Origin of the sequence: Bacillus sp. 7_6_55CFAA_CT2 (assembly GCF_000238655.1) — a bacterium.
Classification (GTDB): Bacteria; Bacillota; Bacilli; order Bacillales; family Bacillaceae_G; genus Bacillus_A; species Bacillus_A cereus.
Genome location: NZ_JH414708.1, coordinates 417,402 through 475,072 on the forward strand (window position 1 = coordinate 417,402; position 57,671 = coordinate 475,072).

Consider the following 57,671-nt stretch of genomic DNA (forward strand, 5'->3'; position numbering starts at 1 on the left):
TTTTTCTTATTTATTTTTAGCTAAAATTTCTTTTGCGATTTCATCAATTAGCATATCTTTTCCGATTGGATTGAATGCTTTCGTATTGAAGACTTCATTTGATACTTCATATACGTGATTGTTCTTAACTGCTTTATTGTCTTTCCAAACAGCACTGTTTTTGTAGTCTTCGTAAACTTTATCAGCTTCGCCGCCGAAGTTTACAATAAACATTTGATCAGGCTGGAATGCAACAAGACCTTCTAGCGATACTTGCGCCATCGTTTGTTTTAAATCTGTGCCTTTTGTTGCTGGAAGTTTTAAGTCATTAAAGATGATGTCACCGTATCCGAAGCTACCGTATACACGGAAGTTTTGTGGTGTAACTGCAACGAACATAAAGTTCTCATCTTTTGTTTTCTCTTTAATTTTTTTAGATAAAGAGTCTGCTTTCTTATCGTAGTCTGCAATCCATTTGTCTGCTTTCTTCTCTTCGTCAAATAGCTTACCTACTTCTTTAAACTTACCACGCCAGTCTTCTAAGTTTGTTTCTAGAACAACTGTAGGTGCAACCTTTTCTAGTTGATCATAAATTTTTAATTGACGGTTGTTTAAAATAATTAAGTCTGGTTTTAAAGCAGTAACAGCTTCTAAATCAACTTTAGGTGCCCAGTACCAACCTACTGCTTTTACTCCATCTAACTTGTCTGTTAAGTGATTTTGGATTTTATCTTTATATGTATTTGCTGTACCAACAGGTTTATGTCCAAGAAGTAATAGTTCTTCTGTTGATCCAGATAAGTCAACAATTCTCTTTGGATTTACTGGAATTGTAGCTTCACCTTTAGCATGTTTTACAACTTTTGTTTTCGGTTGTTCTTTTGCTTTCGATTCTTCTTTTTGAGAAGAACAGCCAACGATAGAAAGAACAACAAGCATAATAGTAAATAAAATAAATAGCTTACGTTTCATCCTGATGTAACCCCTTTAATTAGTATTGATAATCATTATCGACTTCTGTATATTAAGGTGCTTTAACCTTTCTGTCAATGGAAAATAACAGAAGTTTTAAGTGGAGAACATTTGTTGGGGCAGTCTCGCTTTTCTATCATTAAATATGTTAAAATGGAATACATGATTTAAGAGGGAGAGATCGTATTTTGTTTGAATATGTTACAGGTTACGTGGAGTATGTAGGGCCGGAATATGTCGTAATTGATCATAATGGAATTGGTTATCAAATTTTCACACCAAATCCGTATGTATTTCAAAGAAGTAAGCAAGAAATCCGTGTCTATACATATCATTATGTGAGAGAAGATATTATGGCACTTTACGGTTTTAAAACACGTGAAGAGCGTTTATTATTTACAAAGTTGTTAGGCGTGTCTGGCATTGGGCCAAAAGGCGCTCTTGCAATTTTAGCTTCTGGTCAAACAGGACAGGTCGTTCAAGCGATTGAGCATGAAGATGAGAAGTTTTTAGTGAAATTCCCAGGCGTCGGAAAGAAAACAGCACGCCAAATGATTTTAGATTTAAAAGGAAAACTAGCAGATGTCGTACCAGATGCATTTGTTGATTTATTCTCAGACACAGAACGTTTTGATGAGAATAAAGGTTCATCAGCTGAGCTTGATGAGGCACTGGAAGCTCTGCGCGCACTTGGATACGCAGAACGCGAAGTTTCTCGTGTTGTACCAGAGTTATTAAAAGAAGCATTAACGACGGATCAGTATATTAAAAAGGCACTTAGTCTTTTACTAAATGGTAAGAGGTGAGTATAATGGACGAACGTCTCCTTTCAGGGGAATCTGCATATGAAGATGCGGATTTAGAATATTCATTACGGCCACAGACGCTCCGTCAGTATATTGGCCAAGATAAAGCGAAACATAATTTAGAAGTATTTATTGAAGCGGCGAAAATGCGTGAAGAAACGTTAGATCACGTGCTTTTATATGGACCACCAGGTCTTGGTAAAACGACGCTTGCGAATATTATTGCCAATGAGATGGGCGTTAATGTTAGAACAACTTCAGGTCCCGCAATTGAAAGACCAGGAGATTTAGCTGCTGTATTAACAGCGCTTCAGCCAGGTGATGTATTATTTATTGATGAAATTCATCGTTTGCATAGATCAATTGAAGAAGTATTGTATCCTGCGATGGAAGACTTTTGCCTTGATATTGTAATTGGAAAAGGGCCTTCAGCACGTTCTGTACGCCTAGATTTACCGCCATTTACATTAGTTGGAGCAACAACACGTGCTGGAGCATTATCGGCACCGCTTCGTGACCGCTTCGGTGTACTTTCAAGGTTAGAGTACTACACAGTAGATCAGCTTTCTGCGATTGTTGAACGTACAGCAGAAGTATTTGAAGTTGAAATCGATTCGTTAGCTGCATTAGAAATTGCAAGACGTGCTCGTGGTACACCTCGTATTGCGAATCGTCTTTTAAGACGTGTACGTGATTTCGCACAAGTTCGTGGTAATGGAACGGTTACGATGGAAATTACACAAATGGCATTAGAGCTACTGCAAGTAGATAAATTAGGTCTAGATCATATTGATCATAAATTACTGCTTGGTATTATTGAGAAATTCCGTGGCGGTCCAGTTGGATTAGAAACGGTTTCAGCAACAATTGGAGAAGAATCTCATACGATTGAAGATGTGTATGAGCCGTATTTATTACAAATTGGCTTTTTACAACGAACGCCGAGGGGCCGAATTGTAACGCCGCTTGCGTATGAACATTTCGGAATGGAGATACCAAAAGTATGACGGAGATGCCAAAGCTGCTTATTACAGCCGGGATCTTACTCATCGTTGTTGGATTAGCTTGGAAGTTCATTGGAAGGCTTCCAGGCGATATTTTTGTGAAAAAAGGAAACGTTACCTTTTATTTTCCTATCATTACATGTATTGTGTTAAGTATTGTATTATCTTTTATTATGTATATAATAAATCGATTTAAATAAGAAATAGGTGGATATAGCTATGGATATAAATCTGTTTGATTTTCATTTACCAGAAGAACTTATTGCACAAGTCCCGTTAGAAGAGCGTGAAACATCAAGATTAATGGTGTTAGACCGTGAAACAGGTGATATTGAGCATAAACATTTTACGGATATTCTTTCTTACTTACATGAGGGGGATTGCTTAGTTTTAAATGAAACGAAAGTTATGCCTGCTCGTTTGCACGGTGTGAAAGAAGATACAGGCGCGCACATTGAAGTACTTCTTTTAAAACAAGAAGAAGGTGATAAGTGGGAAACGCTTGTAAAGCCAGCGAAACGTGTAAAAGAAGGAACTGTTATCTCTTTTGGCGAAGGGAAATTAAAAGCAACTTGCACAGGAACTGCAGATCAAGGTGGACGTCAGCTTGAATTTTCATATGACGGCATCTTCTATGAAATTTTAGATGAACTTGGGGAAATGCCACTTCCTCCATATATTAAAGAGACGCTAGAAGATCGCGATCGCTATCAAACAGTATATGCGAAAGAAATCGGTTCAGCAGCAGCGCCGACTGCGGGACTTCACTTTACAGAAGAGTTACTTGAGAAGTTAAAGCAAAAAGGCGTTCAGTTAGCATTCATTACACTTCACGTAGGACTTGGAACATTTAGACCAGTTTCTGCAGACACGATTGAAGAACACCATATGCACGCAGAATATTATCATATGTCTGAAGAGACAGCGGCATTATTAAATCGTGTGAAAGAGAATGGTGGACGTATTATTACTGTAGGTACGACATCAACTCGTACGTTAGAAACAATTGCAACAGATCATGAAGGTAAGCTTTGCGCCGCTTCTGGATGGACAGATATTTTCATGTATCCGGGATATGAATTTAAAGCAATTGATGGTTTAATTACAAACTTCCATTTACCGAAATCAACATTAATTATGCTTGTAAGTGCATTTGCAAATAGAGATAATGTACTTCATGCTTATAATGAAGCAGTAAAAGAAAAATATCGTTTCTTTAGCTTCGGTGATGCAATGTTTGTTGCATCTCACGCTAAAATGAGAAACAAATAAAAGGAGTAAGTTATGACAGCAATTCGTTATGAATTTATTAAGACATGTAAACAAACGGGTGCCCGTTTAGGTCGTGTGCATACGCCGCACGGTTCATTTGATACACCAACATTTATGCCAGTTGGTACACTTGCAACAGTTAAGACAATGTCACCAGAAGAATTAAAAGCAATGGATTCTGGCATTATTTTAAGTAATACGTATCATTTATGGCTACGTCCAGGTCATGAAATTATTCGTGAAGCAGGCGGCTTGCATAAATTTATGAACTGGGATCGTGCAATCTTAACAGACTCTGGTGGTTTCCAAGTATTCAGTTTAAGTGACTTCCGTCGTATTGAAGAGGAAGGCGTTCACTTCCGCAATCACTTAAATGGAGATAAATTATTCTTATCACCAGAAAAAGCGATGGAAATCCAAAATGCATTAGGTTCAGATATTATGATGGCATTTGATGAGTGTCCACCATTCCCAGCTACTTTTGAATATATGAAGAAATCTGTAGAGCGTACGAGCCGCTGGGCAGAACGTTGCTTAAAAGCGCATGAACGTCCGCAAGATCAAGGTTTATTCGGTATTGTACAGGGGGGAGAGTACGAAGAGCTTCGTCGTCAAAGTGCGAAAGATCTTGTTTCAATGGACTTCCCTGGTTACGCTGTAGGTGGTTTATCTGTAGGCGAACCGAAAGATATTATGAACCGTGTACTTGAGTTTACAACACCACTTCTTCCAGATAATAAGCCTCGTTACTTAATGGGTGTAGGTTCTCCTGACTCGTTAATCGATGGCGCAATTCGTGGTATTGATATGTTTGACTGCGTACTTCCAACTCGTATCGCTCGAAATGGTACATGTATGACAAGTGAAGGTCGCCTCGTTGTAAAAAATGCGAAATTCGCAAGAGACTTCGGTCCGCTTGATCCAAACTGTGATTGCTACACATGTAAAAACTACTCTCGTGCGTACATTCGTCACTTAATGAAATGTGATGAAACGTTCGGAATTCGTTTAACGTCTTATCACAACCTTCATTTTCTGTTAAACTTAATGGAGCAGGTGAGACAAGCTATTCGTGAAGACCGTCTTGGCGATTTCCGCGAAGAGTTCTTTGAACAGTATGGCTTTAATAAACCGAATGCTAAAAACTTCTAATACATAATTTAAAAGGAGGAACAAAAGATGAATGCAGGTATGATGAATATCGTTATGATCGTTGCGATGTTTGCGATTTTCTATTTCTTATTAATTCGCCCGCAACAAAAACGTCAAAAAGCAGTTGCTCAAATGCAAAGTGAGTTAGCAAAAGGTGATGCTATCGTAACAATCGGTGGTTTACACGGTACAATCGAATCAGTAGATGAGACGAAAATTGTTATTAAATCTGGTGGTTCACACTTAACGTTCGATCGCAATGCGATTCGTGAAGTTGTGAAAAACTAATTTGGAAGGCCCTGCATGAAATATGCAGGGCCTTTTTTAGTTACTTTGCTTTGACATATTTACACCGAAAATACCACCGAGTGTACTCGCCCCCATTAATGCTAATTGATAAAGTAATTGTGAGTTCGATAAAGTTTGAGAAAAGCCTAAATAGTTAACTAGAAAAACGAGTATAGTGAACGTGAGACCTGTTGTGAGACCTACTAGCCAACCTTTTCCTTGAGCCTTTTTGCCGGCAGTAAATCCAGACATAAGCATAGATAAAAGAGCGAGTATAAAAATAGTAACGGTTAATGTCCCTTCGTTTATATTCGTAAACTTTAATAAAAGAGCCATAATCATACTAGTAATAGATGCGAGAATTAGTAGTGTAACAATACCGAAGCCAATTGCAGTTGATAATTTTTTCGTTCCATCCATTTATGCATTCCCCCTTTTTAATACAAGCATATTTTCCTTTTGTCTAAGTTAGACTAGTTTCTTTTTTATAGGGGAGTCTATACGTAAAAAAGGAGATGTAGAAATGGAATGGATATCAATAATTGGACGGACAATGCTTTTGTATATCATCATCTTAATTATTTTTCGTCTTATGGGTAAACGTGAGATAGGAGAGCTAAGTGTATTAGATTTAGTCGTATTTATTATGCTTGGAGAAATGGCTGTAGTGGCAATTGAAAATACCGATAAATCACTTTGGCATCAATTAGTTCCGATGACTTTTCTTATGTGCATCCAAATTATTTTGTCAGTCATTTCCCTAAAGTATCAACGCTTTCGGCATTTAATAGAAGGTGAGCCGGCTATTCTTGTAAACGCGGGAAAGATTGATGAAAAGAAGATGAGAAAGCAACGTTATAATATAGATGATTTAATGATGCAATTAAGGGAACAAGGAGTTGGAGATATTCGGGATGTAGAATATGCTATTTTGGAACCGTCTGGGAAGTTATCTGTCTTTCAAAAACAAAAAAATAAACAAGATACATTGCAGTTTACGCTTCCTCTTATTATTGATGGAGAAATTCAATCTAGTCATTTACAAATGATTGAACATACAGATGCATGGCTTATTGAGAAATTAAAAAACTTAGGTTATAACGATGTAACACAAATTTTATACTGTAGTTTTCAAAACGGAAAATTTTTTGTTGATTTAAAAGAAAATTAGAGACTTATTCTTTGAAAGAGTAAGAATGATTAGTGTAACTAATAATCAGTGGAGATTACCCCACTGATTAAAGTTTCACCTTATTTCAAAAATGAAAGTTTACGAATGATAGGGAGACGACTTAACTCTTCTTTTCGAATGAGTTTGAAAGTGAAGAGAAGTACGATATAAACAATTGTTGTTAAAGTGATTTCCCATAATGTTTGTATGCCAAGGGCATGAGAGAAAATAATATATTTATGAAGATAAAAACCGAAGGCGCCTGCGATACCGATGGCAAGTCCGCCGAAAATATAGTCTTTTGCGTAAATGGTAAATGTAATCTTTTTTAAAACAGTAGCGTAGTGAAGAAATGTTACTGTTACAATATTTGCTGCAATAGCGAGAGCAACCCCCATCATTTGAAATTCTGGCCTTGATGCTAGTACAAAAATAACGATTAATTTCACGATGGCTCCAATAAATGTATTCATCATTGCAGCTCTTGCTAAGTTTAAAGCTTGCAAAACAGAGGTAAGTGGACTTTGGAAATAATGAAATAAAAAGCAAGGCGCAAGAAGTTGAATGAATGCTGTTGCGCTGTCTGATCCATACATAAGAGTTAAAACAGGAGAAGCGAATACGTATAATATAACGACAGACCATCCGCCGGTAATTAATGAAATTCGAAGTGCTTGTTGTAAACGGTGCTCCACTAATTTATGTTGTCTTTTTGCCATTGCTTCACTAATAGAAGGGACGAGCGCTGTAGAGAGAGCGTATGTAATAAAGGCGGGTAGTGATAGAAGCGGGAATGCATAACCGTTTAATATACCGTATTGCTGGGTTGCAACAGAAGCAGCGACACCAGCGATTGCTAAGCTTTGCATAACGACAATAGGTTCAAAAAAATATGAAACGGAGCCGATTAAACGACTTCCTGTAGTTGGAAGGGCAATATCCATCAGAGAATAAAATGTCCCTTTGCTTTCCTTTACAGTAGTGAAAAATCCAGAGCGTATTGATAAATGTTTTTCTCGCTGAAATAACGTGAGTAAAAATAATAACGATGCAACTTCACCGAGAACAGCTGATAACATAGCGCCGGCTGCAGCGTATTCTATGCCGTAAGGTAAAAATAATTGAATGCATATAGCGATAATGGTAATGCGGACGACTTGTTCTAGAACTTGCGCATAAGCGCTAGGTTTCATGTTTTGTTTCCCTTGAAAATAACCACGCAAAACAGAAGAAACAGCAATAACAGGAACAACGGGCAAAATGGCCATTAATGGATAGTACGTTCTTTCGTCGGTTAATAATGTTTTTGCTAAAATAGGTGTGAGGAACATAATTCCAATTGTTAAAATGATACTAATAACGGATGTAACAGCTAGTGATACGGTTAATATTTTTTTAACTCTTTGTTTATCGTTCACAGCTTCCGCTTCTGCTACAAATTTTGCGATTGCGACAGGAAGACCAATTTGTGTCAATGTAATTGCTAAAATGAATGTAGGAACGGCCATCATATAAAGACCAACGCCTTCTTCTCCCAAAATACGTGCCATTACTATGCGGTTGATAAAGCCGAGTATTTTTGTAATAAAGCCGGCTATCATTAAAATAAATGCGCCTTTTAAAAAGCTTTGTCTCGTCATGTTCTTCTCCTACCTTCTCAAAATCAATGGAATGATTTACAATAATTTATATGCACGTACGAGACAAGAATGACAAGCATTTAAGAGAGTGAAATATGATAGTGCTCTTGAAAGTAGTTATTGCTGTCCATTAGAGCGGGAATAAAAGCGACTTTTCGTGCGAAATAAGAAGGAGATGTTATAGATGTTAGATAGAGAGGCTTTGGTAGAATCATACCGCGGACAGTTACAAGTCGTTTTAGAAAGTAAAGTAGAAGAGTTTCAAATGTTCGGCTACGACAGAGTGACAGATGATGACATTTGGAAGTTTCTTAAAGTGAAAAAGTGGAAGAAGATAGACAGCGATGTTAGATTGTATGAATTAGTTAATGACGTATTAACAGTAAGTGCTAATGAATATATGACATATTTAACTGTTGAAGCATATCAAGCGCCACTTTGGTCATTTGATGAATATGAAAATAAATAACCGACTGCAATTGGTTTGTTCTTCCTTTTGCAGTATAATGATAGGTATTGATAATCAGGAAATAATTATGTCTAAGATCATATATAAAGGAGGTAGTGAAGAGAGAAAAAAATAATGAAAGTGCAGGTATCGTGAAAACGTACCGGCACAGCTAGTGATGAGCTAGCAAAATTATAGAAAGGAAGTCTACTAACTAGACGTATGCACACGTGTAAAAGTGAATCGTAAGAGATTTATTTAAAGTGTTAGTAGCGGAAAGAGGGTACATATGGCAAAGCGTGGTACGAGAATTGCCGCCTTTTTCCTCATCGTTTTATTAATCGGTGGAGTAATTGGTGCGGCAGGAAAAGACATAGCAAAAGGAATTAGTCTAGGACTAGACCTTCGCGGTGGTTTTGAAATTCTGTATGAAGTAAAACCAGCCAAAAAAGGTGACAAAATCGATCGAGACGTACTTGTAAGTACAGTAGGTGCTCTTGAGAATCGTGTCAATGTTCTCGGTGTAAGTGAGCCGAACATTCAAATCGAAGGGCAAGATCGAATTCGTGTACAGCTTGCTGGTGTACAAGATCAGCAAAAAGCACGTGAAATGTTATCAACACAAGCGAAATTAACATTCCGTGATGTAGATGATAATCTTCTTATGGACGGAACGGATTTAAAAGGCGGCGGAGCGAAGCAAACATTTGATGAGCAAGGCCGTGCGAGCGTAGGTCTTACACTAAAGAGCGCTGAAAAATTCCGTGAAGTAACTGAAAAAATTTCAAAAATGCCACCACCAACGAATTTAATGGTAATTTGGCTTGATTTTGAAGAAGGAAAAGATTCGTACAAAGCAGAATCTGCAAAACCGAATCCGAAGTTCTTATCAGCAGCAACAGTAAACCAAGTATTTAACCAAGCTGAAGTATCTATCGTAGGTGGAAACTTCACAGTTGAAAGTGCGAAACAACTTTCATCTTTATTAAATGCAGGTGCACTTCCTGTCGATTTAAAAGAAATGTATTCAACATCTGTTGGAGCGAAATTTGGTCAACAAGCGTTAGAGCAAACGATTTTCGCTAGTGCGATTGGTATCGCTCTTATTTTCTTATTTATGCTTGTATTCTACCGTTTACCAGGACTTGTAGCGGTTATTATGTTAGGTCTATACATTTTCGTTACGTTACTTGTCTTTAACTGGATGCATGCAGTTCTTACGCTGCCGGGTATTGCGGCGCTAGTGCTCGGGGTAGGTATCGCTGTTGATGCGAATATTATTACGTACGAGAGACTGAAAGAAGAGCTGAAAATTGGTAAGTCAATGATGTCAGCATTCCGTGCTGGTAACCATCGTTCATTAGCAACGATTTTAGATGCGAACATTACAACACTTGCAGCAGCTGGTGTGTTATTCGTTTACGGTAATAGTTCCGTAAAAGGGTTCGCAACAAGTTTAATCGTAAGTATTTTAGTCGGTTTCATTACGAACGTATTCGGTACTCGTTTCTTACTAAGTTTACTAGTAAAGAGCCGTTACTTCGATAAAAAACCAGGATACTTTGGTGTGAAGCAAAAGGATATTATTCCATTAACAAAAGGTGTAGTACATCCACCAACGAAATTTGATCGTATTAACTTCGTAAATGTCGGTCATAAATTCCTTATCTTCTCGATTGTAGTTGTAATTGCAGGTGCAATTATCTTGCCAATTTTCAAATTGAATCTTGGTATTGACTTTGCGAGTGGTACACGTATCGACTTGCAATCAAAACAAGCAGTTACTGTGTCTGATGTTCATAAAGATTTTAAAGAGTTGAACATTGATGTGAAGGAAGAAAATATTGTACCGACTGGAGATGACAATAAAGGATTCGCAGTTCGTACATTAGGTGTTCTATCAAAAGATGAAATTGCAAAAACAAAAACATTCTTCCACGATAAATATGGTACAGATCCAAACGTAAGTACAGTTTCACCAACAATCGGGAAAGAAATTGCACGAAATGCATTTATCGCAGTATTAATCGCTTCTGCGGTTATCATTTTATACGTAAGTATTCGATTCCGATTTACGTACGCATTATCTGCAGTACTTGCATTATTACATGACGCATTCGTTATGATTGTTATGTTTAGTATTTTCCAACTAGAGGTAGACTTAACGTTTATCGCTGCAGTACTAACAATCATCGGTTATTCTATTAATGACTCGATTGTTACATTTGATAGAAACCGTGAATTATACAAACAGAAAAAACGAGTGCGCGATATAAAAGATCTAGAAGAAATCGTAAATGCAAGTATTCGCCAAACGCTTGGTCGCTCGATTAACACCGTATTAACAGTGTTATTCCCAGTAATTGCACTGCTTATCTTCGGTAGTGAGTCACTACGTAACTTCTCGTTTGCGTTACTTGTTGGATTAATTGTAGGTACGTACTCTTCTGTTTTCGTTGCCTCTCAAATTTGGTTAATGCTTGAAAACCGTCGTTTGAAAAAGGGAAAAAACAAGAAGAAGGTTGAGAAAGTAGAATCTGAACCGCAAGTATAGAAAAGATGATGTCTCTTTATGAGGCATCTCTTTTTTCGTTTGTGGATACAATAAGATAGCAACTTTTTAACAGAAAGAAGATGGAAGAAAGTGGTGGTGTTATCGCTGTTTTTGTTAAAATAAAAAGATAGGTTAAGAAAAGAAGGGATTTTAATTATGGAAAAAGATGAACGTTTTAAACAGGCCGAGTTTGGTGCTATTGTCGGGATCGTTGGTAATATTATATTAGCGATTGTAAAGGCGGTAATTGGTTATATTGGGAACAGTAAAGCGTTATTAGCGGATGCCGTGCATTCTGCATCAGATGTAATAGGTTCGCTAGCTGTACTTTTTGGACTGCGAGCGGCAAAGCAGCCACCTGATGAGGATCATCCGTATGGTCATGGTAAAGCGGAATCGATTTCAGCGATTATTGTTGCGGTATTATTATTTATTGTGGGACTTGAAATCGCGATTTCGTCTATAAAAGCTTTTTCGCAAGAACTAGAACCGCCGAAAGGAATTACGATATTTGCTGTTGTTCTTTCAATCGTCGTGAAAGAAGGAATGTTTCAATATAAATTCCGATTAGGGAAAAGAGTAAACAGTGATGCAATTATTGCAAATGCATATGAGCACCGTTCGGATGTATTTTCTTCAATTGCAGCTTTAATCGGTATTTGTGCAGCTATAATCGGTGGTAAGTTTGGTATAGACTGGCTCGTATATGCTGATCCGATTGCAGGATTAGTTGTTTCACTTCTTGTTGTAAAAATGGCATGGAGCATTGGAGCGGAAGCAATTCATGCAACGCTTGACCATGTTCTTCATGAGGAGGATGTTATTCCGCTTAGAGAGGCCGTTCTTCAAGTAGATGGTGTGAAAAAAATTGGTTCTTTATATGCACGGGAGCATGGTCATTATGTTATTGTCGATATTAAAGTGTCTGTAGATCCATACATTACCGTAGAAGAAGGACACCGTATTGGAAAACATGTGAAAGAAATACTTATGAAACAAGATAATGTACAAAATGTATTCGTACATATAAATCCGTATTCTCCAAATTAAACATCATTAACATTTTAGTATATAGATATTGCATCGTAGTTTGCATTATATTGTCACCCCTTAATCTGTCTTGTATAATGAACAGGTTAAGGGGTGATTTCGTGTTACAACCGAAGACGCGTTGGAAAGAAAAAGAATATAATGACGAGCGAGTGAGTGAATTAGCAAGTAAATTACAGTTATCGCCACTTGTCGTTTCATTATTCCTCGGTAGAGGACTAGATACAGAAGATAAGATTTTAGATTTTTTAAATACAGAAAATCAAGAATTTCATGATCCATTTTTATTAGAAGGAATGGATAGAACGGTAGAACGTGTAAATAAGGCGATTCAAAATGGAGAGCAAATATTAATATTTGGTGATTACGATGCGGACGGAGTAAGTAGTACGACGGTTTTATATCTTGCTCTTCAAGAATTAGGTGCAGAAGTAGAATTTTACATTCCAAATCGTTTTACAGAAGGGTATGGACCGAACGAAGAAGCATTTCGTTGGGCGCATAGTGCAGGTTTCTCACTGATTATTACTGTCGACACTGGCATCGCAGCAGTACATGAAGCGAATGTAGCGAAAGAGCTTGGAATAGATCTAATTATTACAGATCACCATGAGCCACCGCCAGAATTGCCAGAAGCGCTTGCGATTATACATCCGAAATTAGAAGGTGGCGTATATCCGTTTCACTATTTAGCTGGTGTAGGTGTTGCGTTTAAAGTTGCGCATGCACTATTAGGCCGTGTACCAGAACATTTATTAGAGATTGCAGTAATCGGTACAGTAGCCGATTTAGTATCACTTCATGGTGAAAATAGGTTGCTAGTGAAACGCGGTTTAAAACATATGCGTATGACGAGAAATATTGGTTTGAAGGCATTGTTTAAAGTTGCTAACGTTTCGCAAAGTGAAATTACAGAAGAGAGTATTGGCTTCTCAATTGCCCCTCGTATTAATGCGGTTGGGCGTTTAGAAGATGCTGCGCCGGCTGTACACCTTTTATTATCAGATGATCCAGAGGAAGCGAAAGAGTTGGCCGAAGAAATTGATGAGCTGAACAAACTGCGAAAAGATATTGTAAAGCAAATTACAGAAGAAGCTATCGCTGAAGTTGAAAATAAATTCCCGCCAGAAGAAAATAAAGTATTAGTACTTGCAAAAGAAGGCTGGAACCCAGGGGTAATTGGAATTGTTGCTTCTAAATTAGTTGAACGTTTTTATCGTCCGACGATTGTATTAAGCATCGATCCTATAAAAGAAACAGCAAAAGGCTCAGCACGTAGTATTGCAGGATTTGATTTGTTTGCAAACTTATCAGATTGTAGAGAGTTATTGCCACACTTCGGAGGGCATCCGATGGCAGCGGGAATGACGCTACATATGAATGATGTAGATGAATTACGTCGCCGATTAAATGAACAAGCAGATGCGATTTTAACAGAAGAAGATTTTATTCCAATTACAGCAGTTGATGTTTTTTGCAAAGTAGAGGATGTAACGCTAGCGGCAATTGAAGATATGCAAAAACTAGCCCCGTTTGGTATTGGAAATCCGAAACCACGTATTGCAGTAAAAGATGCAGAGTTAGAAAGCATTCGCGCAATCGGATCAGATGGTTCTCATTTAAAAATGGCTCTTCGTGATGGACAAGCAACACTGGATACAATTGGATTTGGTTTTGGTGCATATGCGAAAGAAATCTCTCCAGTTGCAAAAGTATCTGTAATAGGAGAAGCATCCATCAATGAATGGAATAATTTTAAGAAGCCACAACTAATGGTACAAGATATTGCTGTAGAGGCGTGGCAATTATTTGATTGGCGTAGTATGCGTAATGCAGAAGCAAATTTAGCAGAACTTCCGAAAGAAAAAATAACAATGGTGTATTTTTCTGAAGAGGTATTGAATAAATTTTCTTTAGAGAGCTATAAAGAAAAGCTCATGCATGCTTCCGAAGTAACGCATTTAGATGATCAATATATCGTGTTACTTGATTTACCAAAAGGAACCGATGAATTACGTGAGTTATTTAAGGCAGGATTCCCAGCGCGAATTTATACGCTATTTTATCAAGAGAATAACCACTTATTTAGTACAGTTCCGACGAGAGAACACTTTAAATGGTACTATTCTTTCTTAAGCCAAAAAACACCATTTTCTTTAAGACAATATGGAGAACAACTATGTCGTCATAAAGGTTGGTCAAAAGATACAGTAAATTTTATGACACAGGTGTTTTTTGAGTTAGAATTTGTTACAATAAAAGATGGCGTCATTTTTATGGCAGACAAAAAACAAAAGCGTGATTTAATTGAATCGAACACATATCGTGAGAAAATGAACCACTTACAATTAGAAAAAGAATTGGTTTATAGCACATATCAGCAACTATATACATGGTTTGAAACGATTCGTAATCATAAAGAAGTAGAACAGTTAGGGTAAAGGATTTGTATTTACAAACCTTTTAGATCTGAGGAGGATTCAGAAATATGGATTTCAAGCAACATATCGCAATTGTACCGGATTATCCGAAAGAAGGTATTGTGTTTAAAGACATTACACCTTTAATGAATGACGGTAAAGCATACAAAGCAGCAACAGATGCAATCGTTGAATACGCAAAAGAAAGAGATATCGATGTTGTAGTAGGACCAGAAGCTCGTGGTTTCATTATCGGTTGCCCAGTTTCTTATGCGTTAGAAGTAGGATTTGCGCCAGTTCGTAAATTAGGAAAATTACCACGTGAAGTAATTACAGTTGACTACGGTAAAGAATATGGTAAAGATGTTTTAACAATCCATAAAGATGCAATTAAGCCAGGTCAACGCGTATTAATTACAGATGACCTATTAGCTACAGGTGGAACTATTGAAGCGACAATTAAGCTAGTTGAAGAACTTGGCGGAGTTGTAGCAGGGATTGCATTCTTAGTAGAGCTTACTTACTTAGATGGTCGTAAAATGTTAGATGGTTACGATGTATTAGTATTAGAAAAATACTAATCACTATATAGGTAAAACTACGGTGATAAAAAGTACCCGTGAATCTCTTGGAGAGGAGCGGGTACTTTTGTATAATTGAACAAAAAATCATGGTGAAATGTTAGTAAAATCTTTTCCTTTTCACAATTCACAATCATTGGGTTATAATGATAGAATATAATTTATTCTATTAAATAAAGATAAAGTCAATTTTCAATAAAAGGTGATTCGATGGCAAATGAGCAGGTACTAACAGCTGAACAGGTACTCGAGAAAGCAAGTCAATATTTAGTGGATGAAGATATTGAGCTAGTAGCACGTGCCTATGAATATGCACGCGATGCGCATAGCGAACAATACAGAAAATCGGGTGAACCGTATATTATTCATCCAATTCAAGTTGCAGGTATTTTAGTTGATTTACACATGGATCCAGCTACGGTATCAGCAGGTTTCTTACATGATGTAGTGGAAGATACAGAGATTACGTTAGAAGATATTGAACGGGAATTTAACAAAGAAATTGCTATGCTTGTTGATGGTGTTACGAAGCTTGGGAAGATCAAATATAAATCTCACGAACAACAACAAGCAGAAAACCATCGCAAAATGTTTATTGCAATGGCTCAAGATATTCGAGTTATTTTAATTAAACTAGCTGATCGTCTTCATAACATGCGTACATTGAAACATTTGCCTCAAGAGAAGCAGCGTCGCATAGCGAATGAAACGCTAGAAATCTTTGCACCTTTAGCACATAGACTCGGAATTAGTACTATTAAATGGGAGCTAGAGGATACGTCACTTCGCTATTTAAATCCACAACAATATTATCGTATTGTAAATTTAATGAAGCGTAAACGTGCAGAACGTGAAGAATACTTAGACGAAGTAATGACTGGTATTCGTGAGAAATTAAAAGAAGTTGCAATTCAACCTGAGATCTCTGGAAGACCGAAACATATTTACAGTATTTATCGTAAAATGGCACTGCAAAATAAACAGTTCAATGAAATTTACGATTTATTAGCTGTACGTGTTGTTGTAAATAGTATCAAAGATTGTTATGCAGTGCTTGGAATTATTCATACGTGCTGGAAGCCGATGCCAGGTCGTTTTAAAGATTATATTGCAATGCCAAAAGCAAATCTATATCAATCTCTTCATACGACTGTAATTGGACCGAAAGGTGATCCACTTGAAGTGCAAATTCGTACGAAAGAAATGCACGAAATTGCAGAATTCGGGATCGCGGCACACTGGGCATACAAAGAAGGAAAAACAGCAGAAACAACAGGTACATTAGAGAAGAAACTCACGTGGTTCCGTCAAATATTAGAATGGCAAAATGAAGCTTCTAATGCAGAAGAATTTATGGAGTCATTAAAAATTGATTTATTCTCTGACATGGTATTCGTCTTTACACCGAAAGGCGATGTAATGGAATTACCACTTGGATCGGTTCCAATTGATTTCGCGTATCGTGTCCATTCGGAAATTGGGAATAAAACAATTGGTGCAAAAGTAAACGGGAAAATGGTAACGCTGGATTATAAATTAAAAACCGGTGATATCATTGAAATTTTAACGTCGAAACATTCATATGGCCCAAGTCAAGATTGGGTAAAACTTGCTCAAACATCTCATGCGAAAAATAAAATTCGTCAATTCTTTAAGAAACAACGTAGAGACGAAAATATTGAAAAAGGCCGTGAACTTGTTGAAAAGGAAGTACGTGGTCTAGAGTATGAGATGAAAGAAGTATTAGCGCCTGATAACTTAAAACGCGTCGCTGAGAAATTTAACTTTGCAAATGAAGAAGATATGTTTGCAGCAGTTGGATATAGCGGAATTACAGCTTCGCAAATTGTTACGCGACTAACGGACAAGTTCCGCAAGCAACGCGAAGAAGAAGAAATTGTTGAAGTTAAAGAAGTTCGTAAACCGATGAAAATTCGAAAATGGGATTCTGGTGTAAAGGTAAGCGGTGCTGATAATTTATTAATCCGTTTATCGAAATGCTGTAACCCAGTTCCGGGTGATGATATCGTTGGGTATATTACGAAAGGCCGAGGTGTATCGATTCACCGCCGTGATTGTGTAAATGTTCATACAGAAGAAGCGATAGAACGTTTATTAGAAGTTGAGTGGGAAGGTAGCCCTGAAAAAGAAATAGAGTATAACGTTGATATTGAAATTTCAGGTTACGATCGCCGCGGTTTATTAAATGAAGTACTGCAAGCTGTTACAGAGACGAAAACATACATTTCAGCTGTTTCTGGTAGAAGTGACCGTAATAAGATGGCAACAATTAATATGTCAATCTCGATTCGTAACTTACAACACTTGAAAAAAGTAGTAGAACGCATTAAACGCGTTCCAGAAATTTATGCAGTACGACGCATGATGCATTAATAGGGAGTGTAGAAAGATGAGAGTTGTTTTACAACGATCAAAGAAAGCGTCTGTCACAGTAGACGGTGAGATCGTAGGACAAATTCCGTTCGGTTTAACATTACTAGTTGGCATTACGCACGAAGATACAGAAAAAGATGCAACTTACATTGCGGAAAAAATTGCAAACTTACGTATTTTTGAAGATGAGAGCGGAAAGATGAATCATTCTGTACTTGATGTAGAAGGACAAGTTCTATCTATTTCGCAATTCACATTATACGGAGATTGCCGCAAGGGAAGACGTCCAAACTTTATGGATGCTGCGAAACCTGATTATGCAGAGCGTTTATACGATTTCTTTAATGAAGAAGTTCGTAAACAAGGATTACATGTGGAAACAGGGAAGTTCGGAGCAATGATGGATGTTTCTTTAATCAATGATGGTCCGGTGACCTTAATTGTAGAAAGTAAATAGTGTTGATAAAAAAGAGAGGGTTATATAATCCTCTCTTTTTTATACATTGTTGTATGTTTTGTTCATTTATTTGGAATTAATAGCAGTTTTGGTTATGTATAACTCTTTCATCAATATGGAACAATAAAAAGTAAAACATCCATATTGAATGTGAGGGATATACGTATGCGTATGAATGAAAAAGGGCATTCTGTTACAAATGGTGCAAATCAACTATTTAACGTGAATTTTCATGATTTTATTTCAAAAGAGCAAAACAATACTTCAATGGAGCTTGCTTCCGAGTTTGGGATTTCTCTTCAAGATGTAAAGCGTTTAAAGAAGCAGATTGAACGTTCTTAGAGCACTTGACAATCCTACTTAACAAACGTATAGTAATTTTATATTTACATATGAATATAACCGTTGATAGAGAAGAGTAAATGAGACACACATGGAAAGAGAAGGAATGTCTTAGGCTGAAAACATTTCTACATGATGACTGATTGAATGACACTCTAGAGGTTTCAACTTGAACGGCATATACGCTTAGTAGGGATGAACGCATATTTAAGCGTTATTAAAAAAGTGGAAGCATAAGTGCTTCAATTAGGGTGGCACCACGGGTATAATACTCTCGTCCCTACTGTTCAAACAGTAGAGGCGGGAGTTTTTTTATTTTTATTAAGATTAAAACAATTTGAGGAGGAACTGAATATGTCTATTCAAATCCCACGCGGAACGCAAGATATTCTTCCAGGCACTGTTGAGTTATGGCAGTATATCGAAGGGCAAGCACGCGAAATTTGCCGTCGTTACAATTATAAAGAAATTCGTACACCAATTTTTGAGCACACTGAGCTATTTTTACGCGGTGTTGGTGATACGACAGATATCGTACAAAAAGAAATGTACTCATTCCAAGATCGTGGAGAGCGTAGCTTAACATTACGTCCAGAAGGTACTGCACCTGTTGTACGTTCTTACGTTGAAAATAAAATGTTTGGTGATGCAACACAACCAACGAAATTATACTATATCGGTCAAATGTTCCGTTATGAAAGACCACAAGCAGGTCGCTATCGTCAATTTGTACAATTCGGTATCGAAGCAATCGGCAGTAATGACCCTGCAATTGATGCAGAAGTAATTGCACTTGCTGTTGAATTTTACCGCGGCATGGGCTTAAAAAATATTAAAGTTGTATTAAACAGTTTAGGTGACGCAGCGAGCCGTCAAGCACACCGTGATGCATTAATCGCACACTTTGAGCCACGTATCGGCGAATTCTGTTCTGACTGTCAATCTCGCTTAGAAAAGAATCCACTTCGAATTTTAGACTGTAAGAAGGACCGTAACCATGAATTAATGGGAACAGCACCATCTATTACAGAATACTTAAACGAAGATTCAGCAATATACTACGACAAAGTTCAAGAACTATTAACGATGATGGATGTTCCGTTTGAAAAAGATCCGAACTTAGTGCGTGGTTTAGACTACTACCAACACACTGTTTTTGAAATTATGAGTGAGGCAGAAGGTTTCGGTGCGATCACTACATTAAGCGGTGGTGGCCGTTATAACGGACTTGTACAAGAAATCGGTGGACCAGAAATGCCAGGTATCGGTTTTGCAATGAGTATTGAACGTTTAATTATGGCGCTAAAAGCTGAAAACATTGAATTACCACTTGAACATAGCATTGATTGTTACGTTGTGGCGCTTGGCGAAAAAGCGAAAGACCATGCTGCAAAAGTTGCGTTCGATCTTCGTAAAGCTGGATTGTCAGTTGAAAAAGATTATTTAGATCGCAAAATGAAAGCACAATTTAAATCAGCAGATCGTCTAAAGGCGAAATTTGTAGCTGTATTAGGAGAAGATGAGCTAGATAAAGGCATCATTAACTTAAAAGATATGGCAACAGGTGAACAAGAAGAAGTAGCGTTAGATGTATTTGCTTCATACGTAGCAGAGAAATTAATATAGGGGGAACTTACAGTGGCTGAAAGAACACATGCATGTGGAAAAGTAACAGTAGAAGCTGTTGGACAAACAGTTCAATTAAAAGGTTGGGTACAAAAACGCCGTGACTTAGGTGGATTAATCTTTATCGACTTACGTGACCGTACAGGTATCGTGCAAGTTGTATTTAACCCAGAAACATCAAAAGAAGCGTTAGAAGTAGCAGAAACAATTCGTAGCGAATACGTATTACACGTAGAAGGTACAGTTGTTGAACGTGGTGAAGGCGCAATTAATGACAATATGGCAACTGGTCGTATTGAAGTACAAGCAACAAAAGTAAATGTACTAAATGCAGCGAAAACAACGCCAATCATCATTGCTGATGATACAGATGCATCAGAAGATGTGCGTTTAAAATATCGTTATTTAGACTTACGTCGTCCAGTAATGTTTAACACATTCAAAATGCGTCATGACGTAACGAAAACAATTCGTAACTTCTTAGACACAGAAGAGTTCTTAGAAGTAGAAACACCAATTTTAACGAAAAGCACGCCAGAAGGAGCTCGTGACTATTTAGTGCCAAGTCGTGTGCATGATGGTGAATTCTATGCACTACCGCAGTCACCACAGTTATTTAAACAGCTTCTTATGGTCGGCGGATTTGAGCGTTACTATCAAGTAGCACGTTGTTTCCGTGATGAAGATTTACGTGCGGATCGTCAACCGGAATTCACGCAAATCGATATCGAAGCTTCATTCTTAACACAAGATGAAATTTTAGATATGATGGAGCGTATGATGACGAAAGTTATGAAGGATGCAAAAGGTGTAGAAGTTAGTGCACCATTCCCTCGTATGAAATATGCTGATGCAATGGCTCGCTACGGTTCTGATAAGCCAGATACACGCTTTGAAATGGAACTAACAGACTTATCTGAGTTTGCAGCAGGTTGTGGCTTTAAAGTGTTTACAAGTGCTGTAGAAAGCGGCGGACAAGTAAAAGCAATTAATGCAAAAGGTGCTGCAAGTAAATATTCTCGTAAAGACATCGATGCATTAACTGAATTCGTGAAAGTATACGGTGCAAAAGGTCTAGCTTGGCTTAAAGTTGAAGAAGATGGCTTAAAAGGACCGATTGCGAAATTCTTCAGTGAAGAAGATGCAAATGTGTTAATGAGCACATTAGAGGCTACTGCTGGCGACTTATTACTATTCGTAGCAGATAAGAAGAGCGTTGTTGCAGATAGCTTAGGTGCACTTCGCTTACGTCTAGGTAAAGAGCTTGAGTTAATTGACGAAAGTAAATATAATTTCCTATGGGTAACGGATTGGCCACTTCTTGAGTACGATGAAGATGCAGATCGTTACTTCGCAGCTCACCACCCATTCACAATGCCATTCCGTGAAGACGTTGAGTTACTAGAAACAGCACCAGAAAAAGCACGTGCACAAGCATATGACCTTGTATTAAACGGTTATGAGCTTGGTGGTGGATCACTTCGTATTTACGAGCGTGACGTACAAGAAAAAATGTTCAAAGCACTTGGATTCTCACAAGAAGAAGCGCAAGAGCAATTCGGGTTCTTATTAGAAGCATTCGAATACGGTACACCACCACACGGCGGAATCGCATTAGGTTTAGATCGTCTTGTTATGTTACTTGCAGGCCGTACGAACCTTCGTGATACAATTGCATTCCCAAAAACAGCAAGCGCAAGCTGCTTATTAACAGAAGCTCCAAGCCCAGTTGCAGAAGCACAGCTTGAAGAGTTAAACTTAAAATTAAGCTTAAAAGAAGAGAAGTAAGAATAGGGTCTAGATGGTTATACTATAACCGTCTAGACTTTTTTTGAGAGGTTGTTTAAAAAGTCCGGTTTAGATAACTGTCGCATCTCATCGTTGCTTCGCCAGTCCGGTGCTCGAGTAGTATTTTTCTACACTGCACTCCTCCTGGCTTCAGCGCCTCGATCTGCTCGGTTCTCTGAATCCTCTTTTTTAAACGTGTATTTAGGAAGAAATGAAATTCTGGTCTATGTTTTCATTTTCGAAATATGTATTTTTAGGAATTCTATAACTTTTTCTATACAAATAGTCGGAAAAACGCTAGAATACATGGTAGACCATTTTTGTAATAGGAGTGTAGAGCTGAATGTTACATCAATTTTCACGTAATGAATTAGCCTTCGGTAAAGAAGGACTTGAAATATTAAAAAATAGTACAGTCGGTATTTTAGGAATTGGCGGCGTAGGCTCTTTTGCAGCTGAAGCGTTAGCACGTTCTGGCGTTGGACGTCTTGTATTAGTTGATAAAGACGTTGTAGATATTACAAACGTAAACCGTCAAATTCACGCTTTAGTATCTACTGTAGGACGTTCAAAAGTAGAATTAATGAAAGAGCGTATCGCAGACATTAACCCAGAGTGTGAAGTAATTGGACTTGAAATGTTTTATACAGATGAAACATATGAAGAGTTCTTTAAGCACGGTTTGGATTTCGTAGTGGATGCATCTGATACGATTACGTTCAAAATTCATTTAATTAAACAATGTTTACGTCGTAAAATTAAAATTATCTCCAGTATGGGTGCAGCAAATAAAATGGACCCAACTCGTTTCCGTATTGCGGACATTTCTAAAACACACACAGATCCGATTGCGAAAGTAATTCGTACGAAGCTTCGTAAAGAGGGTATTAAAAAAGGTGTAAAAGTTGTCTTCTCTGACGAAAACCCAATCGTAATTCGTGAAGAAGTACGTAAAGAAATCGTACCAGACGAAAATGCAAAAATTCGTAAAGCGAAATTACCGCCTTCATCAAATGCATTCGTACCATCTGTGGCAGGCTTAATTATGGCAAGTCACGTTGTACGTGAACGTATTAAAAATGTAGAAGTGAAACGTGTAGGGCAAGAATAAAAGAAAAGCATATATCCATTTTGGATATATGCTTTTTTATATGTATTAAAGAAATATGGATATTTGCATTACTACTAGTTCAAATGTAAGTAACGCTAGTAAGTAATGATCATATTTATCTGATGTATAGGCGGACGTCTTTTTTAAACTGTTAATGGTGAAAAGAGCCAAAGTTAGGACGAGAACACCGAGTGTTATTTTGAAGACTATTAAAGAAATAGTAACCAGCTCCCTTTAAAATTATATGTTTATAATAACATTTTAGTAAAAAATATCTAATCCGTTTTAGGAGTTTCCTTGTATGACAAGGAGGAATGTTATTGTCAATCTTTGTCGTTAAATCGATATCCTTTATTAAATCGTTGATATATTGCAAGTTGTGATAGATATATTCGAAAAATCGTTGATATTATTGCAAGTTACGATAGATATATTCGAAAAATCGTTGGTATAATTTCATTTACCGACATGTATATATATGATTTACCGAAAACAAACAGGGATGTCACTCAGTCAAAAAAGTGACATCCCTGTTTTTAATTCTCAGCAGAATAAATAATATCTAAATTCCCGTTTTGATCGGTTTTGAAAATCGGGGCAATTTGCTCTTCTTGCTCTTCGACCGAAACAAGTTTTCGAGCACGATCCATAATTCGAACAAGCATCGCGTAATCTTCTTCGATTGCTTGTTGTTTTTTTGTGAGTACCGCTAATTTCGTTTCAAGTTCATGATTCGTTTTTTGCAGAGAAGTGAGCTGAGCTTGTAATACATCATTTTCAGTTTGCAACTTTGCGAGTGAAGGGTTATTATGCTCCAAGTTTTGCAAAAATGAGATGACATTTTGCATCGTAAGTTCTTGTTTACTTGGCGTAATATCTTCAGAAAACTCAGCATCGATTACGAGTTGTTTCGTTTTCGTGAACTGATTTTTTTCTATTTTAGCTTCGGAGCGCTTTAATTCTTTACGTTGTTTCTTCGCAAGCTGCACAGCATCTTCGTAATTCGGCCTTACTTCAGCATTCCATCTAAAGCCGCAAGCTGCTGAAGTCCGGTTCAACGTATCGCCGACTTCATCAAATGCTTTTATTTGTGTACTTCCGCTGCGAATATGTCGTAAAACAGTTTCTGCTAAAAGGAGATCATCTTCTTTTGTCCATGCATCTTGACGTGTTTTCATAAGCGAAGCCTCCATAATGGTGACGTTTTCGTTTATGTTACCCTTTATTTTTCGTTTTATTCGAAGTTTGTAATCTTTCATAAACAGTAGAAAGGGCTTGCTCAAATTTCCCTGTCGTTTTCGGTTTATAATATTGCTTGTTTTTTATTTTATCAGGTAAGTATTGTTGCCTTACCCAGCCATTTGGATGGTCGTGTGGATATAAATATCCAATGCCTCTTCCAAGTGATTCTGCGCCTTTGTAATGACTATCTTTTAAATGGCTTGGAATGTCACCTGTTTGACCGTTGCGTAAATCGTGTAATGCAGCATCAAGTGCTTTATAAGCTGAATTTGATTTTGGTGATAAGCATAGCTCGATAACGGCATTTGCAAGTGGGATGCGTGCTTCTGGGAATCCAACTCGTTCAGCTGATTCAATTGCAGCTAGTGTACGTGGTCCAGCTTGTGGGCTAGCAAGTCCAATATCTTCATAAGCCATAATAAGAAGGCGTCTGCCAATACTTTGTAAATCACCTGCTTCAATAAGGCGTGCTAAATAATGGAGCGCTGCATTTACATCACTTCCGCGCACTGATTTTTGAAATGCTGATAATACGTCATAATGAGCATCGCCGCCTTTGTCGTGAACGAAGCTCTTCTTTTGTAAGCATTCTTCCGCAATCTCGAGTGTGATTTCAGCCGCTTGATCGTCTGTAGTAAAGCTAGATAATACAGCAAGCTCAAGTGCGTTATAAGCGGAACGCATATCACCACCAGAGGCATTTGCAAAGTGATGTAGTGCTTCATCTGTTACCGTTACAGCATATTCTCCAAGGCCTTTTTCTTTATCTTCTAAAGCTCTTTTCAACCCAATTAAAATATCATCTTCTGTTAGTGCGTGTAATTCGAAAATTTGACACCTGCTTCGAATAGCGGAGTTTATTGCATGGAATGGATTACTTGTCGTTGCACCAATTAAAGTAAGAAGTCCGCTTTCTAAGTGAGGTAATAGAAAGTCTTGCTTTGCTTTATCTAGACGGTGAACTTCATCTAAAATTAAAACGAGGTGTCGATGCATCTTCGCTTCTTGCACGACAACTTCCATATCTTTTTTATTGTGAGTAACAGCGTTCAATAGACGAAACGGGGTACCGGTACTTCCAGCAATTGCACTGGCAATGGATGTTTTTCCTGTACCTGGAGGACCGTATAAAATCATAGATTGAAAATGATTGGCTTGGACCATTCGCCATAAAATCTTTCCTTCACCAACTAAATGTTGTTGCCCAATAATTTCTTGAATATTTGTAGGGCGCATTCGATGTGCGAGTGGTTGTTTCATTTGGACCGTCTCCCTTAATATATAATCTCGTTCTATCGTATCATTTTTTTCTACGAAATTTGAAATAGGATGCTGTTTTATGGGAAAAATGAAGGATAATATTTTCATTTTTCTTTCAATTGTAATAATTTCCGAGTTTTTCAATGTGATTTTATGTTATCATTTTGATACACAAGTTGAAATTTCTTATAATACTATATTATGCTATAATTTCATAGGATTTTAAATTGTGTTCTTTTTATAAATAAGATATAACCAATAGAAGTGAAAATTTGAAAAGAGGTGCAAAATAGATGAAAATTTCAACGAAAGGCCGCTATGGCTTAACAATTATGATTGATCTTGCAAAAAAGTTTGGTGAAGGTCCGATTTCATTAAAATCAATTGCGCAGGCGCATGACTTATCTGAGCATTACTTAGAGCAATTAATTTCACCACTTCGTAACGCTCGTCTTGTAAAGAGTACGCGCGGGGCATATGGCGGATATGTATTATCTGATCAACCGGCTAACATTACAGCTGGGGATGTAATCCGTGTATTAGAGGGACCGATTAGTGTTGTAGAAATGATAGAAGAAGAAGAGCCAGCGCAGCGCCAGTTATGGATGCGTGTTCGTGATGCGGTGCAAGAAGTGTTAGATAGTACAACGTTAGAAGATTTAGTACGTTATGAGGAAGAAAATCACGGGGGCTATATGTTTTACATTTAATTCCTTGTGAAACGATTTGGAAAGAAGGAGATTTAATGGAACGCATTTACTTAGATCATGCTGCGACATCTCCGACTCACCCAGAAGTGGTCGAAAAGATGATTCCATATATGACAGAAATATTCGGGAACCCGTCTAGTATTCACTTTTATGGACGTCAAACTCGTCACACAGTAGATGAGGCGAGAAGAGTGTGTGCACGCAGCATTCATGCGAATCCGAATGAAATTATATTTACGAGCGGTGGTACAGAAGCTGATAATTTAGCGCTTATCGGTGTAGCACGTGCGAACCGTCATAAAGGTAACCACATTATAACGACGCAAATTGAACATCATGCGATTTTGCATACGTGCGAATTGTTAGAGCGTGAAGGGTTTGAAGTGACATATTTACCTGTCGATGAAACAGGGCGCATTCAAGTTTCTGACATACAAAAGGCATTAACAGAAGAGACGATTTTTGTATCTGTTATGTTTGGGAATAATGAAGTAGGGACGATGCAACCGATTGTGGAAATAGGAAAGCTGTTAAAAGAGCATCAAGCGTATTTCCATACAGATGCGGTACAAGCTTACGGTTTAGTAGAAATTAATGTGAAAGAGTTTGGTATTGATTTATTATCAATTTCAGCTCATAAAATTAACGGGCCAAAAGGTGTAGGTTTCTTATACGCTGGTGCAAATGTGAAATTTGAACCGTTATTAATAGGCGGAGAGCAAGAAAGAAAACGCCGTGCTGGTACGGAAAATGTGCCTAGTATTGCGGGGCTTCAGCATGCAATTCTTATAGCTGAAAAAACTCGTGAGCAAAAAAATGCCCAATATGAAGAGTTTAAAGATATAATGGTATCTGTCTTCAAAAATGAAGGCATTACTTTCGAGGTAAACGGAAACTTAGAACATCGCTTACCGCATGTACTTAATGTAAGTTTTACAGGAATGAACATTGAACCTTTCCTTGTGAACTTAGACTTAGCTGGCATTGCAGTATCAAGTGGTTCTGCTTGTACAGCTGGTTCGATTGATCCATCACATGTATTAGTAGCGATGTTTGGAAAAGACTCCGATCAAATACGTTCATCCGTACGCTTTAGTTTTGGACTTGGAAATACGAAAGAGCAAATTGAAAAAGCGGCGTACGAAACAGTGAAAATCGTGAAGCGATTAACACAAAATTAGCATGGGAGGTGACATGATGAACAAACTACCTCACGAAACACGCGTTGTCATCGGAATGTCCGGTGGCGTCGATTCATCTGTAGCAGCACTTTTATTAAAAGAGCAAGGTTATGATGTAATCGGAATTTTTATGAAAAACTGGGATGATACAGATGAGAATGGTGTCTGCACAGCAACAGAAGATTACAATGATGTAATTGAAGTGTGTAACCAAATTGGTATTCCGTATTATGCAGTAAACTTTGAAAAACAATACTGGGATAAAGTATTTACGTACTTCTTAGATGAGTACCGAGCTGGTCGTACACCAAACCCAGATGTAATGTGTAATAAAGAAATTAAATTTAAAGCATTTTTAGAGCATGCAATTGCGCTTGGTGCGGATTATGTGGCAACAGGCCATTATGCACGCGTTGCTTATATGGACGGCGAATATAAAATGCTTCGCGGTGTTGATGACAATAAAGATCAAACATATTTCTTAAATCAATTAAGCCAAGAGCAATTATCAAAAACAATGTTCCCATTAGGTGAATTAAAGAAACCGCAAATTCGTGAAATGGCGAAAGAAGCTGGCTTAGCGACAGCGGCGAAAAAAGATAGTACAGGTATTTGCTTCATTGGTGAGCGTAACTTTAAAGATTTCTTAAGTAACTACTTACCGGCACAACCAGGTGTAATGCAAACATTATCTGGTGAAGTGAAAGGGAAGCATGACGGTTTAATGTATTATACAATTGGACAACGTCATGGCCTTGGAATTGGTGGTAATGGTGATCCATGGTTTGCTGTTGGGAAAAATCTAAAAGAAAACATTTTATATGTTGATCAAGGATTCCATAACGAACTTCTATATGGTGATGAAGTTATTGCTACGAATGTAGGATGGGTAAGTAACAAAGAAAAAGAAACAGAATTTAAGTGCACGGCGAAATTCCGTTATCGTCAAGAAGACAATAAAGTAACGGTTCAAATCGTTGATGAAAATACAGTTCGTATTCTTTGTGATGAGCCAATTCGTGCAATTACACCAGGACAAGCAGTCGTTTTCTATGATGGAGATGAGTGCTTAGGCGGTGCTACAATTGATGAAGTGTACCGTAGTGGTAAGAAATTGGATTATTTAGGATAAATGAGAAGCCTCTGCCGATTAGCGGTTAGAGGTTTCTTTTACATAAAGCGAATTTTCGTTCGCTTGGAAAATACATTCTTTGTTATAATTTGTTGTAGAGGTGAAGGACATGTCAAACAAACTTGAAACAGGTATTCAATATATGCAAGAAGGAAACTGGGAAGAAGCAGCTAAAAATTTTACAGAAGCAATCGAAGAAAATCCGAAAGATGCGCTTGGGTACATTAATTTTGCAAATTTATTAGACGTATTAGGTGATAGCGAGCGAGCGATTTTATTTTATAAACGTGCACTAGAGTTAGATGATAAATCTGCAGCAGCCTATTATGGTTTAGGAAATGTATATTATGGCCAAGAGCAATTTACTGAAGCGAAAGCTGTATTTGAACAAGCAATGCAAGCTGGATTACAATCAGCTGATGTAACATTTATGTTAGGTATCACACATGTACAGCTTGGAAATGATCGTCTTGCACTACCATTCTTACAAAGAGCAACAGAATTAGATGAAAACGATGTAGAAGCTGTATTCCAGTGCGGACTTTGCTTCGCGCGATTAGAACACGTTCAAGAGGCGAAACCTTATTTTGAAAAGGTATTAGAAATGGATGAGGAGCATGCAGATGCGTATTACAATTTAGGTGTTGCGTACGTATTTGAGGAAAATAATGAGAAGGCTCTCGCTTTATTTAAGAAAGCAATTGAAATTCAGCCAGATCACTTTTTAGCGGGTAATGGCGTTCGTTTATTAGAGCAAGAAGCTGAATAAGATAAAAATATAGTTTAATGGGTAGTTATCCCTCATCTAAAAAGGTGGGGGATGTACTGCTCATTAAAGTGAAAATACCGGAAAGGAGAGGAAAAATGGGAAATCAACATGCAATGGATTTGTTTGAGGAAGAGAAAAAGTTTATAAAAGCGCAAGTTCTTCATACCATTTTCCACAACGAAGAAAACCTCTATTCCGTTGTCAGTATGAAAGTCATTGAAACGAATGAAACGTATGACGAAAAGAAAGTAATGATAAACGGTCATTTTCCCCGCATGCATGAAGATGAAGTGTTTACATTGACAGGTCATTTTAAGGACCATCCAAAGTATGGAAAACAATATATGGTTGAAACATTTAAAAAAGAATTGCCGCAAACAAAAGCAGGTATGGTGCAATATTTAGCGAGTGATTTATTTAAAGGGATAGGAAAGCGTACAGCTGAAAAAATTGTGGACCATCTCGGAGAACATGCTATTTCTAAAATTATGGATGACCCTGAGGCATTAAATGGTGTTGTTAATAAACAAAAGGCTCAGGAAATATATGAGACAATTGTTGAACATCAAGGGCTAGAGAAAGTAATGAGCTTTTTAAATGGCTACGGTTTTGGAACGAAACTTTCTATTAAGATTTACCAGCAATATAAAGAGATGACATTAGAAGTGATTCGTAATAATCCGTATCAACTTATCGAAGAAGTGGACGGGATTGGTTTTGGAAGAGCGGATGATATAGGGCGTGCGTTAGGGATATCGGGTAATCATGACGACCGTGTACGCGCAGGATGTTTTTACACATTAGAGAATGTCTCATTACAACTTGGTCACGTTTATATGAGGAAAGATCAACTTGTAAGAGAAACGATGTCACTTTTAAACAATCAAGAAGGAAGAGTGACTGAGGAAGATATTATAGGTTGTATTGAAACGATGCAAAGTGAAGGGAAAGTCATCATAGAAGAAGAACGAGTGTATTTAGCAACGTTATTCTACTCTGAGAAAGGTGTTGTAAAGTCTATTCGCAGGCTTATGAATCAAGAAGAAACACCTTCATTTCCAGAAGCAGAAGTGTTAAAAACGTTAGGTGAAATTGAAGAACAACTGAACGTACAATATGCACCGTTTCAGCAAGAAGCAATTCAAACGGCACTTCATAAACCGATGATGTTATTGACAGGTGGACCAGGAACAGGGAAAACAACAGTTATTAAAGGGATTGTTGAAATGTATGCATCACTACACGGGTTATCGTTAAATCCGAATGAATACAGTGATGATAATCCATTTCCAATACTATTAACAGCTCCAACAGGAAGAGCAGCGAAGCGGATGAGTGAATCGACAGGACTTCCAGCTTGCACAATTCACCGTTTACTTGGTTGGACGCCAGAAGGATCTTTCCAGCGTAATGAAACGGATCCTGTCCAAGGTAAGCTCCTTATTATCGATGAATTTTCAATGGTTGATATTTGGCTTGCAAATCAGCTATTTAAGTCGTTGCCGACGAACATTCAAGTTATCGTTGTAGGTGATGAAGATCAGTTGCCATCTGTAGGGCCTGGACAAGTATTAAAAGATTTATTAAATGCAGGCGCAGTTCCGACAGTGAAGCTTACTGAAATTTATCGTCAAGCGGAAGGCTCATCAGTGATTCAACTTGCCCATGCGATAAAAAATGGAACTCTACCACCAGATTTAGCACAAAATCAAAAAGATCGTTCATTTATCGGCTGTACAGGAGCTCAAATTGTTGAGGTTGTGAAAAAAGTTTGTGAAAATGCTAAAACAAAAGGCTTTAGCGCAAGAGATGTACAAGTATTAGCACCGATGTACCGCGGGCCTGCTGGTATTAATGTATTAAACGAAGCGCTGCAACAAGTATTTAATCCGAAGAGGGAAAAGAGTAAAGAAATTGCTTACGGTGATGTTGTGTACCGAAGAGGCGATAAAGTACTGCAACTCGTGAATCAGCCGGAGAGCCAAGTGTTTAATGGTGATATTGGGGAAATTGTTTCGGTGTTTTATGCGAAAGAAAACGTTGAGCAACAAGATATGATTATCGTTTCATTTGATGGAATTGAGGTAACGTATACGAAGCCCGATTTAAATCAAATTACGCATGCATATTGTTGTTCCATTCATAAATCACAAGGTAGTGAATTTCCGATTGTTATTATGCCAATCGTGAAAAGTTACAACCGTATGTTACGTCGTAATTTAATTTACACGGGCATTACAAGAAGTAAGAAGTTCCTTATTATTTGCGGAGAGGAAGCAGCTTTCCAATCTGGTGTAAATCGCCTTGATGATGCAATGCGTCAAACAACCTTAGCTAGTCGCTTGCAAGAATCAAAAGGAGAAGTACAGATGGTCACAGTTAATGGCGAGGAAATGGACGTGGAAAACATTTCACCGTATGATTTCATGTAACAAGGTGAAATTATATAGTGAAACTTTCAAACGCATAGCGTTGAAAGGCTCCAGTAAAATGTATAAATGAATGCAGTTTGGACATAATGGCGAATAGAATCTGGGAGACTGTAAGGAGATGAAAGCCATATGTTTATTTGTCCAAATTGCAAAGGGAAAGACATTGGAAAAATAGGTGTCAACCAATTTTATTGCTGGAATTGTTATATCGAATTATCGGTTTCAAAGGGGAAAATCCATACGCATCAAGTTGAGGAAGATGGTTCACTAAGCTCTCTTGATGATTTATTTGATGAGAATGAAAGAACGATCGGATAACGAAAAGGGGGATTTACTTTGAATCTACGCAATTCATTAATCGCATTAGGTGTTGGAGCTGCAGCATATCAATATGCTCGTAAGCAAGATGTATTTTCAAAACGCAATATGAAAAAAGCACGTAAGATGATTAAGTCTTACTTATAATCATTTCGATAAAGTGAAAAACTCCCTTGTAGACAAGGGAGTTTTTTTATGCACCCATATGCAAATAAAAAAGTCCGATCTCTGAGAAAAGATAAGATAGACCGTAGCAGCCAACGCCAAGTATTCCATACTGCCATAATTGCTTCGCTTTTTCTTTACGTGAGGAATGAATAAAGAACCCCTTCCAAATACCGAACCCGATACAAATCCATTCAAGAATCATAAAAAGTGCTGATAATCCAAGCATAAATAAAACCATAATTAGCCCTCCTGATTATATTAATTCATGCTGTATTCTCAGGGGTGGTTGTCCTTGTTATGTTATTTATATGTACGTCTTTAAAAAACAGTATGGTCCGTATGAAAAGATTTTAAAAGTTTCGCACATAACCTACCCCATTTATTTTCAAAATAAAGGTGGAGGAGGTTTTTCATGTGAAGAATCTTAAAATCATTTGGATATATCGTTTAGGATTATTGTTACTTGTTTTTCTTTGTCTGCTCGTCTTTTTAAAAATTAAGCCGCTATGGGCACCGATTATTTTTGTATTTAAAGTAGCAATCACGCCGTTTCTTATCGCGTGTTTTATTGCGTATTTATTGCACCCTTTAATTGAAAAAATTCATAAGGAAGGGATGCCCCGTACACTTGCCATTTTGCTCATTTATATCCTTTTCTTTGGCGGAATTGGTTATGGGATTTATAAAGGAACACCAGTCGTTATTAAACAGTTACAAGAGATTAATGAACAATTTCCGCAGTTTACAAAAATGTACGATTCGTGGATGGATGGCGTTACAGAACAAACGGCGAATTTCCCTTCGTTCATTCATGAAAAGGTGAAACAACTTTTTGTGGGTGTGGAAACGAAGATTCAAGCGCTTTTAAATAAAGTGATGAGTACAGCTCGTGGTGTACTCGATTCATTGCTCATTATTTTCTTAATACCGTTCATTGTATTTTACATATTAAAAGATTATGGTGAGTTTTATCATATCTTTTGGAAACTAGTCCCAAGTAAATGGCGAGGTACGGGGCAAATGCTTGCGAAAGAAATTGATAAATCACTTGGAAGTTATATTCGAGGACAGTTATTTGTTTGTTTAGTATTAGGGGGAGTATCAGCTCTTTCTTTTTGGTTTATCGGTATGAAATATCCATTATTGCTTGGCATTATTATTGGGGTAACGGATATAATCCCGTACTTCGGTCCTATTTTAGGAGCAATCCCGACGTTAATGATTGCAGCAACAGTATCAACGAGTTTACTTATTAAGGCGGGGATCACAATTGCGATTTTGCAATTTGTGGAGAGTAACATTTTATCGCCTTACATCGTTGGTAAGTCACTTCGTATGCATCCCGTTATTATTATGCTTGCCTTACTAGTTGGGGGAGAGGTAGCTGGGATTGTAGGGTTGCTAATATCGGTTCCGATTTTAGCAGTTATTCGCACTGTCATTGTTCATGTGAGACCGCTCTTGAAAAAAGAAGATGTGTAAGTATAGAAGCCCTCTATGTAAGAAATAGAGGGCTAATCATATATTTATTTAGAAAGCTGCTCGTGTATCTTTTGAACGAGGGAGCTCACATCATTTGTTTGAATATGTTTTATTTTTTTCCATTCGTTATCATACATAAATACAATTTGATTGTTGAAAAGACGCTTTTGTTCTTTTAGATTAGAAATTTTTGCGAAAGAGTACTCTTCAAATATTGGATTCTTACTTACATCTGGCCCATAAAAGAATAGCCTTTTGTTCGTTAAAATTAGCAATCCTGGCCTTGCGACGGAACGATAAATAAATATGTCTAATGCACATGCTGCGTAAAATAATATCGTTTCGTCAGTCGCTAATATGTTTTTAGCTTTGCTAAGTAAGGTTGTCATTGTGATCGCTCCTTTATTTTATTAACAATAATTTAATTATAACAAAAAGGTAATATTTAGAAATTTATATAAATTATTCTTATAAGGAGATTCCGATTTATTAATAAATGCATACTATATGAAAAGGCTGTTAAGAATGAATAGTAGAATACTTATGATTAATAAGTAATTAATCCAATATAAATGATTATCTACATTGACAAACTTAAGAGAATTCTATTATATTTAGTCATATAATACATTAAATCAATGACGGAACAAGTACGTTACAGTCCATTTATAGAGAGAAGCTTCCATATGGCTGAAAGAAGCTTTAAATGAAGGGTAACAGAAAGCTAATCCTGAGAGCAGCTAATCACTGCCGTCTTGCCACGTTACGGCACCATGAGGTGATGAATTGATTGTTATTGTAATCAATTCATAATTAGGGTGGTATCGCGAGTTAACTCTCGTCCCTTTTATAGGGACGGGAGTTTTTTATATTTAAGGAGGAAAATACAATGAAACAACTAACAGGCGCACAAATTCGTCAAATGTTTTTAGACTTTTTCCAAGAAAAAGGACATGCAGTAGAACCTAGTGCATCACTAGTTCCGCATGAAGATCCATCTCTTCTATGGATTAATAGTGGTGTAGCTACATTAAAAAAATATTTTGATGGACGTGTAATCCCACAAAATCCACGTATTACAAATGCTCAAAAATCAATTCGTACAAACGATATTGAAAACGTAGGGAAAACAGCTCGTCACCATACATTCTTTGAAATGTTAGGAAATTTCTCAATTGGTGATTACTTCAAAGAAGAAGCAATTACATGGGCTTGGGAATTCTTAACGAGCGACAAATGGATCGGATTCGATAAAGAATTACTATCAGTTACAATCCATCCAGAAGATGAAGAAGCATTCACAATTTGGAATGAGAAAATGGGCGTTCCAAAAGAGCGTATTATTCGCTTAGAAGAAAACTTCTGGGATATCGGTGAAGGACCAAGTGGACCGAATACAGAGATTTTCTATGACCGTGGAGAAGCTTACGGTAATGACTTTAGTGACCCAGAATTATATCCAGGCGGAGAAAACGAGCGTTACTTAGAAGTATGGAACCTTGTATTCTCTCAATTTAACCATAATCCAGACGGTTCATATACACCACTTCCTAAGAAAAACATCGATACAGGGATGGGTCTAGAGCGTATGACATCTATCGTTCAAGATGTGCCTACAAACTTCGATACAGACCTATTCATGCCGATGATTGGTGCAACAGAAACAATTTCTGGTGAAAAATATCGTAATGGCGATTTAGAAAAAGATATGGCATTCAAAGTAATTGCTGACCATATCCGTACAGTAACATTCGCTGTTGGTGACGGTGCTCTTCCATCTAACGAAGGCCGTGGTTATGTATTACGTCGTTTATTACGCCGCGCTGTTCGTTATTCGAAGAAATTAAACATCAATCGTCCATTTATGTTTGAATTAGTACCGGTTGTTGGAGAAGTAATGAAAGACTTCTATCCAGAAGTACTTGAAAAGAAAGATTTCATTGCGAAAGTTGTGAAGAACGAAGAAGAGCGTTTCCATGAAACACTTCATGATGGTGAAGCGATTTTAGCTGAAGTAATTGCAAAAGCAAAAGAAGAAAAAACAACTGTTATTTCTGGAGTAGATGCGTTCCGTCTATATGACACATACGGTTTCCCAATTGAATTAACAGAAGAATATGCAGAAGAAGCTGGCATGACAGTTGATCATGAAGGCTTTGAAAATGAAATGGAAAAACAACGTGAGCGTGCACGTGCTGCTCGTCAAGACGTTGATTCTATGCAAGTTCAAGGTGGTGTCCTTGGAGAAATTAAAGTAGCGAGCGAATTCGTTGGTTACGGTACAGTTGCAACAGAAAGTAACGTTGTTGCACTTGTGAAAAATGGCGAATACACAGACAGCTTACAAGCTGGTGAAGAAGGACAGTTAATTCTTGATGTAACACCATTCTATGCTGAGAGCGGTGGACAAATTGCAGACCGTGGTTACCTTCTTGCTGATGGCGTGAAAGTTCTTGTAAAAGACGTACAAAAAGCACCAAACGGCCAAAACTTGCATAAAGTTGTTGTTGAAGAAGGAACATTAACGAAAGATGCGGCTGTAAAAGCTATTATCGATACGAAAAATCGTAGTAGCGTTGTAAAAAATCACACAGCAACTCATTTACTACATCAAGCATTAAAAGACGTACTTGGAACACACGTTAACCAAGCAGGTTCTCTTGTAACTTCTGAACGTCTACGCTTTGACTTCTCTCACTTCGGTCAAGTACAAGCTGACGAATTAGAAAAAATTGAGCGTATGGTAAACGAGAAAATTTGGGAAAGTATTGATGTTGAGATTTCTCAAAAAGCAATCGAAGAAGCGAAAGAAATGGGTGCAATGGCATTATTCGGTGAAAAATACGGTGATGTTGTACGCGTTGTACAAGTTGGCGATTACAGCTTAGAGCTTTGCGGCGGTTGTCACGTTGATAACACAGCTTCTATCGGTATTTTCAAAATCGTTGCTGAGTCTGGTATCGGTGCAGGAACTCGTCGTATTGAAGCAGTAACTGGTAAGTCTGCATACGAATTAATGAACGATCAAGTAGGTTTATTAAAAGAAGCAGCAGGAAAAATGAAAACAAATCCGAAAGATATTTTAACAAGAGTTGATGGTCTATTTGCTGAAGTGAAACAACTGCAAAAAGAAAATGAATCTCTTGCTGCGAAATTAAGCAATATCGAAGCTGGAAACTTAACTGATTCTGTAATGACAGTTGATGGTGTGAATGTATTAGCAGCGAAAGTAAATGTTGCAGATATGAATAACTTACGTACGATGATGGATGATCTGAAAAATAAATTAGAGTCAGCAGTTGTTGTATTAGCGTCTGTTAATGACGATAAAGTAAACATCCTAGCAGGTGTAACGAAAGACTTAATTAGCCAAGGTTACCATGCTGGTAAACTTGTGAAAGAAGTAGCTTCTCGTTGCGGCGGTGGCGGTGGCGGCCGTCCTGATATGGCACAAGCAGGCGGTAAAAACCCAGCTCAAGTCGAAGAAGCTTTAGCATTTGTACAAGAGTACGTTAAATCTGTTTCAAAATAAAGAGATAGTAGTGTACAATGGTAAGGAGAGGAGAAGTTCTTCTCCCTATACTTACTATATAAGTGAGGTGCTTGAAATGGACGGTTTTGATAAAACAATGAAGTTTAGCATTCAAGATGAAAAACAGAGTGTCCATGTAAATGATGTACTTTTAACTGTGTATGATGCACTTCAAGAAAAAGGCTATAATCCGATTAACCAAATCGTCGGTTATTTATTAAGTGGAGACCCAGCATACATACCTCGCCATAAAGATGCACGTAGCATCATTCGCAAGCTTGAACGTGATGAGTTAATTGAAGAGCTTGTGAAGTCTTACTTGAAACATCATCGTGAGGAGTAGTTTATGCGGATATTAGGTTTAGATGTAGGTACAAAAACAGTCGGAGTTGCAATTAGCGACGAAATGGGCTGGACAGCACAAGGATTAGAAACAATTAAGATTAACGAAGAACGAGGTCACTTTGGTTTTGATCGTATTTCTGAGTTAGTAAAGCAGTACAATGTGGACAAGATAGTAGTAGGTTTACCTAAAAATATGAATGGTACAATTGGCCCGCGTGGTGAAGCGTGCCAACAATTTGCAGAAAACCTACGAGAGCTGTTACAATTAGACGTTGTAATGTGGGACGAGCGTTTGTCAACAATGGCAGCGGAACGTCTGCTCATTTCAGCCGATGTAAGCCGTAAGAAGCGAAAGCAAGTAATTGATAAGATGGCTGCAGTCGTAATCTTACAAGGATTTTTAGATAGTAAATAAGAGGTGACCAAAATGGAAGAAAATCAAATTACAATTGTAGACGAAAAAGGTAACGAACATTTATGTGAAATTATTTTCACTTTTGACGCTGAAAAATTTGGAAAAAAATCATACGTAGTCTTCTCTCCAATCGGTGAAGTAGACGAAGATGGAGACCAAATTTATGATGCAATGGCTTATGAGCAAAATGAAGAAGAGGGCGGAACTTTACTTCCAATCGAATCTGAAGAAGAGTGGGAAATGGTACAAGAAATGTTCAACACTCTAGCTGATGAGCAAGAAGCTGAATAATAAGTACTGAAAAGATGGACGACATACAGTCCATCTTTTTTTGTATTTATATGTAAAATGAAAGATTTTTTGTCGAAACTGTGTAAGTCTTTGTAGTATAATGAGACGGATTGTAGAAAAATAAAGTGTCAATTAAAAAAGATAAGTGAATTTTTAGCGTTTTTACATCGTGCTGTATAGAAAGGTGTACATACGGTCTACAATTAAGTAAGGAGGAAATGTTTTGATAGAGAATCAAGTGAAAAAGAAGCGTAGACGCATCTTTTTATTTTCGATTATTGCACTGCTTTTAGTTTGTGGTTCAGTCTATGCGTATATTTCATCCGCATTAGGACCAGTTGATAGCGGGAATAAAAAAGAGATTGAAGTAGAAATTCCGAAAGGATCATCTACAAGTAAAATTGGAGAAATTTTAGAAGAAAAAGGCGCTGTAAAAAACGGTACAGTTTTTAGTTTTTATACAAAGGCTAAATCGAAAAGTTTACAAGCAGGTACATATTTATTAAATCCTTCAATGAATGCTGAAGATGTGATCGAACAAATGTCATCTGGCAATGTGCATCGTCCGGCTCTTTATAAAGTGACGATTAAAGAAGGGGCGCAAGTAACTGAAATTGCAGAAACGATTGCGACAGAACTAAAGTGGAATAAAGATGATGTTACGCGTCAATTAAACGATAAAGCATTTATTCAAAAAATGCAGCAAAAGTATCCGAAGTTATTAACGGATAAAATCTTTGATAGCAATATTAAATACCCATTAGAAGGTTATTTATATCCTGCAACGTATTCGTTTTATAAGAAAGATACGACGTTAGAAGAAATTGTAATTCCAATGCTTGAGAAAACAAATGCAATCATTGTTCAAAATGAGGCGAAAATGAAAGCGAAGAATTGGGATGTTCATCAGCTTTTAACATTATCTTCACTTATTGAAGAAGAGGCAACTGGTTTTACAGATCGTCAAAAGATCTCTAGTGTCTTTTATAATCGTTTAGCAAAAGGTATGCCGCTTCAAACGGATCCAACGGTATTATATGCACTTGGAAAGCATAAACAACGTGTATTATACGAAGATTTAAAGGTCAACTCACCGTACAATACGTATGTTGTAAAAGGATTACCGGTAGGGCCGATCGCAAACTCTGGTAAACATTCAGTAGAAGCTGCGTTAGAACCTGCGCAAACAGATTATTATTATTTCTTAGCTGCACCAAGTGGTGAAGTGTACTATGCGAAAACATTAGAAGAGCATAATGCATTAAAGCAAAAATACATTACGAAAAAATAGTGAAATGGGGAGGGATAGCGAAAAAAGTCGCACATCCCTCTTTTTTGTGGTAAAATATATCGGGTTAAAAACTGGCAGAAGAATCGTTTTTAATATCAAAACGGGACGTACAAGCTAAGGATAAAGCTGGCTTGTATTTTTATTGCATTCTATGTGTGAAAAGACGTCATAGAGGCACTTCTCCATGTAAATAAGGAGGACCATTTATGGAGGATGCAGTTAACGAGTACCTATTATCATTTATTGATCCGAAAGATAAATTAATTCTTGAAATGGAAGAATATGCAACAGAAAATCATGTGCCGATTATGGATCGACTTGGAATGGAATTTATGCTGCAATTTTTACGTTTAATTGGACCGAAAAGCATTTTAGAACTTGGAACAGCAATCGGTTATTCTAGTATTCGTATGATGCAAGCTATTCCAAATTCACGTATTGTGACAGTTGAGCGCAATCGTGAGCGATATGAAAAAGCACTTGAATATATAGAACGTTCCCCAGTAACAGATCGTATTTCAGTTATTTACGGTGATGCGTTAGAGACAGGTGAACAAGTAAAAGAACACGGGACATTTGACGTTATTTTTATTGATGCAGCAAAAGGACAGTATCGTCGCTTTTTTGACTTATATGAACCGTTATTAAATCCTGGTGGCGTAATTATTTCAGATAATGTTATGTACCACGGTCTTGTAACGACAAAAGAGAAAATTGAAAACAGACGTACACGTGGTTTAATCCGTCGTATTAAGACGTACAATGAGTGGCTTATGAACCATGAAGGATATGATACAACGATTTTCCCAATTGGTGATGGAGTAGCTGTTAGTAAAAAGAGAGGGTGACCAAGGTATGAAGAAACCTGAATTGTTAGTAACGCCAAGAGCGGTGGCGGATATCGAACAACTTGCGAAAGCAGGAGCAGATGCGGTAATGATCGGTGAGCAAAAGTTTGGTTTACGTTTAGCAGGGGAGTTTTCACGTGAAGATGTAAAACAAACTGTAAAGATTGCACATGAAAATGGTGTGAAAGTATACGTAGCCATGAACGCTATGTTCCACAACGATAAAGTAGAAGAATTAACAGATTACGTTTCATTTTTAAACGAAGTAAATGTAGATGCAATTGTTTTCGGAGATCCAGCGGTATTAATGGCTGTTCGTGAAGTAGCACCAAATATGCAGTTGCACTGGAATACAGAAACGACAGCAACAAACTGGTTCACTTGTAATTACTGGGGACAAAGAGGATCAAAGCGTGCTGTATTAGCTCGTGAGCTTAGCTTAGATGAAATTGTTGATTTAAAAGAAAATGCTGAAGTGGAACTGGAAGTACAAATTCACGGTATGACTTGTATGTTCCAATCAAAGCGTTCATTAGTAGGAAACTACTTTGAGTATCAAGGACGTAATCTTGACATTGAAAAGAAAAAATATGAAGAGAATATGTTCTTATATGACCCAGAGCGTAACAATAAATATCCAATTTATGAAGATGAAAATGGTACTCACATTATGAGTCCGAACGACATTTGTTTCATCGATGAATTAGAGGAACTAATCGATGCTGAAGTTGATAGCTTAAAAATCGACGGTGTACTAAAAAGCTCTGAATACATTATTGAAGTAACGAAGAAATATCGTCAAGCGATTGATTTATGCATAGAAGATCGTGATGCATATTATGACGTGAAAGATGATCTATATAAAGAAATAGAAGAAATGCAACCAGTAAATCGTCCGTTAGATACAGGATTCTTCTTTAAAGAAACGGTTTACTAAACGAGGAGGGTGTAGGAAATGACTGTACAAGAAATTTCACGAGTGATCGATGGCAAACGTGTTATTGTGAAGAAACCTGAACTGTTAATCCCTGCGGGTAACTTAGAAAAATTAAAAGTAGCTATCCATTACGGGGCAGATGCTGTATATTTAGGTGGACAAGAATTTGGTCTTCGTTCGAATGCAGGTAACTTTACGCTAGAAGAAATGGCAGAAGGCGTTGAGTTTGCAAAGAAGTATGGAGCAAAAATATACGTAACAACAAATATCTTTGCACATAATGAAAATATGGACGGGCTAGAGGAATATTTAAAAGGGATTGAAAAAGCTGGCGTAACGGGAATTATCGTTGCTGATCCGCTTATCATTGAGACTTGTAAACGCGTAGCGCCTTCTGTTGAGGTGCATTTAAGCACACAGCAATCACTATCCAACTGGAAAGCAGCACAGTATTGGAAAGAAGAAGGTTTACATCGTCTTGTATTAGCTCGTGAAGCAAGCTATGAAGAAATGAAAGAAATTAAAGAAAAAGTGGATATTGAAATTGAAGCGTTCGTCCATGGTGCAATGTGTATCGCATATTCAGGAAGATGTACATTAAGTAACCATATGACAGCGCGTGATTCTAATCGTGGTGGTTGTTGCCAATCTTGCCGCTGGGATTATGATTTAGTTCAAACAGTATCACAACATAAAGATGCAAAAGAGCTTCCTCTATTCCAAGAAGGAGATGCTCACTTTGCGATGAGTCCAAAAGATTTAAATTTAATTTTATCAATTCCAAAAATGATTGAAATCGGAATCGATAGCTTAAAGGTAGAAGGACGTATGAAATCAATCCATTACGTAGCGACTGTAGCAACTGTATATCGTAAAGTAATTGATGCGTATTGTGCGGATCCAGATAACTTTGAGTTTAAACAAGAATGGTTAGATGAGCTTGATAAATGTGCAAATCGTGATACAGCTCCTGCATTCTTTGAAGGGGTTCCAGGACATCAAGAGCAAATGTTTGGAAATCATAGTAAGAAAACAACGTATGATTTTGCTGGTTTAGTGTTAGATTATAATGAAGAAACGGGCATCGTAACGATTGAGCAACGTAATCATTTCAAACCAGGACATGAAGTGGAGTTCTTTGGACCAGAAATAGAAAACTTTACGCAAACGGTGGAGAAAATTTGGGATGAGGATGGAAACGAATTAGATGCAGCGAGACATCCGTTGCAAATCGTGAAATTCAAAGTGGATCAACGAGTGTATGTGAATAATATGATGCGCAAAAGCATACTTCAATAAGAAAGAGTGATAGTCGAATGGGGACGAATAAGCCTGTTGTAATTGGAATTGCTGGTGGTTCGGGATCAGGTAAAACGAGTGTAACGAAAGCGATTTTTGACCATTTTAAAGGTCATTCTATTTTAATCTTAGAGCAAGATTATTATTACAAAGATCAAAGCCATTTACCAATGGAAGAGCGTTTAAAAACAAATTATGATCATCCGCTTGCGTTTGATAATGATCTGTTAATTGAACATTTGCAGCAGTTGCTTGCATATGAGCAAATTGATAAGCCTGTATATGACTATACATTGCATACGCGTTCAGAAGAAATTATTCCGGTTGAGCCGAAAGATGTAATTATTTTAGAAGGAATTCTTATTTTAGAAGACCCACGTCTTTGCGAGTTAATGGACATTAAATTATTCGTTGATACGGATGCTGACCTTCGTATTCTGCGCCGCATGCAACGTGATATTAAAGAGCGCGGTCGTACGATGGATTCAGTTATTGATCAGTACGTAAATGTTGTACGTCCAATGCACAATCAATTTATTGAGCCTTCTAAGAAATTTGCGGATATTATTATCCCTGAAGGTGGACAAAACCACGTTGCAATTGATATTATGGTGACAAAAATTGCAACAATTCTTGAACAAAAAGTAAATTTGTAATAGCATAGTAAAAGATATACGGTAGGAAGGGATTTTTTCCCTTCTTATCGAATACAATGAAACATGCAACCTCATCTATATATAGGTGAGGGCATATTTATATCAACTTTCCATACATATCTTCTTTATATAAAGAAGAATTGGAAATACGGGGTTGTATGTGACAACTCCGCTAGTGCAAGGGTACTAGAAACCTCCGCTAACAATGGAAGCGGAGGAGTTTTCATATGGAACTCCTCTTTTTTTTCGGGGGATTGGTATATAAAAGGAGTGGAAAATATGTCAACAGAAAAAACATACCCTATGACGCAAGAGGGTAAGCAAAAACTAGAGAACGAACTTGAGCAATTAAAAACAGTAAGACGTAAAGAAGTAGTAGAACGTATTAAAATCGCACGTAGCTTCGGGGATCTTTCTGAGAACTCTGAGTACGATGCAGCGAAAGATGAGCAAGCGTTCGTAGAAGGACGTATTACACAATTAGAAAATATGATTCGTAACGCAGTTATCATTAAAGATACTGGCGAAGTATCTACTGTTGTTACATTAGGTAAAACAGTAACATTTAAAGAATTACCAAACGGAGATGAAGAAGCGTATACAATCGTAGGTAGCGCGGAAGCTGATCCATTCGAAGGAAGAATTTCTAACGATTCTCCAATCGCAAAAAGCTTATTAGGTAAGCAAATTGGTGAGAAAGTAACAATCCAAACACCAGGCGGAGAAATGCAAGTAGAGATTGTCTCTGTAAAATAAAAAAAGATTCTCCTATCGGGAGAATCTTTTTTTTCTATAGAATGAAAAAAATTGTGTAAACCTTAGAGTGATTCGACAAAAAATGTCAAAAAAACACTTTAAGCTTTGATATCATAATTAGAGACCATAGGTTTTAAAAGGGAAAAGGGGCTAATTATGAAACATAAAATCTTTACAGGATTGGTTTGTAGTATCTCCATATTAGGACTTGCTGCATGCGGAACGAATGAAGAAACTACATCATCAAAGGGAGAAAAAGTGAAGCAAGAAGAAAAAAAGGATATTAAAGCAACTGAGAGTTCAAAAGCCTTAGAAAATCCACAAGATAAAAAGGAATTTAATGATTTTGATGTAGCGTATCAATTAGCAATTGTCATGAAAATATTTCAAGATGTAACGATTAAGTATGATTACGCAATTGGGAATCCAGATTATTTATTGCGAGATTCGATGGATCAAAAAACAATAGATGATATGAAGAATATGTTACAAGAACAGGCGAAGAATAATGATAAAATTTTAAAAGATGAAGTGAATCAAGCATATACATATTTAAAACAATCGAAAGTAAGTAATAAAGATGATATTCAAAAAATAATAGATGCACAAAATAATTATTTACATATTGTAGATAAGATGATTACTTGTATTGATTCTGTAACAGTTGAGAATGCAAAAGAAAAAAGAAATGAAATGGATAATCTTAGTAAGGATTATTTAAAAATAGCGGCTAATGTAACAACCACTGTAATTGAAGTTGCTAAAAACACTGGAGTGAATGAAACTGAATTTAGATCGCTTCTTATGAAATTTTTAGAGAAGCCAAAGAAACAATAATAGCCTTATATAATATCTGTTTTTGTTTTGGAGATTGTATAAATAAAATAGTACCTCGTCTAAACTACAATAGACGAGGTGTTTTTTATGAAAATAAAACGGAGAATTACAATTGTTTTAATTTGTTTTATGTGCGTTATGTTTGTATTGCTTTGTCGTTTAATCCAAATTCAAATTATAGATACAGAATCATTTACTGATCGCAAAATAAATTTAATTGAAAAAAGTGTTACGCAACGTACACAATCCATTACAGTAGACGATGGACGTGGGCAGTTTATAGATCGTAATGGTAAAAAAATAGGTGAGGAAAAATATCCTGTTTTAATTATTTTTCCATTTTTACAAATAAAAAATGACATGTTAGAGAAAATCGCGCATATCATTGGTGTGTCGAGACAAGAGATTAGAAGACAAATGAAAAATAATAAAAATGCATTTACACTACAAGGAGAAACTGCTCCATTTCGAGTGACACGAGAACAGATGGAGAAGGTAAATGAATTACATGTATTAGGTATTGTAGCAGCTGAAGTGCGATTAAAACAAACTGGAGAGATAAATCATTTAATTGGTGATGTAGGGGAGAACGAAAGGGAGTTTCAAAAGCGATATGGAGAATTGAAAAGAATCTCAAAACAAACGCCGATAGGTATTTCAGGATTACAGCAATCATTTGATGAATTTCTATTGACTGATGGAGAGGCAAAAGTATTATATCAAGTAGATCGGCAAGGAGAACCAATTTTCGGAAAGCAAGCGAAATACACTTCACCAGGAAATCCATTTTATCCAGTTAGGATTCAAACTACTTTACATAAAGAGTTGCAGCAAAAAGCAGAAGAAGTGATTGAAGCGAACGAAATAAAGAAGGGGGGACTAGTATTACTAGATGTAAAGACAAATGAAATATTAGCGATGGCTAGTAAGCCGTCTTTACAAGTAAGGGATGAGAATTTATATAAAACTACACTTGAAAATCAAATGTTAACGCCACATTTTCCAGGCTCTGTTTTTAAAACAGTAGTTGCAGCTGCAGTCATTGATCAAAAAGTAAATTTGTTTAATCGGACATTTAACTGTAATAAAGATTTATATGGTGAAAACGACCCGCAAGTTAGGATGGGTACACTTAACTTTAAAGAGAGCTTTGCTAGGAGTTGTAACAGGACATTTTCCGAGTTAGGTAACGAGCTATTACAAAAGGATAAGACGGTGCTAGAAACATACGTAGCAGCTTTAGGAACAAATGAAAAGGTTGGATGGAAAGGTTCTGTATTTCATACACCTCATTTTGAGCAAATGCCAGAAGAAAAGGGTACTACTATTTGGGGGAATGAAGAAAATAAAAATAGTAAAAAAGCGGTAGAACAAACAGCAATTGGACAGAAAGATGTACGTATATCACCTCTAGCAATTGCAAATATGATGGCGACGATTGCGAGGAATGGAGAAAAGATGGAAGTGAAAGCAGTTGAAAAAATAGTATATAAAAATGGAGCGGATTTTTTTACATTTGAGAGCCATACGTTAAATGGAAAACAGCTTTCGTATGAAACAGTGAAAACATTACAAGAGTTATTAAGAGGCGTTGTAACAAGGGAGAAAGGAACAGGAACGGCATTCCGTTCGTTGCCACTAAGTGTCGCTGGAAAATCCGGGACAGCGCAAACAGGGAAAGGGACGAGGGTGAATCGCTGGTTTGCAGGTTATTTTCCGTATGAGAATCCAAGATATGCTTTAGTTGTTGTTGATCTAGAGACTGATAGCAAAGTGAATAAAGTTACACCTATTTTTAAAGATATGGTGGGAGCAATCTATCAATTGGAGAATGAAAAGTAATCTTGCAATTTATAGTGAAATGTCTTCATTTCATGAAAATATCATTGTAAATGTTCAACCTTTCTAGATTTAATGTTACAATAGCAATTAGGAAAAACTGCATGGAGGTTTGGAGAATGGCAGGAGGATCAAGATTCCAACAGAAACAACAAAAACGTCGTCAAAACGGTGTTTTAAATATTGCAATCGCTATTGTATTACTATTAGTAGCTATTGTAGCATATCAATTGTTCGTTCCTAGTACGAAAGAGCAAGCATCTTCTACTGATAAGAAAGTCTCTCAACAAACAACAAAGAATGAGAAAACTGGAAAATCAGAAGATAAAGAATCTGCTAAGAAAAAGAAAAAGAACAAGAGCAAGCAGAAGCTAAGAAAAAAGCTGAAGAAGAGAAGCTAAAGGCTGAAGAAGAACAGAAAAAAGCTGAAGAAGAAGCGAAAGCTAACGAGAAAGTATCAGCTGAGAAAACTGTATCTAAGGCAAAAGAGGCGTATACAAAACCTTCTTGGAAAGCTGTAGGAACAGAACAAGGTTCATCACCAGCGATGACGTTTAAACAGGGTTCATCAGATTGGAATGAGATGCAAAGTGCAATTGCTGCAGGTGTTGAAGTACCGAAAGAGCAATTAGTATTCCATTTTGTTGGAAGAGACAAAACTGGAAAGAGCAAAGCTTATGGTGATGTTCAAGATAAGCAAAGTGGGAAAAGATATTATGTAAATATTGATTGGGTAGACAATGAGGGCTGGAAACCAGTACTTGTTCAAACTCTAAACTAAAAAAGAGAGGCTCCTTAGGAGCTTCTCTTTTTTGTTAACGCAATTTCTTTAATTTAAAATGAACAACCGCGCTATAATACGGTTTTTTGCTTTCAGGATCCATAACCATTTGATGTGAGATGTGATGAACTTCAAGCATAAGTGCTTTATTATTATCAATTTGTTCACTAATTTTTCGTTCTAAAGAAGCTAAGTCTCCCGCTTCAAAAAACTCTACTTTATCTTCTAACATTTCAAAGGTAAATGACATGAAGACGGCCCCTCTCCTATGTAATCAACTATAGTGTAACAAAGAAAAGAAGGAAATACCATGTACATTTCAATTGACATTTTTAGAAAGAGGGAATATCATACTGATAAAACCGATAAGAAAAAGGGGAATTTTTATGGGTACAGAATTTAATGGTTTATTTGATGAGTGGGCTCATACGTACGACTCATTTGTACAAGGCGAAGATATACAATATAAAGAAGTTTTCGCCCATTATGAGGACATTCTAGAGGATGTAGTTAACAAGTCATTTGGTAATGTATTAGAATTTGGTGTCGGTACAGGTAATTTAACAAATAAATTATTACTTGCTGGCCGCACAGTTTACGGTATAGAACCGTCGCGTGAAATGCGCATGATTGCAAAAGAGAAATTGCCAAAAGAATTTTCAATTACAGACGGTGATTTTCTTTCGTTTGAAGTTCCAAATTCAATTGATACCATTGTAAGCACCTATGCATTTCATCATTTAACAGATGATGAAAAAAATGTAGCGATTGCGAAGTATAGTCAATTGCTAAACAAAGGTGGTAAAATAGTGTTTGCTGATACGATATTTGCAGATCAAGATGCATATGATAAAACTGTTGAAACAGCAAAACAAAGAGGTTTCCAACAGTTAGCAAACGATTTGCAAACGGAATACTATACACGTATTCCAGTTATGCAGACTATTTTTGAAAACAATGGCTTCCATGTAACGTTCACGAGATTAAATCATTTCGTTTGGGTAATGGAGGCAACTAAGCAATAGAAAGAGGGATTAGATTGAGAATTGCTGTAATTGGAGCAATGGAAGAAGAAGTACGTATTTTACGTGACAAATTAGAACAAGCAGAGACAGAAACGGTTGCAGGTTGTGAATTTACGAAAGGGCTATTAGCAGGGCATGAAGTAATCTTGTTAAAGTCTGGTATTGGTAAAGTAAACGCAGCGATGTCAACGACAATTTTATTAGAAAAATATAAGCCTGAAAAAGTAATTAATACTGGTTCAGCTGGTGGATTCCATCATTCTCTAAACGTTGGTGATGTAGTTATTTCCACTGAAGTTCGTCACCATGACGTAGATGTAACAGCATTTAACTATGAATATGGTCAAGTACCAGGAATGCCGCCTGGATTTAAAGCTGATGAGGCGTTAGTTGCATTAGCTGAGAAATGTATGCAGGCTGAAGAAAATATTCAAGTTGTAAAAGGTATGATTGCAACAGGTGATTCATTTATGAGTGATCCGAACCGCGTTGCAGCCATCCGTGATAAATTTGAAAATCTTTATGCGGTAGAAATGGAAGCAGCAGCTGTTGCACAAGTATGCCACCAATATGAAATTCCGTTTGTTATCATTCGCGCACTTTCTGATATTGCTGGTAAAGAATCAAATGTTTCATTTGATCAGTTTTTAGATCAAGCAGCTCTTCATTCTACAAACTTTATCGTAAAAGTGTTAGAAGAGTTAAAGTAATGTAACAAAAAGGCAACTGTCTCATATAAAGAAAATACATACAGTTGCCTTTTCTTTATTGGCAAACAAGGGGGAGAACACGATGAATGTATATCGTGGAGTTCATGAGTTAATTGGTCATACACCAATTGTAGAAATTACTCGTTTTTCACTTCCGAAAGGAGTCCGTTTATTTGCAAAGCTTGAATTTTATAACCCAGGCGGAAGCGTTAAGGATCGTTTAGGAAGAGAATTAATCGAAGATGCGCTAGAAAAAGGGCTTGTGACCCAGGGTGGAACAATTATTGAACCGACTGCTGGGAATACTGGTATTGGACTGGCACTTGCAGCATTAGAACATGATTTACGTGTTATTGTTTGTGTACCAGAGAAATTTAGTATTGAAAAACAAGAATTAATGAAAGCACTAGGTGCAACGGTCGTGCATACACCGACTGAGCAAGGAATGACCGGTGCAATTGCTAAAGCAAAAGAGTTAGTAAATGAACTACCGAATTCATACTCTCCAAGTCAGTTCGCAAATGAGGCAAATCCTCGTGCATATTTTAAAACACTAGGACCTGAACTGTGGGACGCATTGAATGGAGAGATTAACATATTTGTTGCTGGAGCAGGAACTGGCGGTACGTTTATGGGGACTGCATCTTATTTGAAAGAAAAAAATATAGATATTAAAACAGTTATCGTAGAGCCAGAAGGATCTATTTTAAATGGTGGTAAGGCTGGTTCACATGAGACCGAAGGAATTGGACTGGAATTTATCCCGCCATTTTTGAAGACATCTTATTTTGATGAAATTCATACGATTTCTGATCGAAATGCATTTTTACGAGTGAAAGAATTAGCGCAAAAAGAAGGACTTCTCGTTGGGAGCTCTTCAGGAGCAGCATTTCATGCGAGCTTACTGGAGGCCGAGAAGGCAGCACCAGGTACAAATATTGTAACGATTTTTCCTGATAGCAGTGAGCGCTATTTAAGTAAAGACATATACAAAGGATGGGAATAAAAAATGAGAGCAAAGACAAAGTTAATTCATGGTATTCGCATAGGAGAACCTTCAACTGGATCTGTAAACGTACCGATTTATCAAACAAGTACGTACAAACAAGAAGCAGTTGGTAAGCATCAAGGATATGAATATTCACGTACAGGTAACCCAACACGTGCAGCTTTAGAAGAAATGATTGCTGTATTAGAAAATGGGCATGCTGGATTTGCATTTGGTTCAGGAATGGCTGCTATTACAGCGACAATTATGTTGTTCTCAAAAGGTGACCACGTTATTTTAACAGATGATGTTTATGGCGGAACATACCGCGTTATTACGAAAGTATTAAACCGTTTCGGTATTGAGCATACATTTGTAGATACAACAAACTTAGAGGAAGTTGAAGAAGCGATTCGTCCAAATACGAAAGCAATTTATGTGGAAACACCAACGAACCCACTACTAAAAATTACTGATATTAAGAAAATATCTACTCTTGCTAAAGAGAAAGATCTATTAACAATTATTGATAACACATTCATGACGCCATATTGGCAGTCGCCGATTTCTTTAGGAGCAGATATTGTGCTTCATAGTGCAACGAAATATTTAGGAGGTCATAGTGATGTAGTTGCAGGTTTAGTAGTTGTAAATAGCCCACAACTAGCAGAAGATCTTCACTTTGTACAAAACTCAACAGGAGGTATTCTTGGGCCACAAGATAGCTTCTTACTACTTCGCGGTTTAAAAACATTAGGAATTCGTATGGAAGAACATGAAACGAATTCACGTGCTATTGCTGAGTTCTTAAATAATCATCCAAAAGTAAATAAAGTATATTACCCAGGTCTTGAATCACATCAAAATCACGAATTAGCAACAGAACAAGCAAACGGGTTTGGTGCTATTATCTCATTTGATGTAGATAGTGAAGAAACATTAAATAAAGTACTTGAGAAACTACAATACTTTACACTTGCTGAAAGCTTAGGAGCGGTAGAAAGTTTAATTTCTATTCCATCTCAAATGACACATGCATCAATCCCAGCTGATCGCCGCAAAGAATTAGGAATTACAGATACATTAATTCGTATTTCTGTCGGTATTGAAGATGGTGAAGATTTAATTGAAGATTTAGCACAAGCGCTAGCATAATAAAAAATGCACTGCTCTATATTAGCAGTGCGTTTTTTTATTACGTCTATTTTGTGAAGAATTTCACAAAATAGACATACACAAACGAAATGATTTCATGTATATTGAATTCAGGAAACGTTACTCACGAACAAACTTGTGAAACTTTTCACAAACAATGAAATTCATGTAGGAAAGCATCTCTATTTTTTTGTGTTAATTGGGACTTATTTTGACCTACAGGGACATATAAGGACCGTAATAGTAGAATAGGAGGAAATTCACATGGTAGTCAAAGAGAAAGTTGTAAATGAAATGCAGGAAGTAAAAAAGATGATTGATACGCTAGTAAATAATGGTCAACAAGCTTTACAAGCATTAGAAAGTTTTACACAAGAGGAAATTGACAACATTGTTCATGAAATGGCATTAGCAGGTGTTGATCAACATATGCCGCTAGCAAAATTGGCAGTTGAAGAAACTGGCCGTGGTGTATATGAAGACAAATGCATTAAAAATATTTTTGCCACTGAATATATTTGGCATAGTATAAAGCAAGATAAAACGGTAGGGATTATTCACGAAGATCCTCATGAAGAAATAATAGAAATCGCGGAACCTGTCGGTGTAGTAGCTGGAGTAACACCAGTAACGAATCCAACGTCGACAACAATGTTTAAAGCGTTAATTGCGATAAAAACAAGAAATCCAATTATTTTCGCATTTCATCCTTCCGCACAAAAATGTTCTGTGGCAGCAGCGAAAACCGTATATGATGCAGCGATGAAAGCTGGTGCACCAAAACACTGTATTCAATGGATTGAAAGACCGTCTGTTGAAGCGACGAAACAATTGATGAACCATGATGGTGTAGCACTCGTTCTAGCAACTGGAGGCGCTGGTATGGTGAAATCAGCTTACTCTACTGGAAAACCAGCGTTAGGCGTTGGTCCTGGTAATGTACCGTGTTATATAGAAAAATCAGCACATGTAAAACGAGCTGTTAATGATTTAATTTTATCAAAAACATTTGATAACGGTATGATTTGTGCATCGGAACAAGCAATCATTGTCGATAAAGAAATTTATGATGATGTTAAAACAGAAATGATTGAAAACAGTTGTTACTTTGTAACAGAAGAAGAAAGAAAAAAATTAGAAAAGCTCGTTATAAATGAAAATACATGTGCAGTAAATAGTGATATTGTAGGGAAATCAGCACAGTATATTGCCGATTTAGTTGGGATCACTGTTCCTGGACATACAAAAATGCTTGTAGCTGAAATTCAAGGTATCGGAGCAGCATATCCGTTATCCCGTGAGAAACTGAGTCCAGTATTAGCTTGTGTGAAGGCAAATTCATTAGAAGAAGGATTTACATATTGCGAAGAAATGTTGAACCTCGGTGGTTTAGGACATTCAGCAGTTATCCATTCTACAAATAAAGATGTGCAAAAGCAATTTGGGTTACGTATGAAAGCTTGCCGTCTCATTGTAAATGCACCTTCATCACAAGGTGGAATAGGGGATATATATAATGGATTTATTCCATCACTTACACTTGGTTGTGGTTCATACGGAAAGAATTCAGTTTCCCAAAATGTAACAGCGACTCATTTATTAAATATAAAAAGGCTGGCAAATAGAAAAAAGAATATGCAGTGGTTCAAACTGCCACCAAAAATTTATTTTGAAAAACATGCTACAGCTTATTTAGCAAATATGCCTAACATTTCACGTGCATTTATTGTAACGGACCCCGGAATGGTTGAACATGGCTATGTCGATACAGTCGCGCACTATTTAAACAAGCATGCAAATGATGTGAAAGTTGAAGTTTTCTTTGAGGTCGAACCAGATCCATCAGATGAAACTGTTTTTAAAGGTGCGGAAATGATGAAAAGCTTTAAGCCAGATGTAATTATCGCACTTGGTGGTGGTTCAGCTATGGATGCAGCAAAAGGAATGTGGTTATTCTATGAGCATCCAGAAACGACATTCTATGGCATTAAACAGAAATTTTTAGATATAAGAAAACGTACATGTAAATATCCGGAATTAGGAAATAAGGCGCAGTTTGTTGCGATTCCAACGACATCAGGAACGGGATCAGAAGTGACACCATTTGCGGTTATTACAGATAAGAAAAATAATATAAAGTATCCGCTCGCAGATTATGAATTAACACCAGATGTAGCAATTGTTGATCCACAATTTGTAATGACAGTACCACCACATGTAACAGCAGATACTGGTATGGATGTTTTGACACATGCAATTGAGGCGTATGTGTCTGTTATGGCAAATGACTATACAGATGGATTAGCATTAAAAGCTATTGATCTCGTATTCAAATATTTACCGAGAGCATATAAAGATGGAAATGATGAAGAAGCAAGAGAAAAAATGCATAACGCTTCTGCAATTGCAGGGATGGCATTTGCAAATGCTTTCCTCGGTATTAATCACAGCTTAGCACATAAGATTGGACCAGAATTCCATATTCCGCACGGACGCGCAAATGCCATTCTAATGCCGCACGTAGTCCGCTATAATGCTATTAAGCCAAGAAAACACGCATTGTTCCCAAAATATGAGCACTTTGTGGCAGATGAAAGATATGCACATATAGCGAGAATGCTCGGGCTTCCAGCAAGTTCGGCAGCAGAAGGGGTGGAATCACTCGTCCGAGCAATTATTGAGCTTGGAAAAAGCTTAAATATTAATATGAGTATTGCGGGACAAGGGGTCGATAAAGAGCAATTTGAAGAGGTTGTTGGAGTATTAGCAGAAAGAGCTTTTGAAGATCAATGTACAACTGCTAATCCAAAGTTACCGCTTATTTCAGAGCTGAAAGAAATTTATATGGAAGCATATAAAGGTGAATAATGATAAAAAAAGAGCCGCAGTAAAAGCGGCTCTTTTTTTATTGGAAAACATCTCCCAGAATGGCTGTATTTACTGGTCTTTCAGTTTCATAGAATATGATACAGTGAAATGGAGGAGTGAGAATATAATGAAAGAATTAAAAGGAAAAATAGAAGATTATACTCGGTTTGGACAAATGCTTCTCGCTGTAAGTACATTGTTAATGGTTGGCTTATTGATTCCGAGTGGAGCAAAAGAGACAATCCAATTTTTTGTTATGATGGGGAGCATCGTTATATTTTTAAGCTTATCGTTCTTTTTCTTTCAGCGTGTGAAAGTGATGCGTGACCAGCTAGAGGAAAATGAATGTGAATAATATTGTTAACTAGAGCGCAGCGAAAAGAAAAAATCTTTTTGTCGCGCTTTTTGTTTTTTTGTAGGAAAATATATGCCTTTCGTGTTGACAATGATAATCCTTATCAATTAAAGTAGAATAGTAGTTAATGATTATCATTATCAATTAGAGGTGAAGGAATGAAAAAATCTATTACGCTATTTACAGCGATTTTATCTATTTTTTTCTTGTTAATAGGTTGCAGTGCCAAAGGGGACGAAAAAGCGTCTGCAACCAAAACAGAAAAAGGAAAAGAGAAAATCGAAATTACCGACCTATCAGGAAGAAAGGTAACATTCGATAAAGTGCCAGAAAGTTTTGCAACATTAAGTATGGGGGACATGGATATTATTCATGCTTTAGGTGGAAAAATAGTAGGTCGCCCGGATACGAAATTAACTCTTCCGGATGAGCTAAAGAAAGCACAAGTAATTGGGAATGCACATCAACCGAATTTTGAGCAAATTGCTAGTTTAAAGCCCGATGTACTTGTTGCTAACAATGGATTCCAAAAGAATGTGCCAACGGTTGAAGGACAAGGAACGCAAGTTATCATTTCTTCTGCGAATTCTGTACAAGATATTCAAAAAAATATTGAATTATATGGAACGGTAATGAAGAAAGAAGATAAAGCAAAAGAAATTAATCAAAAAATGAATGATCAAATGAAGAAATATGAGAAAAAGAGCGATGTGAAAGCATTGCTAGTGTATGGCGCACCAGGAACTTATTTAGCGGCATTACCAACATCTTTATCAGGTGATATTTTAGAAAAAACAGGCGGAAAAAATATTGCTTCTGATTTTCCAGAAACGAAAGAATATCCGCAATATGCACAGCTAAGTGTAGAACGTATTATTGAGGCGAATCCAGATGTGATTTATTTAATTACACACGGAGATCCAAAAAGTGTGAAAAAAGCATTCGAAGGCGAAATGATGAAAAATGAAGCGTGGAAAAATTTAGAGGCAGTAAAACAAAACCGCGTAGTTATTTTGCCACCTGATTTATTTGGATCTAATCCTGGTACAAAAGTTACAGAAGCAATGGACTTTATGTATAAAAGTATACAAGATGTAAGGAAATGATACTATGGAAAGTAGTGAAGTAGTAAGAGAAAAGGAACATCCTTTTGCGAAAAAAAGATGGATAATAGCAGTTACTTTAGTTGTATTAACAATCCTAGGTCTCTTTTACGGTCTTTTCGCAGGAAGTTTATCCTTTTCTGTACGAGATATTCTAACGGGTATACAAGATGAAGGTTCGACAGTTCATCGAATTGTATGGGATCTTCGCATACCGAGAGTGCTCATTGGGTTTATAGTAGGAACATGTTTAGCTGCATCTGGTACACTGCTACAAGGAGTTATGAGAAACCCTCTTGCAGATCCTGGTATTATCGGAGTTTCATCTGGGGCAGGCCTTGTAGCAATTGTCATCATGATTTTATTCCCACAGCATCTAGCTTTTTTACCACTAGGGGCGTTTTTAGGAGCTTTCATAACAGCGATGGTTATTTATGCTTTATCATGGCAAAAAGGGGCACCACCTTCAAGAATCATCTTAGTAGGGGTGTCGATCAATGCATTAATTGGTGCAGCAACGTCAGCATTAATGTTATTACATAGTGACAAAGTACAATCGGTGTTACCGTGGCTAGCGGGTGGTATTGGTGGTGTAAGTTGGGCACATTTAAATATGATTATTTATTATGCAATATTCGCCATTATATTAGCTTTCTTTGGTATTAAGCATATTCGAGTGTTAATGCTTGGAGATGAAATGGCAAAGTTATTAGGACATAACGTGGAAAAAAGTCGGTTTTATTTAATCGTAGTAAGTACATTATTAGCTGGAATTGCAGTAAGTGTGTCTGGTCTTATTGGATTTGTCGGTCTTGTCGTACCACATATGCTACGTTTATTAGTTGGAAATGATTATAGATATTTGCTACCTTTATCATGCCTTGGCGGCGGGGTATTACTTGTTTTTGCGGATGCAATAGCTCGAAGTTGGTTTGACCCAATCGAATTGCCTGTTGGTATTTTACTGTCCTTCTTAGGTGGTCCGTTCTTCTTATATTTAATTCATAGAGGAGGAAAACAAAGTGATTTCCGTTAACAAAGTGTTTTACGCACACTCTGAAAGATTTCAAATGCAAAATATGAATGTACATATTAAGGCTGGAGAAATCGTTAGTTTAATTGGTCCGAATGGATCGGGAAAATCTACTTTGCTTCGTTTAATAGCAAGGCTACTGAAACAAAGCGAAGGGGACATCATTTTAGATGGGAAAAATATTCATATGATGAAGAGTGCTGATGTAGCGAAGCAATTAGCAATGTTACCACAAATGCATGATCATCAATTAGATTTAACAGTGAAAGAACTAATTGAGTTCGGAAGAGGTCCACATAAATCATGGAGTAGCCACTTAAATAAAGAAGATGAAGAAATTGTTGATTGGGCATTGTCTGTTACAAATCTTGAAGGGTATGAATATCGTCTTTTACATTCTTTATCAGGAGGGGAACGGCAACGTGCTTGGATTGCGATGACGCTAGCGCAACGTACAAATGTCTTATTATTGGATGAACCAACAACCTTTTTAGATATCGTTCACCAGTTGGAAGTAATGGAACTTGTGAAACGATTAAATGAGGAGTTTGGAATGACAATTATAATGGTTTTACATGATATTAACCAAGCTGCTCAATATAGCGATCGTTTACTTGTATTAAAGCGAGGAAAAATTCAGTATGATGGTATACCAGAAGAAGTACTATGCCATGAAATGTTTCAACATGTATTTGGCATAGATGTAGATATTTTTCAGGGAAGTGACAAGCCTTTTTTTACACCGAAACGAATTTCTAAAAGGGGAGAAGAGCGATGCAAACAGAAGAGCGTATTACCATTGAATTAGTAAGAGAATTTGTTATGGCAGCTCACGGGGATTTAGAGAAAGTACAAGAG

Annotated in this window: 56 protein-coding genes, 1 pseudogene and 2 other annotated features (1 of these 59 only partly in view); of the genes and pseudogenes, 49 read left to right on the top strand and 8 right to left on the bottom strand. The window is 37.0% G+C overall.

The annotated features are described in order from the left end of the window. Positions 1 to 6: 6 nt before the first annotated feature. Complete coding sequence (locus tag HMPREF1014_RS02295; protein ID WP_000823606.1) at positions 7 to 951, bottom strand: iron-hydroxamate ABC transporter substrate-binding protein; 945 nt, start codon at positions 949 to 951, stop codon at positions 7 to 9. A 188-nt stretch (positions 952 to 1,139) separates the two neighbouring features. Here HMPREF1014_RS02295 and ruvA point away from each other — a divergent pair, with 188 nt between their 5' ends. The 6 genes from ruvA to yajC are packed head-to-tail and all read left to right on the top strand — an operon-like array spanning position 1,140 to position 5,473. After that, positions 1,140 to 1,757, top strand: coding sequence for a Holliday junction DNA helicase RuvA (gene ruvA / locus HMPREF1014_RS02300; protein WP_000464513.1), 618 nt, complete (start codon positions 1,140 to 1,142; stop codon positions 1,755 to 1,757). 5 nt (positions 1,758 to 1,762) lie between these two features. Then, positions 1,763 to 2,764, top strand: a complete 1,002-nt coding sequence (ruvB, locus tag HMPREF1014_RS02305; RefSeq protein ID WP_000344449.1) for a Holliday junction branch migration DNA helicase RuvB — start codon at positions 1,763 to 1,765, stop codon at positions 2,762 to 2,764. Then, on the top strand, positions 2,761 to 2,961 hold the full coding sequence (locus HMPREF1014_RS02310; RefSeq protein ID WP_000138162.1) for a DUF2905 domain-containing protein: 201 nt from the start codon (positions 2,761 to 2,763) through the stop codon (positions 2,959 to 2,961). Before ruvB ends, HMPREF1014_RS02310 begins: the two co-directional genes overlap by 4 nt. Positions 2,962 to 2,980: 19 nt before the next feature. After that, on the top strand, positions 2,981 to 4,033 hold the full coding sequence (gene queA, locus HMPREF1014_RS02315; protein WP_000354034.1) for a tRNA preQ1(34) S-adenosylmethionine ribosyltransferase-isomerase QueA: 1,053 nt from the start codon (positions 2,981 to 2,983) through the stop codon (positions 4,031 to 4,033). A gap of 12 nt (positions 4,034 to 4,045) precedes the next feature. Beyond that, the gene (gene tgt / locus HMPREF1014_RS02320; RefSeq protein WP_000125365.1) at positions 4,046 to 5,185 is read left to right on the top strand and encodes a tRNA guanosine(34) transglycosylase Tgt; all 1,140 of its coding nucleotides are present in this window, start codon (positions 4,046 to 4,048) and stop codon (positions 5,183 to 5,185) included. Positions 5,186 to 5,212: 27 nt separating this feature from the next. Next, on the top strand, positions 5,213 to 5,473 hold the full coding sequence (gene yajC, locus HMPREF1014_RS02325) for a preprotein translocase subunit YajC (protein WP_000991115.1): 261 nt from the start codon (positions 5,213 to 5,215) through the stop codon (positions 5,471 to 5,473). A gap of 36 nt (positions 5,474 to 5,509) precedes the next feature. On the opposite strand, the gene HMPREF1014_RS02330 is transcribed toward yajC, so the two are convergent. After that, positions 5,510 to 5,893 (bottom strand): TIGR04086 family membrane protein, encoded by a 384-nt coding sequence (locus HMPREF1014_RS02330; protein WP_000349150.1) that lies wholly within the window; start codon positions 5,891 to 5,893, stop codon positions 5,510 to 5,512. A 103-nt stretch (positions 5,894 to 5,996) separates the two neighbouring features. Here HMPREF1014_RS02330 and HMPREF1014_RS02335 point away from each other — a divergent pair, with 103 nt between their 5' ends. Next, a complete protein-coding gene (locus tag HMPREF1014_RS02335; RefSeq protein WP_000454816.1) occupies positions 5,997 to 6,644 on the top strand; it encodes a DUF421 domain-containing protein in 648 nt (215 codons plus the stop codon). An 80-nt stretch (positions 6,645 to 6,724) separates the two neighbouring features. Here HMPREF1014_RS02335 and spoVB read toward each other — a convergent pair whose 3' ends face one another. Next, a complete protein-coding gene (gene spoVB / locus HMPREF1014_RS02340; RefSeq protein WP_000198300.1) occupies positions 6,725 to 8,284 on the bottom strand; it encodes a stage V sporulation protein B in 1,560 nt (519 codons plus the stop codon). A gap of 184 nt (positions 8,285 to 8,468) precedes the next feature. On the opposite strand from spoVB, the gene HMPREF1014_RS02345 reads away from it, so the two are divergent. From HMPREF1014_RS02345 to HMPREF1014_RS02395, 11 genes are all read left to right on the top strand, one after another. Then, the gene (locus HMPREF1014_RS02345) at positions 8,469 to 8,753 is read left to right on the top strand and encodes a post-transcriptional regulator (protein ID WP_000886978.1); all 285 of its coding nucleotides are present in this window, start codon (positions 8,469 to 8,471) and stop codon (positions 8,751 to 8,753) included. A gap of 268 nt (positions 8,754 to 9,021) precedes the next feature. Then, positions 9,022 to 11,286: a protein translocase subunit SecDF gene (secDF, locus tag HMPREF1014_RS02350; protein WP_001119061.1), complete on the top strand. Its 2,265-nt coding sequence runs from the start codon at positions 9,022 to 9,024 to the stop codon at positions 11,284 to 11,286. Positions 11,287 to 11,442: 156 nt separating this feature from the next. After that, a complete protein-coding gene (locus HMPREF1014_RS02355) occupies positions 11,443 to 12,336 on the top strand; it encodes a cation diffusion facilitator family transporter (RefSeq protein ID WP_000409741.1) in 894 nt (297 codons plus the stop codon). Between the two features lie 101 nt (positions 12,337 to 12,437). After that, positions 12,438 to 14,777 (top strand): single-stranded-DNA-specific exonuclease RecJ, encoded by a 2,340-nt coding sequence (gene recJ / locus HMPREF1014_RS02360; protein ID WP_000941237.1) that lies wholly within the window; start codon positions 12,438 to 12,440, stop codon positions 14,775 to 14,777. Positions 14,778 to 14,824: 47 nt separating this feature from the next. Continuing rightward, complete coding sequence (locus tag HMPREF1014_RS02365) at positions 14,825 to 15,337, top strand: adenine phosphoribosyltransferase (RefSeq protein WP_000346215.1); 513 nt, start codon at positions 14,825 to 14,827, stop codon at positions 15,335 to 15,337. 210 nt (positions 15,338 to 15,547) lie between these two features. Continuing rightward, positions 15,548 to 17,731 (top strand): GTP diphosphokinase, encoded by a 2,184-nt coding sequence (gene relA / locus HMPREF1014_RS02370; protein ID WP_001262811.1) that lies wholly within the window; start codon positions 15,548 to 15,550, stop codon positions 17,729 to 17,731. 16 nt (positions 17,732 to 17,747) lie between these two features. Beyond that, positions 17,748 to 18,188, top strand: coding sequence for a D-tyrosyl-tRNA(Tyr) deacylase (locus HMPREF1014_RS02375; RefSeq protein ID WP_001266965.1), 441 nt, complete (start codon positions 17,748 to 17,750; stop codon positions 18,186 to 18,188). A 165-nt stretch (positions 18,189 to 18,353) separates the two neighbouring features. Next, entirely contained in the window at positions 18,354 to 18,530 is a 177-nt protein-coding gene (locus HMPREF1014_RS31470; RefSeq protein ID WP_001242605.1) for a hypothetical protein, read from the top strand. Between the two features lie 54 nt (positions 18,531 to 18,584). Next, positions 18,585 to 18,815: a binding site (T-box leader), on the top strand. 69 nt (positions 18,816 to 18,884) lie between these two features. Then, entirely contained in the window at positions 18,885 to 20,156 is a 1,272-nt protein-coding gene (hisS, locus tag HMPREF1014_RS02385) for a histidine--tRNA ligase (protein WP_000027081.1), read from the top strand. 12 nt (positions 20,157 to 20,168) lie between these two features. Beyond that, positions 20,169 to 21,944, top strand: a complete 1,776-nt coding sequence (aspS, locus tag HMPREF1014_RS02390) for an aspartate--tRNA ligase (protein WP_000840905.1) — start codon at positions 20,169 to 20,171, stop codon at positions 21,942 to 21,944. 343 nt (positions 21,945 to 22,287) lie between these two features. After that, positions 22,288 to 23,055, top strand: coding sequence for a tRNA threonylcarbamoyladenosine dehydratase (locus tag HMPREF1014_RS02395; RefSeq protein WP_000903177.1), 768 nt, complete (start codon positions 22,288 to 22,290; stop codon positions 23,053 to 23,055). Between the two features lie 536 nt (positions 23,056 to 23,591). Here HMPREF1014_RS02395 and HMPREF1014_RS02405 read toward each other — a convergent pair. Further along, on the bottom strand, positions 23,592 to 24,233 hold the full coding sequence (locus tag HMPREF1014_RS02405; RefSeq protein ID WP_000857722.1) for an RsfA family transcriptional regulator: 642 nt from the start codon (positions 24,231 to 24,233) through the stop codon (positions 23,592 to 23,594). A gap of 37 nt (positions 24,234 to 24,270) precedes the next feature. Next, entirely contained in the window at positions 24,271 to 25,557 is a 1,287-nt protein-coding gene (locus HMPREF1014_RS02410) for a replication-associated recombination protein A (RefSeq protein WP_000812919.1), read from the bottom strand. 293 nt (positions 25,558 to 25,850) lie between these two features. Here HMPREF1014_RS02410 and cymR point away from each other — a divergent pair, with 293 nt between their 5' ends. The 7 genes from cymR (at position 25,851) to HMPREF1014_RS02445 (ending at position 32,246) form a co-directional block, all read left to right on the top strand. Further along, positions 25,851 to 26,267 (top strand): cysteine metabolism transcriptional regulator CymR, encoded by a 417-nt coding sequence (gene cymR / locus HMPREF1014_RS02415; protein ID WP_000704116.1) that lies wholly within the window; start codon positions 25,851 to 25,853, stop codon positions 26,265 to 26,267. Between the two features lie 35 nt (positions 26,268 to 26,302). After that, the gene (locus HMPREF1014_RS02420) at positions 26,303 to 27,448 is read left to right on the top strand and encodes a cysteine desulfurase family protein (protein WP_000439888.1); all 1,146 of its coding nucleotides are present in this window, start codon (positions 26,303 to 26,305) and stop codon (positions 27,446 to 27,448) included. 16 nt (positions 27,449 to 27,464) lie between these two features. Further along, the gene (mnmA, locus tag HMPREF1014_RS02425) at positions 27,465 to 28,580 is read left to right on the top strand and encodes a tRNA 2-thiouridine(34) synthase MnmA (RefSeq protein ID WP_001038010.1); all 1,116 of its coding nucleotides are present in this window, start codon (positions 27,465 to 27,467) and stop codon (positions 28,578 to 28,580) included. Positions 28,581 to 28,689: 109 nt separating this feature from the next. Then, complete coding sequence (locus tag HMPREF1014_RS02430) at positions 28,690 to 29,349, top strand: tetratricopeptide repeat protein (RefSeq protein WP_000066407.1); 660 nt, start codon at positions 28,690 to 28,692, stop codon at positions 29,347 to 29,349. 95 nt (positions 29,350 to 29,444) lie between these two features. Beyond that, on the top strand, positions 29,445 to 31,781 hold the full coding sequence (gene recD2, locus HMPREF1014_RS02435; RefSeq protein ID WP_000528085.1) for an SF1B family DNA helicase RecD2: 2,337 nt from the start codon (positions 29,445 to 29,447) through the stop codon (positions 31,779 to 31,781). Between the two features lie 129 nt (positions 31,782 to 31,910). Beyond that, positions 31,911 to 32,099, top strand: a complete 189-nt coding sequence (locus tag HMPREF1014_RS02440; RefSeq protein WP_000469281.1) for a YrzR-like zinc ribbon domain — start codon at positions 31,911 to 31,913, stop codon at positions 32,097 to 32,099. A gap of 18 nt (positions 32,100 to 32,117) precedes the next feature. Next, positions 32,118 to 32,246, top strand: a complete 129-nt coding sequence (locus HMPREF1014_RS02445) for a YrzQ family protein (RefSeq protein WP_001053553.1) — start codon at positions 32,118 to 32,120, stop codon at positions 32,244 to 32,246. 46 nt (positions 32,247 to 32,292) lie between these two features. Here HMPREF1014_RS02445 and HMPREF1014_RS02450 read toward each other — a convergent pair whose 3' ends face one another. Further along, the gene (locus tag HMPREF1014_RS02450; RefSeq protein ID WP_000242535.1) at positions 32,293 to 32,505 is read right to left on the bottom strand and encodes a hypothetical protein; all 213 of its coding nucleotides are present in this window, start codon (positions 32,503 to 32,505) and stop codon (positions 32,293 to 32,295) included. Positions 32,506 to 32,681: 176 nt separating this feature from the next. On the opposite strand from HMPREF1014_RS02450, the gene HMPREF1014_RS02455 reads away from it, so the two are divergent. After that, positions 32,682 to 33,749: an AI-2E family transporter gene (locus HMPREF1014_RS02455; protein ID WP_000793128.1), complete on the top strand. Its 1,068-nt coding sequence runs from the start codon at positions 32,682 to 32,684 to the stop codon at positions 33,747 to 33,749. 44 nt (positions 33,750 to 33,793) lie between these two features. On the opposite strand, the gene HMPREF1014_RS02460 is transcribed toward HMPREF1014_RS02455, so the two are convergent. Further along, complete coding sequence (locus tag HMPREF1014_RS02460) at positions 33,794 to 34,138, bottom strand: PH domain-containing protein (protein ID WP_000209574.1); 345 nt, start codon at positions 34,136 to 34,138, stop codon at positions 33,794 to 33,796. A gap of 240 nt (positions 34,139 to 34,378) precedes the next feature. After that, positions 34,379 to 34,598, top strand: a binding site (T-box leader). A gap of 40 nt (positions 34,599 to 34,638) precedes the next feature. Here HMPREF1014_RS02460 and alaS point away from each other — a divergent pair. The 13 genes and pseudogenes from alaS to HMPREF1014_RS02525 all read left to right on the top strand — a co-directional run bounded on the left by alaS (position 34,639) and on the right by HMPREF1014_RS02525 (position 47,576). Further along, positions 34,639 to 37,281 carry an alanine--tRNA ligase gene (gene alaS / locus HMPREF1014_RS02465; RefSeq protein WP_000811825.1) on the top strand — a complete coding sequence of 881 codons (2,643 nt, stop codon included), beginning with the start codon at positions 34,639 to 34,641 and terminating at the stop codon, positions 37,279 to 37,281. Between the two features lie 76 nt (positions 37,282 to 37,357). Beyond that, positions 37,358 to 37,624 (top strand): IreB family regulatory phosphoprotein, encoded by a 267-nt coding sequence (locus HMPREF1014_RS02470; RefSeq protein WP_000348590.1) that lies wholly within the window; start codon positions 37,358 to 37,360, stop codon positions 37,622 to 37,624. A gap of 3 nt (positions 37,625 to 37,627) precedes the next feature. Next, a complete protein-coding gene (gene ruvX, locus HMPREF1014_RS02475) occupies positions 37,628 to 38,041 on the top strand; it encodes a Holliday junction resolvase RuvX (RefSeq protein ID WP_001221193.1) in 414 nt (137 codons plus the stop codon). Between the two features lie 12 nt (positions 38,042 to 38,053). Then, positions 38,054 to 38,332: a DUF1292 domain-containing protein gene (locus HMPREF1014_RS02480; protein ID WP_000392247.1), complete on the top strand. Its 279-nt coding sequence runs from the start codon at positions 38,054 to 38,056 to the stop codon at positions 38,330 to 38,332. 223 nt (positions 38,333 to 38,555) lie between these two features. Then, entirely contained in the window at positions 38,556 to 39,623 is a 1,068-nt protein-coding gene (mltG, locus tag HMPREF1014_RS02485; RefSeq protein WP_000572137.1) for an endolytic transglycosylase MltG, read from the top strand. Positions 39,624 to 39,829: 206 nt separating this feature from the next. Beyond that, positions 39,830 to 40,471 carry an O-methyltransferase gene (locus HMPREF1014_RS02490; protein ID WP_000389102.1) on the top strand — a complete coding sequence of 214 codons (642 nt, stop codon included), beginning with the start codon at positions 39,830 to 39,832 and terminating at the stop codon, positions 40,469 to 40,471. Between the two features lie 7 nt (positions 40,472 to 40,478). After that, complete coding sequence (locus HMPREF1014_RS02495; protein ID WP_000742810.1) at positions 40,479 to 41,408, top strand: peptidase U32 family protein; 930 nt, start codon at positions 40,479 to 40,481, stop codon at positions 41,406 to 41,408. A gap of 18 nt (positions 41,409 to 41,426) precedes the next feature. Beyond that, positions 41,427 to 42,707 (top strand): peptidase U32 family protein, encoded by a 1,281-nt coding sequence (locus HMPREF1014_RS02500; RefSeq protein WP_000217974.1) that lies wholly within the window; start codon positions 41,427 to 41,429, stop codon positions 42,705 to 42,707. 17 nt (positions 42,708 to 42,724) lie between these two features. After that, the gene (udk, locus tag HMPREF1014_RS02505; RefSeq protein ID WP_000537078.1) at positions 42,725 to 43,363 is read left to right on the top strand and encodes a uridine kinase; all 639 of its coding nucleotides are present in this window, start codon (positions 42,725 to 42,727) and stop codon (positions 43,361 to 43,363) included. Between the two features lie 279 nt (positions 43,364 to 43,642). Continuing rightward, positions 43,643 to 44,119, top strand: coding sequence for a transcription elongation factor GreA (gene greA, locus HMPREF1014_RS02510; RefSeq protein ID WP_000102591.1), 477 nt, complete (start codon positions 43,643 to 43,645; stop codon positions 44,117 to 44,119). A 156-nt stretch (positions 44,120 to 44,275) separates the two neighbouring features. Beyond that, positions 44,276 to 44,956 carry a hypothetical protein gene (locus HMPREF1014_RS02515; RefSeq protein ID WP_000680878.1) on the top strand — a complete coding sequence of 227 codons (681 nt, stop codon included), beginning with the start codon at positions 44,276 to 44,278 and terminating at the stop codon, positions 44,954 to 44,956. An 87-nt stretch (positions 44,957 to 45,043) separates the two neighbouring features. Then, positions 45,044 to 46,798: a peptidoglycan D,D-transpeptidase FtsI family protein gene (locus HMPREF1014_RS02520; protein WP_000695141.1), complete on the top strand. Its 1,755-nt coding sequence runs from the start codon at positions 45,044 to 45,046 to the stop codon at positions 46,796 to 46,798. A 116-nt stretch (positions 46,799 to 46,914) separates the two neighbouring features. Further along, a pseudogene (locus tag HMPREF1014_RS02525) lies at positions 46,915 to 47,576 on the top strand (YrrS family protein). A gap of 34 nt (positions 47,577 to 47,610) precedes the next feature. Here HMPREF1014_RS02525 and HMPREF1014_RS02530 read toward each other — a convergent pair. Further along, positions 47,611 to 47,826, bottom strand: coding sequence for a YrzA family protein (locus HMPREF1014_RS02530; protein WP_000010982.1), 216 nt, complete (start codon positions 47,824 to 47,826; stop codon positions 47,611 to 47,613). Positions 47,827 to 47,962: 136 nt separating this feature from the next. Here HMPREF1014_RS02530 and HMPREF1014_RS02535 point away from each other — a divergent pair, with 136 nt between their 5' ends. From HMPREF1014_RS02535 to HMPREF1014_RS02580, 10 genes are all read left to right on the top strand, one after another. Further along, positions 47,963 to 48,601, top strand: a complete 639-nt coding sequence (locus tag HMPREF1014_RS02535; RefSeq protein WP_000536316.1) for a class I SAM-dependent methyltransferase — start codon at positions 47,963 to 47,965, stop codon at positions 48,599 to 48,601. A gap of 14 nt (positions 48,602 to 48,615) precedes the next feature. Beyond that, a complete protein-coding gene (gene mtnN, locus HMPREF1014_RS02540; RefSeq protein ID WP_001217024.1) occupies positions 48,616 to 49,311 on the top strand; it encodes a 5'-methylthioadenosine/S-adenosylhomocysteine nucleosidase in 696 nt (231 codons plus the stop codon). 82 nt (positions 49,312 to 49,393) lie between these two features. Beyond that, positions 49,394 to 50,317, top strand: coding sequence for an O-acetylserine dependent cystathionine beta-synthase (locus tag HMPREF1014_RS02545; protein WP_001103881.1), 924 nt, complete (start codon positions 49,394 to 49,396; stop codon positions 50,315 to 50,317). 3 nt (positions 50,318 to 50,320) lie between these two features. After that, positions 50,321 to 51,454 carry a bifunctional cystathionine gamma-lyase/homocysteine desulfhydrase gene (locus tag HMPREF1014_RS02550; protein WP_001201908.1) on the top strand — a complete coding sequence of 378 codons (1,134 nt, stop codon included), beginning with the start codon at positions 50,321 to 50,323 and terminating at the stop codon, positions 51,452 to 51,454. 264 nt (positions 51,455 to 51,718) lie between these two features. After that, positions 51,719 to 54,322, top strand: a complete 2,604-nt coding sequence (adhE, locus tag HMPREF1014_RS02555; protein WP_000260499.1) for a bifunctional acetaldehyde-CoA/alcohol dehydrogenase — start codon at positions 51,719 to 51,721, stop codon at positions 54,320 to 54,322. Positions 54,323 to 54,449: 127 nt separating this feature from the next. Continuing rightward, the gene (locus HMPREF1014_RS02560) at positions 54,450 to 54,677 is read left to right on the top strand and encodes a YrhC family protein (protein WP_000661265.1); all 228 of its coding nucleotides are present in this window, start codon (positions 54,450 to 54,452) and stop codon (positions 54,675 to 54,677) included. Positions 54,678 to 54,835: 158 nt separating this feature from the next. Next, on the top strand, positions 54,836 to 55,783 hold the full coding sequence (locus tag HMPREF1014_RS02565) for an ABC transporter substrate-binding protein (RefSeq protein WP_000748454.1): 948 nt from the start codon (positions 54,836 to 54,838) through the stop codon (positions 55,781 to 55,783). A 4-nt stretch (positions 55,784 to 55,787) separates the two neighbouring features. Next, positions 55,788 to 56,816: a FecCD family ABC transporter permease gene (locus HMPREF1014_RS02570; protein WP_000445961.1), complete on the top strand. Its 1,029-nt coding sequence runs from the start codon at positions 55,788 to 55,790 to the stop codon at positions 56,814 to 56,816. Continuing rightward, on the top strand, positions 56,803 to 57,621 hold the full coding sequence (locus tag HMPREF1014_RS02575; RefSeq protein ID WP_000626525.1) for an ABC transporter ATP-binding protein: 819 nt from the start codon (positions 56,803 to 56,805) through the stop codon (positions 57,619 to 57,621). Before HMPREF1014_RS02570 ends, HMPREF1014_RS02575 begins: the two co-directional genes overlap by 14 nt. Continuing rightward, positions 57,588 to 57,671: the start of an ankyrin repeat domain-containing protein gene (locus tag HMPREF1014_RS02580; protein ID WP_001192763.1), read on the top strand. The gene runs 312 nt beyond the window's last position; only the first 84 of its 396 coding nucleotides appear in the window; it begins with the start codon at positions 57,588 to 57,590; the stop codon falls past the right edge of the window. The genes HMPREF1014_RS02575 and HMPREF1014_RS02580 overlap by 34 nt, the downstream gene beginning before the upstream one ends.

Excerpts from the sequence above, each read along its gene's own strand:
- HMPREF1014_RS02515 (WP_000680878.1), top strand. The coding sequence starts at position 44,276 with ATGAAACATAAAATCTTTACAGGATTGGTTTGTAGTATCTCCATATTA.
- HMPREF1014_RS02490 (WP_000389102.1), top strand. The coding sequence starts at position 39,830 with ATGGAGGATGCAGTTAACGAGTACCTATTATCATTTATTGATCCGAAA.
- greA (WP_000102591.1), top strand. The coding sequence starts at position 43,643 with ATGTCAACAGAAAAAACATACCCTATGACGCAAGAGGGTAAGCAAAAA.
- HMPREF1014_RS02560 (WP_000661265.1), top strand. The coding sequence starts at position 54,450 with ATGAAAGAATTAAAAGGAAAAATAGAAGATTATACTCGGTTTGGACAA.
- HMPREF1014_RS02545 (WP_001103881.1), top strand. The coding sequence starts at position 49,394 with ATGAATGTATATCGTGGAGTTCATGAGTTAATTGGTCATACACCAATT.
- queA (WP_000354034.1), top strand. The coding sequence starts at position 2,981 with ATGGATATAAATCTGTTTGATTTTCATTTACCAGAAGAACTTATTGCA.
- HMPREF1014_RS02450 (WP_000242535.1), bottom strand. The coding sequence starts at position 32,505 with ATGGTTTTATTTATGCTTGGATTATCAGCACTTTTTATGATTCTTGAA.
- HMPREF1014_RS02480 (WP_000392247.1), top strand. The coding sequence starts at position 38,054 with ATGGAAGAAAATCAAATTACAATTGTAGACGAAAAAGGTAACGAACAT.
- HMPREF1014_RS02440 (WP_000469281.1), top strand. The coding sequence starts at position 31,911 with ATGTTTATTTGTCCAAATTGCAAAGGGAAAGACATTGGAAAAATAGGT.
- HMPREF1014_RS02520 (WP_000695141.1), top strand. The coding sequence starts at position 45,044 with ATGAAAATAAAACGGAGAATTACAATTGTTTTAATTTGTTTTATGTGC.
- HMPREF1014_RS02420 (WP_000439888.1), top strand. The coding sequence starts at position 26,303 with ATGGAACGCATTTACTTAGATCATGCTGCGACATCTCCGACTCACCCA.
- HMPREF1014_RS02470 (WP_000348590.1), top strand. The coding sequence starts at position 37,358 with ATGGACGGTTTTGATAAAACAATGAAGTTTAGCATTCAAGATGAAAAA.
- HMPREF1014_RS02295 (WP_000823606.1), bottom strand. The coding sequence starts at position 951 with ATGAAACGTAAGCTATTTATTTTATTTACTATTATGCTTGTTGTTCTT.
- alaS (WP_000811825.1), top strand. The coding sequence starts at position 34,639 with ATGAAACAACTAACAGGCGCACAAATTCGTCAAATGTTTTTAGACTTT.
- HMPREF1014_RS02310 (WP_000138162.1), top strand. The coding sequence starts at position 2,761 with ATGACGGAGATGCCAAAGCTGCTTATTACAGCCGGGATCTTACTCATC.
- HMPREF1014_RS02345 (WP_000886978.1), top strand. The coding sequence starts at position 8,469 with ATGTTAGATAGAGAGGCTTTGGTAGAATCATACCGCGGACAGTTACAA.
- HMPREF1014_RS02355 (WP_000409741.1), top strand. The coding sequence starts at position 11,443 with ATGGAAAAAGATGAACGTTTTAAACAGGCCGAGTTTGGTGCTATTGTC.
- recD2 (WP_000528085.1), top strand. The coding sequence starts at position 29,445 with ATGGGAAATCAACATGCAATGGATTTGTTTGAGGAAGAGAAAAAGTTT.
- HMPREF1014_RS02410 (WP_000812919.1), bottom strand. The coding sequence starts at position 25,557 with ATGAAACAACCACTCGCACATCGAATGCGCCCTACAAATATTCAAGAA.
- udk (WP_000537078.1), top strand. The coding sequence starts at position 42,725 with ATGGGGACGAATAAGCCTGTTGTAATTGGAATTGCTGGTGGTTCGGGA.
- HMPREF1014_RS02365 (WP_000346215.1), top strand. The coding sequence starts at position 14,825 with ATGGATTTCAAGCAACATATCGCAATTGTACCGGATTATCCGAAAGAA.
- HMPREF1014_RS02335 (WP_000454816.1), top strand. The coding sequence starts at position 5,997 with ATGGAATGGATATCAATAATTGGACGGACAATGCTTTTGTATATCATC.
- HMPREF1014_RS02460 (WP_000209574.1), bottom strand. The coding sequence starts at position 34,138 with ATGACAACCTTACTTAGCAAAGCTAAAAACATATTAGCGACTGACGAA.
- HMPREF1014_RS02500 (WP_000217974.1), top strand. The coding sequence starts at position 41,427 with ATGACTGTACAAGAAATTTCACGAGTGATCGATGGCAAACGTGTTATT.
- HMPREF1014_RS02530 (WP_000010982.1), bottom strand. The coding sequence starts at position 47,826 with ATGTCATTTACCTTTGAAATGTTAGAAGATAAAGTAGAGTTTTTTGAA.
- tgt (WP_000125365.1), top strand. The coding sequence starts at position 4,046 with ATGACAGCAATTCGTTATGAATTTATTAAGACATGTAAACAAACGGGT.
- HMPREF1014_RS02565 (WP_000748454.1), top strand. The coding sequence starts at position 54,836 with ATGAAAAAATCTATTACGCTATTTACAGCGATTTTATCTATTTTTTTC.
- HMPREF1014_RS02395 (WP_000903177.1), top strand. The coding sequence starts at position 22,288 with ATGTTACATCAATTTTCACGTAATGAATTAGCCTTCGGTAAAGAAGGA.
- ruvX (WP_001221193.1), top strand. The coding sequence starts at position 37,628 with ATGCGGATATTAGGTTTAGATGTAGGTACAAAAACAGTCGGAGTTGCA.
- spoVB (WP_000198300.1), bottom strand. The coding sequence starts at position 8,284 with ATGACGAGACAAAGCTTTTTAAAAGGCGCATTTATTTTAATGATAGCC.
- yajC (WP_000991115.1), top strand. The coding sequence starts at position 5,213 with ATGAATGCAGGTATGATGAATATCGTTATGATCGTTGCGATGTTTGCG.
- mnmA (WP_001038010.1), top strand. The coding sequence starts at position 27,465 with ATGAACAAACTACCTCACGAAACACGCGTTGTCATCGGAATGTCCGGT.
- secDF (WP_001119061.1), top strand. The coding sequence starts at position 9,022 with ATGGCAAAGCGTGGTACGAGAATTGCCGCCTTTTTCCTCATCGTTTTA.
- relA (WP_001262811.1), top strand. The coding sequence starts at position 15,548 with ATGGCAAATGAGCAGGTACTAACAGCTGAACAGGTACTCGAGAAAGCA.
- HMPREF1014_RS02550 (WP_001201908.1), top strand. The coding sequence starts at position 50,321 with ATGAGAGCAAAGACAAAGTTAATTCATGGTATTCGCATAGGAGAACCT.
- HMPREF1014_RS02495 (WP_000742810.1), top strand. The coding sequence starts at position 40,479 with ATGAAGAAACCTGAATTGTTAGTAACGCCAAGAGCGGTGGCGGATATC.
- HMPREF1014_RS02535 (WP_000536316.1), top strand. The coding sequence starts at position 47,963 with ATGGGTACAGAATTTAATGGTTTATTTGATGAGTGGGCTCATACGTAC.
- cymR (WP_000704116.1), top strand. The coding sequence starts at position 25,851 with ATGAAAATTTCAACGAAAGGCCGCTATGGCTTAACAATTATGATTGAT.
- HMPREF1014_RS02375 (WP_001266965.1), top strand. The coding sequence starts at position 17,748 with ATGAGAGTTGTTTTACAACGATCAAAGAAAGCGTCTGTCACAGTAGAC.
- HMPREF1014_RS02330 (WP_000349150.1), bottom strand. The coding sequence starts at position 5,893 with ATGGATGGAACGAAAAAATTATCAACTGCAATTGGCTTCGGTATTGTT.
- HMPREF1014_RS31470 (WP_001242605.1), top strand. The coding sequence starts at position 18,354 with ATGCGTATGAATGAAAAAGGGCATTCTGTTACAAATGGTGCAAATCAA.
- HMPREF1014_RS02405 (WP_000857722.1), bottom strand. The coding sequence starts at position 24,233 with ATGAAAACACGTCAAGATGCATGGACAAAAGAAGATGATCTCCTTTTA.
- HMPREF1014_RS02570 (WP_000445961.1), top strand. The coding sequence starts at position 55,788 with ATGGAAAGTAGTGAAGTAGTAAGAGAAAAGGAACATCCTTTTGCGAAA.
- adhE (WP_000260499.1), top strand. The coding sequence starts at position 51,719 with ATGGTAGTCAAAGAGAAAGTTGTAAATGAAATGCAGGAAGTAAAAAAG.
- hisS (WP_000027081.1), top strand. The coding sequence starts at position 18,885 with ATGTCTATTCAAATCCCACGCGGAACGCAAGATATTCTTCCAGGCACT.
- ruvB (WP_000344449.1), top strand. The coding sequence starts at position 1,763 with ATGGACGAACGTCTCCTTTCAGGGGAATCTGCATATGAAGATGCGGAT.
- HMPREF1014_RS02430 (WP_000066407.1), top strand. The coding sequence starts at position 28,690 with ATGTCAAACAAACTTGAAACAGGTATTCAATATATGCAAGAAGGAAAC.